Genomic DNA, 43,954 nt, shown 5'->3' on the forward strand with positions numbered 1-43,954 from the left:
CCAACCCAGAAAGCCATCGCCGAAGCGCACCCCGACGAGCTCGAGCGCCTGGGCTTTGCCGCCGGCTCCATGGGCCCGAAAGTCCAGGCAGCCTGCGAGTTCGCCCGCCTGACCGGCCGGGTGGCGGTGATTGGTTCGCTGGAGAACATCGAGAAGATCGTGCAAGGTACCGGCGGCACCCGCGTGAGCATCGCCAAGCCAGGAATCAGCTACCGTTGATTGCAGTAGGCGGGCACCTGGGTGCCCGCCATTTTCACCCTTTCGGAGATTCCGCCATGGCTAAGTACGAGCCCGGTCACGTGCACATCGAGCGCGACGCCCTCAACACCCTTGACCACAGCTACGACCTCAACATCGAGTACGAAGCGACCACGCTCGACCCCAAGGAAGGCCGTGGCATCCAGTTCCACATGCATGGCACCATCGAGGGCAAGCCGGTCGACGAGAAGTTCTTCCTGCCCAAGGACCAGGTACTGCCCAGCTTCCTGATGGTGCTGAGCCGCAAGGCCCAGTCCTACCTCGCACCGCCCAAGAAATTCGAGAACCTCAGCTCGCCGCACAAGCTCTACGACCTGATGTTCGAAGATATCCGCCACAAGCTGGACATGAAGTCCGGTGACGCGGTCAAGATCGACAGCCCCGATTGAGCCCCCAATCGCCGGCAAGCCGGCTCCCACAGGTACTGCGCTGAACCCAGGGCAGCGAAATACCTTTGGGAGCCGGCTTGCCGGCGATTAGGCTTCACCCGTAACACCAAGGCATACTACCGCCCTCCTCCGGCAACCAGCCTGCCCTCTTCATGCGCATCCACGTCAGCTTCATCGACCGCGTCGGCATCACCCAGGAAGTCCTGGCCCTGCTCGGTGCCCGCCACCTCAACCTGGACGCCGTGGAGATGGTCCCGCCGAACGTCTACATCGACGCCCCGACCCTCAGCCCGGCCGTGCTCGAAGAGCTGCACGACGCGCTGTTCGAAGTGCATGGCGTGCAGTCGGTGGACGTGGTCGACATCCTCCCCGGGCAACGCCGCCACCTGCAGCTCGATGCCCTGCTGGCCGCCATGAGCGACCCGGTGCTGGCGGTGGACAGCGCAGGCAAAGTGCTGCTGGCCAACCCCGCGCTAATCGCCCTGTGCGGCCGCGAATCGGCCGGGCGCTCGGTGGGCGAGCTGTTCAATGACGCCGGCCTGCTCCAGGCGCTTTTGGACAACAACTTCCACCTGCCGATGCGCGAGATGCAGCTCAACGGCCAGAGCCTGCTGCTGGACGCCACGCCGATCACCAACGCCGGTGGCCTGCTCACCCTGTACCCGCCCAACCGCATGGGCGAACGCCTGTCGGCCTTGCACCACGACCACGCCGAAGGCTTCGACGCCTTGCTCGGCGACTCCCCGGCCATCCGCACCCTCAAGGCCCGCGCCCTGCGCGTGGCGGCGCTGGATGCCCCGCTGCTGGTGCATGGCGAGACCGGCACCGGCAAAGAGCTGGTGGCCCGCGCCTGCCACGCCATCAGCAGCCGCCATGCCGCGCCCTTCCTGGCCCTGAACTGCGCCGCCCTGCCCGAGAGCCTGGCCGAGAGCGAGCTGTTCGGCTATGCCCCCGGCGCCTTTACCGGCGCCCAGCGCGGCGGCAAGCCCGGGCTGATGGAACTGGCCAACCAGGGCACGGTGTTTCTCGACGAAATCGGCGAGATGTCTCCTTACCTGCAGGCCAAGCTGCTGCGTTTTCTCAGTGACGGCAGCTTCCGCCGAGTGGGCGGCGACCGCGAGGTGAAGGTCGATGTGCGCATCATCAGCGCCACCCACCGCGACCTTGAGCGCATGGTCGCCGAGGGCACCTTCCGCGAAGACCTGTTCTACCGCCTCAACGTGCTCAACCTGCAGGTGCCGCCGCTGCGCGACCGTGGCCAGGACATCCTCATGCTGGCGCATTTTTTCATGCAGCAGGCCTGCACGCAGATCCAGCGCCCGCCCTGCCGGCTGACACCCGCCACCCACTCGGCGCTGCTGGCCAACCCCTGGCCAGGCAACGTGCGCCAGCTGCAGAACGTGATCTTCCGCGCCGCTGCGATTTGCGAAGGCAACCTGGTGGACATCGGCGACCTGGACATTGCCGGCACCTCGGTGGCACGCGGCCAGGATGGTGAGGTGGCGAGCCTGGAGCAGGCAGTGGGCGATTTCGAGCGCGAGTTGCTGCAGCGCCTGTATGCCAGCTACCCCTCGACCCGGCAGTTGGCCGGGCGCTTGCAGACCTCGCATACCGCGATTGCGCAACGTTTGCGCAAATACGGCATCCCCAAAGCTAATTCCTGATTTTCTACAGCTTTTTCCTACACATATTTGGCCATCACCCCCGCGAAAATGGAGGCACCGTTCACGCCCGAATACAACAAAGAGTTACAGAATGCTTGAGCTTGATTTCTATGGAACGCTGGTCGCCGCATCGCTGGTACTTCTCCTCGGACGCGGCCTTGTCGCACGCATCCATTTCCTGCGCATCTACAACATCCCCGAACCTGTAGCGGGCGGCCTGGTGGTTGCCCTGGTGCTGCTGGGCCTGCGCGGCCTCGATGTGCAGGTGCAGTTCGACACCTCGCTGCAATCGCCGCTGATGCTGGCCTTCTTCGCCACCATCGGCCTTAACGCCGACCTTGCCAGCCTGAAGAAAGGCGGCCGCGTGGTGGCCATTTTCCTCTTTGCCGTCACCGGCCTTCTGCTGGTGCAGAACGCCATGGGCATCGGGCTGGCCAAGGCGCTGGGCCTAGACCCCCTGATGGGCCTGCTGTCCGGCTCGGTTTCCCTGTCGGGCGGCCATGGCACAGGCGCTGCGTGGGGGGCGACCTTCAGCGAGAAATATGGCCTGGCCTCGGCGTCGGAGCTGGCGCTGGCGGCCGCAACCTTCGGCCTGGTGCTGGGCGGCCTGATTGGTGGCCCCGTCGCCCGCCTGCTCATGAGCCGGGTGCAGGCGCCGGGGCTGGACCAGCCAACCCCGCACTTGCCCAAGGGGTTCGAACAGCCGAACAAGGAGCGCTTGATCACCCCGTTCTCGATGGTCGAATCGCTGGCCCTGATTTCGGTCAGCCTGATGGGTGGCTCCGTGCTCAACGGCCTGCTGCTGGGCACCGCCTTTGAGTTGCCGACATTCGTCTGCGTGCTGTTCGTGGGCGTGCTGCTGCGAAACGGGCTGGCGATGTTCGGCCTGTACCAGGTGTTCGAGCGGGAAGTGTCGGTACTGGGCAATGTCAGCCTGTCGCTGTTCCTGGCCATCGCCCTGATGTCGCTGAAACTGTGGGACCTGGCTGCACTGGCGTTGCCATTCTTCATCATCCTGGCCGTGCAGACGCTGGTGATGGCGCTGTTCGCCATCTTCGTCACGTTCAGGCTCATGGGCAGCAACTACGACGCCGCCGTGCTCGCGGCAGGGCATTGCGGCTTCGGCCTGGGGGCGACACCGACGGCCATCGCCAACATGCAGGCCGTGACTCAACGCTACGGCCCTTCGCATATCGCCTTCCTGGTCGTGCCGATGGTGGGCGCCTTCTTCATCGACATCATCAACGTGATCGTGATCAAGCTCTACCTCGCCCTGCCCTTCTTCACCGTCCTGTAAAGCCCTCGCCACACTATTGTATCGATTTCACTACATCGTATTGAAATCGATACAACCCCTCTCCGGCACCCACAGCCAAGGGTTTGATCCTCAAACCCTTTTCTGACCCACGCATTCCGTATCGATTTCATTCCACTCAAAAGCAACAACACTTACCACGAATCTATAAATATATGATTTATATGACTTTTTTGTAGGTGGCCGAGATATTGCTTGAAGGAATCCCAACCCAAGAGCGCGAACCCACCGCGCCCAACGCCCTGCCCCTTGAGGATTCCCCATGAGCGAGTTGCGTTTCACTGAAGATCACGAATGGCTGCGCACCGAGGCCGACGGCAGTGTCACCGTGGGCATCACCGCCTACGCCCAGAACGCCCTGGGCGATGTGGTCTTCGTGCAACTGCCGGAGCTGCAGCAGTACGACAAAGGCGCTGAAGTCTCCACCGTCGAATCGGTGAAGGCCGCCAGCGGCGTGTACATGCCGCTGGAAGGTGAAGTGCTGGCCGTCAACGAAGCCCTCAACGACAGCCCCGAGCTGGTCAACGAAGACCCGCTGGGCGAAGGCTGGTTCTTCCGCTTCAAGCCCGCCAACAGCCAGGCAGTGGCCGCCCTGCTCGACCAGGACGCCTACGACCGCCTGATCAAAGCCAACGACGACGCCTGAGGAATTCGCCATGACCACTAACCTCGGCACCGCCAACGAATTCATCGCGCGCCACATCGGCCCGCGCGCCGCTGACGAACAGGCCATGCTGGCCACCCTGGGCTTCGACTCGCTGGACGCCATGAGCGCCGCCGTCATCCCCGACAGCATCAAGGGCACCAGCGTGCTCGGCAGCGAAGACGGCCAGAGCGAAGCCGATGCACTGGCCGCACTGAAGGCCATCGCCGGCAACAACCAGCTGTTCAAGAACTACATCGGCCAGGGCTACTACAACACCCACACCCCAGCACCGATCCTGCGCAACCTGCTGGAAAACCCGGCCTGGTACACCGCCTACACCCCGTACCAGCCAGAAATTTCCCAGGGCCGCCTCGAAGCGCTGCTGAACTTCCAGACGCTGATCAGCGACCTGACCGGCCTGCCGATCGCCAACGCCTCGCTGCTCGACGAAGCGACCGCCGCCGCCGAAGCCATGACCTTCTGCAAGCGCCTGTCGAAGAACAAGGCCAGCCATGCCTTCTTCGCCTCCGTGCACTGCCACCCACAGACCCTCGACGTGCTGCGCACCCGCGCCGAACCCCTGGGCATCGAAATCGTGGTGGGCGACGAGCGCGAGCTCGGCGATGTGAGCGCCTTCTTCGGCGCCCTGCTGCAATACCCTGCCAGCAACGGTGAAGTGTTCGACTACCGCGAACTGGTGCAGCGCCTGCACGCCGCCAACGCCCTGGTGGCCGTGGCTGCCGACCTGCTGGCCCTGACCCTGCTGACACCGCCGGGCGAATTCGATGCCGACGTGGCCATCGGCAGCGCCCAGCGCTTTGGTGTACCGCTGGGCTTCGGTGGCCCGCACGCCGCCTACTTCGCCACCCGCGACGCCTTCAAGCGCGACATGCCGGGCCGCCTGGTCGGAGTGTCGATCGACCGCTTCGGCAAGACCGCCCTGCGCCTGGCCATGCAGACCCGCGAGCAACACATCCGCCGCGAAAAGGCCACCAGCAACATCTGCACCGCCCAGGTGCTGCTGGCCAACATCGCCAGCATGTACGCCGTGTACCACGGCCCGCAAGGCCTCAAGCGCATTGCCCAGCGCACCCACGCGCTGACCGCGATCCTTGCCGCCGGCCTGAAAACCCTGGGCATCGAGGTGCTGGGCGACACCGCCTTCGACACCCTGACCCTGGCCACCGGCAACGCCACCGCCAGCCTGCACGCCAAGGCCCGTGAGCAGCGCATCAACCTGCGCCAGATCGACGCCGGCTCGCTGGGCCTGTCGCTTGACGAAACCACCACCCAGGCCGATGTCGAGGCCCTGTGGCAAGTCTTCGCCAACGGCCAGGCACAACCTGACTTCGCCAGCCTGGCCGCCAGCACCGCCTCGCGCCTGCCAGCCGCCCTGCTGCGCCAGTCGGCGATCCTCGAGCACCCGGTGTTCAACCGCTACCACAGCGAAACCGAGCTGATGCGCTACCTGCGCCGCCTGGCCGACAAGGACCTGGCGCTGGACCGCAGCATGATCCCGCTGGGTTCGTGCACCATGAAGCTCAACGCCGCCAGCGAAATGATCCCGGTGACCTGGGCCGAATTCGGCAATCTGCACCCGTTCGCCCCGGCCGAGCAGAGCCAGGGCTACCTGCAGATGACCCAGGAGCTGGAAGCGATGCTGTGCGCCGCCACCGGCTACGACGCCGTGTCGCTGCAGCCCAACGCAGGCTCCCAGGGCGAGTACGCCGGCCTGCTGGCGATCCGCGCCTACCACCGCAGCCGCGGCGAAAGCCACCGCGACATCTGCCTGATCCCGTCCTCGGCCCACGGCACCAACCCTGCGACCGCGCACATGGCCGGCATGCGCGTGGTGGTCACCGCCTGTGACGCCCGCGGCAACGTCGATGTCGAGGACCTGCGGGCCAAGGCCATCGAACACCGCGAGCGCCTGGCCGCGATCATGATCACCTACCCGTCGACCCACGGCGTGTTCGAGGAAGCGATCGGCGAGATCTGCGCGATCATCCACGACAACGGCGGCCAGGTTTACATCGACGGCGCCAACATGAACGCCATGGTCGGCCTGTGCGCCCCGGGCAAGTTCGGCGGCGACGTGTCGCACCTGAACCTGCACAAGACCTTCTGCATCCCCCACGGCGGTGGCGGCCCGGGCGTCGGCCCGATCGGCGTCAAGTCGCACCTGGCGCCGTTCCTGCCGGGCCACGCCCAGCTGGAAAACCGCGAAGGCGCCGTGTGCGCCGCACCGTTCGGCAGCGCCAGCATCCTGCCGATCACCTGGATGTACATTCGCATGATGGGCGGTGCCGGGCTCAAGCGCGCTTCGCAGATGGCGATCCTCAACGCCAACTACATCGCCCGCCGCCTGGAAGAGCACTATCCTGTGCTGTACACCGGCGGCAATGGCCTGGTCGCCCACGAATGCATCCTCGACCTGCGCCCGCTCAAGGACACCAGTGGCATCAGCGTCGACGACGTGGCCAAGCGCCTGATCGACTTCGGCTTCCACGCCCCGACCATGTCCTTCCCGGTGGCGGGCACGCTGATGATCGAACCGACCGAAAGCGAGTCCAAGGAAGAACTCGACCGCTTCTGCGCGGCCATGATCCAGATCCGCGAAGAGATTCGCGCCGTGGAGAACGGCAGCCTGGACAAGGACGACAACCCGCTGAAGAACGCCCCGCACACTGCGGCCGAGCTGGTTGGCGAATGGGCCCATGGCTACAGCCGCGAGCAGGCGGTGTACCCACTGCCGAGCCTGGTGGAAAGCAAGTACTGGCCGCCGGTCGGGCGGGTCGACAACGTGTTTGGTGACCGCAACCTGGTCTGCGCCTGCCCGTCGATCGAGAGCTATCAGGACGCTTGAGGCGGCCTGTGAAAGGCTGGGGCTGCTGCGCAGCCCTTTCGCGACACAAGGCCGCTCCTACAGGGCGGTGCTTGTCCCTGCAGGAGCGGCCTTGTGTCGCGAAAGGGCCGCAAAGCGGCCCCCAGCGTCTTCAGGAGGAACCACCATGTCCCTGAGTGTCTTCGACCTGTTCAAGATCGGCATCGGCCCCTCCAGCTCCCACACGGTCGGCCCGATGCGCGCCGCTGCGCGCTTTGCCGAAGGCCTGCGGCGCGACGGCCTGTTGGCCAGCACCGCCAGCGTCAAGGCCGAGCTGTATGGCTCGCTGGGTGCCACCGGCAAGGGCCATGGCAGCGACAAGGCGGTATTGCTCGGCCTGGAAGGCGAGCACCCGGATACCGTCGACACCGAAGCCATCCCCGCCCGCCTGCAGGCGATCCGCGCCAGCGGCCAGCTGCACCTGCTCGGCGAGCACGCCATCGCCTTCGTTGAAAAACAGCACCTGGCGATGATCCGCAAGCCGCTGGCCTACCACCCCAATGGCATGATCTTCCGCGCCTTCGACAGCGCCGGCCTGCAGATCCGCAGCCGCGAGTACTACTCGGTGGGTGGCGGTTTCGTGGTCGATGAAGATGCCGCCGGCCACGACCGCATCGTCGAGGACAGCACGCCGCTCACCTACCCGTTCAAGACCGCCAAGGAGCTGCTCGGGCATTGCACCGCGCAACAGTTGTCGGTGAGCCAGGTGATGCTGGCCAACGAGGCCGCCTGGCGCCCGGAGGCCGAGACCCGCGCCGGCCTGCTGCGCATCTGGCAGGTGATGCAGGACTGCGTCCAGGCCGGTTACCGCCATGAAGGCATCCTGCCGGGCGGGCTGAAGGTCAAGCGCCGCGCCCCGGCGCTGTATCGCCAGCTCAGCCAGCACCCGGAAGCCAACCTGCGCGATGCACTGACGGTGCTCGACTGGGTCAACCTCTACGCGCTGGCGGTCAATGAAGAAAACGCCTACGGCGGGCGTGTGGTCACGGCGCCCACCAATGGCGCGGCCGGCATCGTCCCGGCAGTGCTGCACTACTACATGCGCTTCGTGCCGGGTGCCAGCGAGGATGGGGTGGTGCGCTTTCTGCTCACCGCTGCCGCGATCGGCATCCTGTACAAGGAAAACGCCTCGATCTCCGGGGCCGAGGTTGGCTGCCAGGGCGAGGTCGGAGTGGCCTGTTCGATGGCCGCCGGCGCCTTGTGCGAAGTGATGGGCGGCACCGTGCAGCAGGTCGAGAACGCCGCCGAGATCGGCATGGAACACAACCTCGGCCTGACCTGCGACCCGATCGGCGGGCTGGTGCAGGTGCCGTGCATCGAGCGCAACGCCATGGGCTCGGTGAAGGCCATCAACGCGGTGCGCATGGCCCTGCGCGGCGACGGGCAACACTTCGTGTCGCTCGACAAGGTGATCCGCACCATGCGCCAGACCGGCGCCGACATGAAAAGCAAATACAAGGAGACCGCCCGCGGCGGTCTGGCCGTCAACATCATCGAATGTTGACCCGACAATAAAACCAAGGAGTCCTTGATGTCCGAAACACTGCAAAAGACCCCGCTGCACGCCCTGCACCTGGAACTGGGCGCACGCATGGTGCCGTTCGCCGGCTTCGACATGCCGGTGCAGTACCCGCTGGGCGTGCTCAAGGAGCACCTGCACACCCGCGAACAAGCCGGCCTGTTCGACGTGTCGCACATGGGCCAGATCATCCTGCGCGGCAAGGACGCTGCCCAGGCCCTGGAAACCCTGGTGCCGGTGGACATCGTCGACCTGCCGGTGGGCATGCAGCGCTACGCCATGTTCACCAACGAGCAAGGCGGCATCCTTGACGACCTGATGGTCGCCAACCTGGGCGACGACACCCTGTTCCTGGTGGTCAACGCCGCCTGCAAGGACCAGGACCTGGCCCACCTGCAACGGCACATCGCCAGCCGCTGCGAAGTCCAGCCGCTGTTCGAACAGCGCGCCCTGCTCGCCCTGCAAGGCCCGGCTGCGGCCAAGGTGCTCGAGCGCCTGGCGCCGGAAGTGGCCGGCATGACCTTCATGCAGTTCCGTCCGGTCAGCCTGCTCGGCCAGGACTGCTTCATCAGCCGCTCGGGTTACACCGGCGAAGACGGGTACGAAATCTCGGTGCCGGTCGAAGCCGCCGAAGCCCTCGCCCGCCGCCTGCTGGCCGAACCCGAGGTGCAACCGATCGGCCTGGGTGCCCGCGACTCGCTGCGCCTGGAAGCCGGCCTGTGCCTGTACGGCCACGACATGGACACCAACACCACGCCGATCGAGGCCAGCCTGCTCTGGGCGATCTCCAAGGTACGCCGCGCCGACGGCGCCCGTGCCGGTGGCTTCCCCGGTGCCGAGGCGATCTTCGCCCAACAGCAACAGGGTGTGGCACGCAAGCGCGTCGGCTTGCTGCCCCAGGAACGCACCCCAGTGCGCGAAGGCGCCGAGATTGTCGATGCAACTGACAAAGTGGTCGGCAAAGTGTGCAGTGGCGGCTTCGGCCCGACACTCGGTGCACCGCTTGCGATGGGCTATGTCGATATCGAACATGGCGCAATCGATACACCGCTGTTTGCCAGGGTGCGCGGTAAGAAGGTGGCCCTGAAAGTCAGCAAAATGCCTTTTGTTCCGCAACGTTACTATCGCGGTTGAAGGCACCGTGTGAGGTTATCTGGCAGGTTCGCGATATTCGATTTCGAACCTGCCCAATAACTTTTGAACACGGCGCCAGGCCAGGCTGCATGCCGTTTCCAACAAACTGTTCGGTCACTGGAAAAAGCCTGATTTTCCAGACGACCAAGGGCTTGTTTTTTTCGCGGGAGTTGGCGTAGAGTCACTTCACTGTGTTTGCATGGGTCGCAACAGTTCGTGACCTGGGCCAGTAGCCGCAATCTGCTACAACCCGTTCGACGTCTCTTACTTTCCTGCAACCCAGCCCAGTACTCTTTCACTCTTATATAACGTGAAAGAAACTGTCATTAAAATTCAAGCTTCATAGGAAATAAGACAATGGCTGAGCGTCAGAACGGTACCGTCAAGTGGTTCAATGACGAAAAAGGTTACGGTTTCATCACCCCAGAAAGCGGTGCTGATCTGTTCGTGCACTTCCGCGCCATCGAAGGCAACGGTTTCAAGAGCCTGAAAGAAGGCCAGAAAGTCACCTTCGAAGCAGTCCAGGGCCAGAAAGGCATGCAGGCTGACAAGGTTCAGGTCCTCGGCTAAGCCGCTCGAGACTTCGAAAGAAAGCCCCTGCCCAGTGCAGGGGCTTTTTTTTGCCCGTAGAATACCGGCTTCGCCATTCGGAGCCGTTTTGCATGTCCAAGCCTCTGCTCTCACCCCAGGGTGATTTCCCACCGGTCGGCCTTGGCCGGCGTCTGGCGGCGATGTTCTATGACTTCTTGCTGTGCACGGCGCTGCTGATCGTCACTGCCGGTGCCTACAAGATGATCCAGATGGCGATCATCGGCGAAGCCCGCATGCGCGAGCTGACCGAAGCCGGCGCGCTGGACGGCGACCCGCTGCTTTCCACGGTCTTGTTGTTCGTGCTGTTCGGCTTCTTTGCCAAGTTCTGGACCCATGGCGGGCAGACGCTGGGCATGCAGGTGTGGGGCGTGCGGGTGCAGAACGCCGATGGCAGCGCCATCAGCCTGTGGCAGGCGCTGCTGCGTTTCGTGGTCTCGATCGCCTCGTGGCTGTGCCTGGGGCTGGGCTTCTTCTGGTCGTTGATCGACAAGCGCCAGCGCGGCTGGCATGACATCTATTCGCAAACCCAGCTGGTGCGGGTGCCCAAGCGCAATAAATAGCCGTAAGCAGCTGCCCATGAAAAAGCCGACCCTGAGGTCGGCTTTTTCATTGCAGCCAGGCCATCATCCCGCCCGGCGCAGCAACCACACCCCGGCCAGGGCACAGACCCCCGCAGGAATCACCACCGCCAACAGCGGCGGGAAGCCGAACACCTGGCTCGAAGGGCCCAGCAGGTCGCCGGCGATGCGGAACACGAAGCCCACCAGCACCCCGGTGAACACCCGCTGGCCGAGGGTTACCGAACGCAGCGGCCCGAAGATGAAGGAAATCGCCATCAGCACCAGCGCCGCCGTCACCATCGGCTGCAGCACCTTGGTCCAGAACGCCAGCCAATAGCGGGAGTTGTTCAAGCCCTGGTCGGACAGGTAGTGGATGTAGTCCCACAGCCCGCTGATGGACAGCGACTCCGGCGCCAGGATCACCGTGTTCAGCAGCTCTGGCGTGACCGACACGTCCCAGCGCTCCTCGGGGGCCTTGACCACTTCGGTATGGTCGCCACGGAAGTAGGTGGTGCTGACGTCGCTGAGCAGCCAGTGGTCCTGGTTGTACTGGGCACGGCGGGCGAAGCTGGAGGTGACGATCTTGCGATCGCTGTCGAAGCGGTAGCGGGTCACCCCCAGCAGCAGGCCATTGGGCTGCACGGCGTTGATGTGCACGAACTCCTCGCCCTGGCGGTGCCACATGCCGCGCTTGGAGCTCTGCGCCTCACCACCGCCCTGGGCCAGGGAACGGTCGGCCTGGGCCTTGTTCTCGGTGACCGGGGCGACGTATTCGCCGATCAGCACGCCGACCAGCATCAGCACCAGCATCGGCTTCATCACCGCCCAGACGATACGCCCGATGGACACACCGGCGGCGCGCATGATGGTCAGCTCGCTGTTGCTGGCCAGGCTGCCCAGGCCGATCAGGCAGCCGATCAGCGCGGCCATCGGCAGCATGTCGTACAGGCGCCGCGGTGCGGTCAGCAGCACGAAGCTGCCGGCGTCCATCACGGTGTAGGTATCGCTCAGGTCGCTCATCTCATCGATGAAGGCGAACAGCGAAGCCAGGCCGAGGATGATCCCCAGCACGGCGAGGATGGCCAGCAGCACGCTCTGGCCGATGTAGCGATCGAGCTTAGCCACGGGCCACCTCCGCACGACGCGCAGCCATCTTCAGGCGCAGCGGTTCCCAGTACATCAGGCCAAGGCCTATCAACAGGAACAGGGCGTGCACCCACCACAGCCCCAGGGCGATCGGCAACTTGCCCTTTTCCAGGGCGCCGCGAGCGGAAATCAGCATTGTCAGGTAGGCCATGTACAAAAGAATCGCCGGCAACAGCTTGAGGAAGCGGCCTTGGCGCGGGTTGACCCTGGCCAGCGGCACCGCCAGCAGGGTCACGACGAATACCAGGATCGGCAGCGAGATACGCCATTGCAGCTCGGCACGCTCGCGCAGGCCGCCACTGCCGAACAGCTCGGAGGTCGGGATCGCTTCGCGTTCGGTCACTTCCTCGCTGACTTCAGGCTTGGGCAGCAGCACGCCGTAGGTGTCGTACTTGATGGCGCGGTAGTCGGCCTGGCCGGGGTTGCCGTCGTAGCGGTAGCCGTTTTGCAGGACCAGGTAGCGGTTGCCGTCGGCCTGCACTTCCTGGTGGCCTTTTTCGGCGACCAGCACCGAAGGTGCGCGGTCCTTGGTCTTGTCCTGGTTGAAGCGCTTCTCGGAGATGAACACCCCGGCAAGGTTGCTGCGGTCATCGGACAGCTCTTCGGTGTAGGTCACCCGCGAGCCATCGCGCAGGGTCTGGAAGCGCCCGGGCACCAGGGTGTCGAACTCGGTCAGGGCGTCCTGCTGGCTGATGATCTGCTGCACCTGGGCCACGCCCAGCGGTGCCAGGCTCAGGCTCAGCCAGGCGACCAGCAGGGCGACCAGCGCAGCCGGTGCCATGGTCAGGCCGAGCAGGCGCTGCTGGCTCATGCCGGTGGCCGACAGCACGGTCATTTCGCTTTCCAGGTACAAGCGGCCGTAGGCCAGCAGGATGCCGAGGAACAGCCCCAGCGGCAGGATCAGTTGCAAGAAGCCCGGCAGGCGGAAACCCATGATCAGAAACAGCACGCTCGGGTCGAGCACGCCCTGGGCCGCCTGGGCCAGGTACTTGATGAAGCGCCCGCTCATGATGATCACCAGCAGCACGGCGCTGACGGCGCTCAAGGTCAACAGGACCTCGCGGGACAGATAACGAAAGACGATCAAGCCAGACACTCCTGGGTTGTCAGGGGCGGATTGCCAAACAAAGGCTTACGACAGCCAAGACCAATGCCGGTTCGCCGGGGGCGAACCTCCATGTAAAGTGCGCGCATTATCCTGTGATTGGCCGCGCCTGTCACTTGGCCGCGCATGAAGGTGGACAACGGGGTTGTCAGCACGCTTGCCAGAGGCTCAAACTGGCAGCTTTTCCACTGGTCCGCGAGCACGCGGCCAGGCCCGTCCAGAGCGCGAGACATCCAAGCGCCAACTGCATCGATCATTCGGGGACCCTGACATGGAACTGGTTGTAAAAAGCGTAGCCGCTGCATCCGTAAAAACCGCCACATTGGTTGTCCCGGTGGGTGAAGGCCGCAAGCTCGGCGCCGTTGCCAAGGCCGTCGACCAGGCTTGCGAAGGCGCCATCAGCGCCGTGCTCAAGCGCGGCGACCTGGCCGGCAAGCCTGGCCAGACCCTGCTGCTGCAAAGCCTGCCGGGCCTGAAGGCCGAGCGCGTGCTGCTGGTCGGCGCCGGCAAGGACGACGCCCTCGGCGATCGCACCTTCCGCAAGCTGGTCGCCAGCGTGGCCGGTGTGCTCAAGGGCCTGAACGGCAGTGACGCGGTGCTGGCGCTGGACGATATCGCGGTCAGCAACCGTGATGGCCACTACGGCAAGTACCGCCTGCTGGCCGAGACCCTGCTGGACGGCGAATATGTGTTCGACCGCTTCAAGAGCCAGAAGGCCGAGCCTCGCGCACTGAAGAAAGTCACCCTGCTGGCCGACAAGGCCGGCCAGGCCGAGGTCGAGCGCGCCGTCAAGCACGCCAGCGCCATCGCCACCGGCATGGCCTTCACCCGCGACCTGGGCAACCTGCCGCCAAACCTGTGCCACCCGAGCTTCCTGGCCGAGCAGGCCAAGGACCTGGGCAAGGCGCACAAGGGCCTGAAAGTCGACGTGCTGGACGAGAAGAAGATCAAGGACCTGGGCATGGGCGCGTTCTACGCCGTGGGCCAGGGCAGCGACCAGCCGCCACGCCTGATCGTGCTGAATTACCAGGGCGCCAAGAAGGCTGACAAGCCGTTCGTGCTGGTGGGCAAGGGCATCACCTTCGACACTGGCGGCATCAGCCTGAAGCCAGGCGCCGGCATGGACGAGATGAAATACGACATGTGCGGCGCCGCCAGCGTGTTCGGCACCCTGCGCGCCGTGCTCGAGCTGCAACTGCCGATCAACCTGGTGTGCCTGCTGGCCTGCGCCGAGAACATGCCCAGCGGCGGCGCCACTCGCCCAGGCGACATCGTCACCACCATGAGCGGGCAGACCGTGGAAATCCTCAACACCGACGCCGAAGGCCGCCTGGTGCTGTGCGACACCCTGACCTACGCCGAGCGCTTCAAGCCGCAAGCGGTGATCGACATCGCCACCCTGACCGGTGCCTGCATCGTCGCCCTGGGCAGCCACACCTCGGGCCTGATGGGCAACAACGATGCACTGGTCAACCAGCTGCTGGACGCCGGCAAGCGCGCCGACGACCGCGCCTGGCAGCTGCCGCTGTTCGATGAGTACCAGGAGCAGCTGGACAGCCCGTTCGCCGACATGGGCAACATCGGTGGGCCAAAGGCCGGCACCATCACCGCGGGCTGCTTCCTGTCGCGCTTCGCCAAGGCCTATGACTGGGCGCACCTGGACATCGCCGGCACCGCCTGGATCAGCGGCGGCAAGGACAAGGGCGCCACCGGCCGCCCCGTGCCGATGCTGACCCAGTACCTGCTGGACCGCGCCGGCGCCTGATGGCGCAAGACCGGTGGCGCCTGAACGCGCCACCGGTCGGCAGACACCACCATGAGCCAAGTCGATTTCTACATCCTGCCCACCGACTCGCTGTCGGCGCGGCTGGATTTCGCCTGCAAGCTGTGCGAGAAGGCCTGGCGCCTCGGCCACCGGGTCTACCTGCACTGCCAGGACGCCGAACAGCGCCAGGCGCTGGACCTGCGCCTGTGGCACTTCAAGGGCGAGGCCTTCGTCCCCCACGACCTGGCCGAGGCCCATGCCGATGCCGCCGTGGCCCTGGGCCTGGGCGCCGATGCCGGTGAACACCGCGACCTGCTGATCAACCTGGGTGCCGATGTGCCCGCGTTCGTCGGCCAGTTCCAGCGGGTTGCCGAGATCGTGGTCGAGGAGCCAGGCATCCGCCAGTCGGCCCGTGAACGATTCCGTTTCTACCGCGAACAGGGCTATGCTCTGCAAGACCACCGCTTACAGCGACTTTAATGACGATGGACAAGCCCTCCGCCCTACCCGATTCCGCCCATCTGCTCGACGACCTGGAGTCGATTCGCCAACTGCTGGGTGATGCCGACCTGCAGCCGCCGTTGTTGACCGAGACGGTCGAGCAGATTCCACTGCTGCTGGACACCCCCGCCGGCAATGCCGCGCCGGCGCCTGAGCCGCTCAAGGCCGAGCCCGAGCCCGAAGACGACCCGCAGACCCGCCGCCAGGACACTTTGCTGCACCTGGAGGCCGAACTGCGCGCGGCGGCGCAGCTGATCATGCAGGACGTGATCAACGACTTCACCCCGCATATCGAGACCGAGATCAAGCGCCGCCTGGATGCGCGCATCGAGCGGTTGATCCAGCGCTCCGAATAAGCCCTGAGGGCCTCATCGCCGGCAAGCCGGCTCCCACAGGTAAAGCACCAGCCTCCAGCGCAATGGTGAACCTGTGGGAGCCGGCTTGCCGGCGATGGGGCCCTGGCAGGCAACTCGAGTACAGCTGTCGCCTGCGGCCCCCACCTTGGTTATACTTCCCGGCTTTCCCGAATTAATGCCATAGGGTCCCGCCGCGCATGGATAAGACCTACCAGCCGCACGCCATCGAAACTTCCTGGTACAACACCTGGGAGTCCGAGAACTATTTCGCCCCGCAAGGTGCAGGTGAGTCCTACACCATCATGATCCCGCCACCGAACGTGACGGGCAGCCTGCACATGGGCCACGGTTTCAACAACGCGATCATGGACGCCCTGATCCGTTTCCGCCGCATGCAGGGCCGCAACACCCTGTGGCAGCCGGGTACCGACCACGCCGGTATCGCCACCCAGATGCTGGTCGAGCGCCAGCTCGAAGCCAAGGGCCAGAACCGCCACGACCTGGGCCGCGAAGCCTTCCTCGACAAGGTCTGGGAATGGAAAGAGCAGTCCGGTGGCAACATCAGCCGGCAGATCCGCCGCCTGGGCTCGTCGGTCGACTGGAGCCGCGAGCGCTTCACCATGGACGATGGCCTGTCCGAAGCGGTCAAGGAAGCCTTCGTGCGCCTGCACGAAGATGGCCTGATCTACCGCGGCAAGCGCCTGGTCAACTGGGACACCAAGCTGCACACGGCAATCTCCGACCTCGAAGTGGAAAACCACGACGAGAAAGGCCACCTGTGGAACCTGCGCTACCCGCTGGCCGACGGCGCCAAGACCGCCGAAGGCAAGGACTACCTGGTCGTCGCCACCACCCGCCCGGAAACCCTGCTGGGTGACGCCGCGGTCGCGGTCAACCCGACCGACGAGCGCTACCAGGCGCTGATCGGCAAGTTCGTGGTACTGCCGCTGGTCGGCCGTCGCATCCCGATCGTCGCCGACGACTACTGCGACCCGGAATTTGGCACCGGCTGCGTGAAGATCACCCCGGCCCACGACTTCAACGACTATGAAGTCGGCAAACGCCACAACCTGCCGCTGCTCAACATCTTCGACAAGAACGCCCTGGTGCTGCCCGCCGCCCAGGCCTTCAACCTCGACGGCAGCGTCAACGAGCAGGTCGACACCAGCCTGCCTGCCCAGTACGCCGGCCTCGACCGCTTCGTCGCGCGCAAGCAGATCGTGGCCGACCTGGATGCCCAGGGCCTGTTGGTCAGCATCGATGACCACGCGCTGAAGGTACCCAAGGGCGACCGCTCCGGCACCGTCATCGAGCCGTGGCTGACCGACCAGTGGTACGTCTCCACCAAGCCGCTGGCCGAGCCTGCGATCGCTGCCGTGGAAGACGGCCGCATCCAGTTCGTGCCCAAGCAGTACGAGAACATGTACTTCTCCTGGATGCGTGACATCCAGGACTGGTGCATCAGCCGCCAGCTGTGGTGGGGCCACCGCATTCCGGCCTGGTACGACGAGGCCGGCCAGGTCTATGTCGGCCGTGACGAGCAAGAAGTCCGCGCCAAGCACAACCTGGGCGCCGACGTGGCCCTGCGCCAGGACGACGACGTGCTCGACACCTGGTTCAGTTCGGGCCTGTGGACCTTCTCCACCCTGGGCTGGCCACAGCAGACCGAGTTCCTCAAGACCTTCCACTCCACCGACGTGCTGGTCACCGGTTTCGACATCATCTTCTTCTGGGTTGCGCGCATGATCATGCTGACCATGCACCTGATCAAGAACGAGGATGGCACCCCGCAGGTGCCGTTCAAGACCGTGTACGTGCACGGCCTGGTGCGCGATGGCCAGGGCCAGAAGATGTCCAAGTCCAAGGGCAACGTCCTTGACCCGCTGGACATCGTCGACGGCATCACCCTCGACGCCCTGCTGGAAAAACGCACCAGCGGCATGATGCAGCCCAAGCTTGCCGAGAAGATCGCCAAGCAGACCAAGGCCGAGTTCCCCGAAGGCATCGCCAGCTACGGCACCGACGCCCTGCGCTTCACCTTCTGCTCGCTGGCCTCCACCGGCCGCGACATCAAGTTCGACATGGGCCGCGTCGAAGGCTACCGCAACTTCTGCAACAAGATCTGGAACGCCGCCCGCTACGTGCTGGACAAGGGCGAGGACTGCGGCCAGAACGGCGAGGCCTACGAGCTGTCGCTGGCCGACCGCTGGATCATCTCGCAGCTGCAGCGCACCGAAGCCGAAGTGACCCGCCAGCTCGAGCAGTTCCGCTTCGACCTGGCCAGCCAGGCCCTGTACGAGTTCATCTGGAACCAGTACTGCGACTGGTACCTGGAGCTGTCCAAGCCGGTACTGTGGGACGAAAACGCCCCGGTCGAACGCGCCCGTGGCACCCGTCGCACCCTGGTGCGCGTGCTGGAAGTGGCGCTGCGCCTGGCGCACCCGTTCATGCCGTTCATCACCGAAGAGATCTGGCAGCGCATCGCGCCGCTGGCGGGCATCGATGGCAAGACCATCATGCTGCAGCCGTGGCCGGTGGCCAACGAAGCCCGTATCGACGTGGCGGCCGAAGGCGATATCGAATGGCTGCAACAGCTGATGGTCGGCCTGCGCAACATCCGCGCCGAGATGAACATCGGCCCAGGCAAGCCGCTGCCGCTGTTCCTCAAGAACGCCAATGCCGACGACCAGCGTCGCCTGCAGGAGAACGAGGCGCTGCTCAAGAAGCTGGCCAAGGTCGAATCGTTCACCGTGCTCGGCGATGCCGACGAAGCCCCGCTGTCGGCTACCGCACTGGTGGGCGACCTGCAGGTGCTGGTGCCGATGGCTGGCCTGATCGACAAGGATGCCGAGCTTGCGCGCCTGAACAAGGAAATCCAGCGTTTGCAAGGTGAAGTGCAGCGTGTGGGCGGCAAGCTGTCCAACGCCGCCTTCGTCGACAAGGCGCCGCCTGCGGTGATCGAGAAGGAACGCGCCAAGCTGGCCGAGTCCGAGCAGGCCCTGGCCAACTTCACCGAGCAGCATGCGCGGATTGCTGCGCTGTAACTTAGCGTGAAGCCATAGCAGCCCATCGCCGGCAAGCCGGCTCCCACACGTACAGCGCTGTACAGGTGGGAGCCGGCTTGCCGGCGATGCTATTTCAGGACCTCAGCATGACCGAGAAACCCACCCTGCACCCGCGCAACCGCCACCAGGGCCGCTACGACTTCCCCAGCCTGATCAAGGCCCACCCGGACCTGGCCCGCTTCACCCTCACCAACCCCCACGGCAAACCCAGCATCGACTTCGCCAACCCCGAAGCCGTGCGGGTGTTCAACCGCGCCTTGCTCAAGGCCCAGTACGGCATCCAGCACTGGGACATCCCTGCCGACTACCTGTGCCCGCCAATACCCGGCCGCGCCGACTACATCCATGTGGCCGCCGACCTGTTGGCCGAGGACAATGCCGGCGAAGTGCCCAGGGGCGCCCAGGTGCGCGCCCTGGACATTGGCGTGGGCGCCAACTGCATCTACCCGCTGCTGGGCCACAGCGACTACCGCTGGCGCTTCCTGGGCAGCGACATCGACCCCGTGGCCCTGGCCTCGGCCAAGGCCATCGTGCAGGCCAACGGCCTGAACAAGGGCATCGCCCTGCGCCTGCAAGGCCAGCGCAAGTACATACTCGACGGCCTGCTGCAGGCCGACGAGCGCTTCGACCTGACCCTGTGCAACCCGCCCTTCCACGCCTCACGCGAAGAAGCCACCCGTGGCAGCCAGCGCAAGTGGAAGAACCTGGGCAAGCAGGACCCCAAGCGCAAGCTGCCGGTGCTCAACTTCGGCGGGCAGAACAACGAGCTGTGGTGCGAGGGCGGCGAGATTCGCTTCGTCAGCCAACTGGTCGGCGAAAGCGTGCAGTACGCGCAACAGGTGCTGTGGTTCACCAGCCTGGTGTCCAAGGCCAGCAACCTGCCGGGTATCGAAGCGGCGCTGAGCAAGGCCGGCGTCAAGGCGCGGCGCATCGTCGAGATGGGCCAGGGGCAGAAGCAGAGCCGCATGGTCGCCTGGAGCTTCCATGACGACGACGCACGCCAGGCCTGGAACGCCCGGCGCAAATCACAGGCATGAAAAAACCGCGCCCGGGCAAGCCGGGCGCGGTTTTGTCAACGCATCAACAATTACTTGTTGACGGCGTCGGTCAGGCCTTTGGCCGGAACGAACTTGACGACTTTCTTGGCAGCGATTTCGATGGCAGCGCCAGTCGAAGGGTTGCGGCCGGTACGGGCAGGACGCTCGGAGACTTTCAGCTTGCCAATGCCTGGCAGGGTGATTTCAGCGCCGTTTTCCAGTTGGTCGGCAACGATCTGGCCCAGTTGCTCCAGCGCGTTGCGAGCGGTGGTTTTCGGCGCGTCGATGGCTTCGGCGATGTCGGCAATCAGTTGGTCTTTGGTCAATGCCATGGTGGTGTTCCTTCCCTATCTAATTCAGTGGTTATGCAGCGTTCTACGACGTTATCGGGCCAGCCCCGGAATACTGGAGGGCCGCGCCAATCGCGAATGTAGATACGCAAATCGGCGTTTGGTTCGACACGGCGTAAGCTCGCTGCCAGCAATGCGCCACCCGAGGTGCGCAAGACCGCGCAAAGCTACCACAGGAATGCAGAAATATCCGCTGCCCAGGTGGTTTTTATGCAGGTTTTTCGGGGGTTTTAGCCGAAATCGCACAAAATTGAACAAAAAACGAACAACCGGCATTTCTGCCAACATCCGGCCACTGCAGCGCCTGTGACCTGGGGTAAACTGGACGACTTTTGCAGCGCGGCCCCTGACCGCCCCAGACTCGCCGAGACCTCCATGCCAATCCGTCACTGCATCGTCCACCTGATCGACAAGAAGCCCGATGGCAGCCCCGCCGTGCTCCATGCACGGGACACGGAGCTTGCAGCGTCGGACGCCATCGAGAACCTGCTGGCCGACCTCAACGACAGCTACAACGCCAAACAGGGCAAGGCCTGGGGCTTCTTCCACGGCGAGTCTGGCGCCTACCCGCTCAGCGGCTGGCTCAAGCAGTACCTGGAAGACGAAAAGGACTTTGCCGCCTTCAGCCGGGTGGCTGTCGAGCACCTGCAAAAGCTGATGGAAGAATCCAACCTGTCCACCGGCGGCCACATCCTCTTCGCCCATTACCAGCAAGGCATGACCGACTACCTGGCGATCGCCCTGCTGCACCACAGCGAAGGCGTGGCAGTGAACGCCGAGCTGGATGTGACGCCGTCACGCCACCTGGACCTGGGCCAGTTGCACCTGGCGGCGCGCATCAACCTGTCGGAGTGGAAGAACAACCACAACTCCAAGCAGTACATCTCGTTCATCAAGGGCAAGAACGGCAAGAAGGTGTCGGACTATTTCCGCGACTTCATTGGCTGCCAGGAAGGCGTCGACGGCCCGGGCGAGACCCGCACCCTGCTCAAGGCCTTCAGCGACTTCGTCGAAAGCGAAGACCTGCCAGAAGAATCCGCCCGCGAAAAGACCCAGACCCTGGTCGACTACGCCACCACCCAGACCAAGCTGGGCGAACCGGTGACCCTGGAAGAGCTGTCGAGCCTGATCGACGAAGACCGCCCCAAGGCGTTCTACGACCACATCCGCAACAAGGACTATGGCCTGTCGCCCGAGATCCCGGCAGACAAACGCACCCTGAACCAGTTCCGCCGCTTCACCGGGCGCGCCGAAGGCCTGTCGATCAGCTTCGAGGCGCACCTGCTGGGTGACAAGGTGGAATACGACGAGGTGGCCGGCACCCTGATCATCAAGGGGCTGCCGACGCAGCTGGTGGATCAGCTCAAGCGCCGCAAGGACTGAGCAACTGCCCGCCATAGGAGGCCACCAGCGCCTCCTTGGCCGACTTGCGCAGGCGTTTTACCAGGCGCTCCTGGCGCAGCGCCTCGCCCTTGTCCGGCCATTGCTCGACATACACCAGCGCCTGCGCCGGGCTGGTCTTGAAGTAACGGGCGCCCTGCCCCTTCTGATGCGCGGCGAAGCGCCGCTGCGGGTCATCGCTGATGCCGCAGTACAGCGAACCATTGGCAGCCCTTACCAGGTAGACATACCAGGGCTTGCTGACCGGGGTCGTGGATACATCGCTCGCCATCTTTTCTTCGCAACCGCTCAATTCGCCTGCTGGAAGGCACGCAGCCCTTTGTACGCCTGCTGGCGCACCTTGTTCTGCAGCATCGGCGTCCAACCCAGCAGCACACCCGGCATGCCCAGCGCCTGCCGCGACCAGCGCCACAGGTCGAAGCTGTCGTCATGCTGGCAGATCAGGCCGTCGCGAATGACGAAGCGCGCCTGGATATCGTTGATGACCACGCGGCCGGTCTGGCTGAACAGGTAGGTGGCCACCCAATGGGCACAGCCGCTGCCGGCGTCGGCGCGCACCTGGTCGAAGGTCAGGGAGAAATCCTTGGCCCGGGTGGTGAGCATGCGCCACATGTCGCCGGCATCACGCCCGCGCAAGGTGCCGAAGACCGGGTCGCTGAAAACGATATCGTCGCTGTAGCAGGCCACCATGGCTTCGGCGTCCAGGCGCTGGAACGCCTGGTAGAAGCGGGTGATCAGGTCACGGTTGGCGTCGCTCATGGGGCGGGGCCCTCCTGGCAGTCGAAAGCAGCACGATAATCTGCCGCGCCCGTGTATGCCAGTACCGCCGCCATCGCTGGCAAGCCAGCAGCCCTCAAGGCCTGCGCTGTACCTGTGGGAGCCGGCTTGCCGGCGATAGGGCCGGTGAATGCTCAGAGCTTCTCGCTGGTCACCTGCACGTGCAGCGCCCGCCCGGCCCCAAGCCCGAACACGATGGCGCCGATACCCAGCACGGCGAAGATCCAGCCCACGGCCGCCCAGCCGCCGGTGATATCGTGCACCAGGCCCACCGCGAACGGCCCCATGGACGCCAGCGTATAGCCCACCCCTTGGGCCATGCTCGACAGGTTGGCCGCCACGTGGGCGTCCTTCGAGCGCAGCACGATCAGCGTCAGCGCCAGGGCGAAGGTGCCGCCCTGCCCCAGCCCGAGCAGCACGGCCCAGCCCCAGAGTCCGTCGATGGGGGCGTATAGGCAACCGAACAGGCCCGCCAGGGTCACCAGCATCACGATCACGATGGCCAGGCGCTGGTCCTTGCCCCGGGTCGCCAGCCAGGGTGCACCGAGCGAGCTGATCAACTGCACGATCACCGAGCCGGACAGCACCAGCCCAGCCTCGGTCGGGCTCAAGCCACGGCCGATCAGAATGGACGGCAACCAGCCGAACACGATGTACGCCAGCGAGGACTGCAAGCCCATGTACAGGGTGACCTGCCAGGCCAGCGGGTCACGCCACAGCCCGCGCACCCGGTAGGCCACCTTGTGCAGGCCGTGGCCCTGGCGCGCCTGGGGCAACCAGACCAGCATCGCCAGCAGCGCCGGAATCATCCAGAAACCCAGGCCCAAGGCCCAGCTGCCGTCGAAGTGCTGGCTCAGCGGCACCGTGGCCCCTGCCGCCATGGCGGCGCCCAAGCACAGGGCCATGGTGTAGACGCCGGTCAAGGTCCCGGCATGCTGCGGGAAATCACGCTTGACGATACCCGGCAGCAACACCCCGATGATGCCGATGCTGGCGCCCGCCAGCAGGCTGCCCACGAACACCCCGACCGCCCCCAGCGCACTGCGCACCAGGATGCCCAGCGCCAGAGTCAGCAGGATGCCGAGGATCACCCGCTCGCTGCCAAAGCGCCGCGCCAGGATCGGCGCCAGTGGCGCGAAAAGCCCCAGGCACAGTACAGGCAGCGTGGTCAGCAGGCCGGCTTGCGATGCATTCAGGCCCAGGCCTTCGGACACCTGGCCAAGCACCGGGGCCATGCTCGACAGCGCGGGGCGCAGGTTCAGCGCCACCAGCACCAGCCCCAGCAGCAGCAACCACGGCCGCTGCAGCACCACAGGCTGTTGCTGTACCTGCGCGTCGTAGGCTTCGGCATCGATCAGCAGTTCATCGAGCTCGCGCTCGCGGGTCATTGGTTCAGCCATGGGCTTCTCGTGGTCAGGATTCGATGAGGGTGCGGCTCAGGCGCTTGGCCTGCTGCGCATCGCGTTGTTCGATGGCGGCGAGGATCTGCCCGTGCAGGTCGAAGGTCGCCTGGCAGCGTGGCACGGTGGTCATGTTGTGCTGCAGCGCCGCCCCCACTACACCGGAGAAATACCGGTACAGCTCGCTCAAGGCCGGGTTGTGCGCGGCATCGATCAGGCGCTGGTGAAACACCAGGTCGCAGCTGACGTAGGCATTGATATCGCCATGAAAGTGCCCCGCGCTGGCCTGCAGCGCTTCGCGCAGGCCCTGCAGGTCTGCTTCGGTGCGCCGCAGCGCCGCCAGGCCGATGGCCTCGCTTTCGAGGATGTGCCGGGTCTCCCGTGCCTGCTCCGGCGTGCAGCGCGACATTGCCAGCACCGCCTGCAGCGGGTCCTGGCAGGTGCGCAGGTAACTGCCGTCGCCCTGGCGGATTTCCACCAGGCCGCTGAATGCCAATACCCGCATGGCTTCGCGCACGGTATTGCGGCTGATGCCCATTTCCACGGCCAGCACCGGCTCGGTGGGCAGGCGTTCACCCACTTGCCAGTCGCCCTGAAGAATGCGCTCGCGCATACGTTCCACGGCGAGCTCGACCAAGGAACGCCTTGGCAATTCGCTGCTCATGATACTCAACCAATCATCCGATGAATTTTCGGAGCTTACTGCAACCCCGAATACCAGGCAACAGAACTGGAAAGCATCGGGGCCGCAAAGCGGCCCCGACCTCGATCAACCCAAGGCGTCGATCAGTGCCTGGTTCATCTCTGGCGTACCAATGGTGATACGCAGGAACTGGGCGATGCGCTGCTGCTTGAAGTGACGCACGATCACCCCTTGCTCACGCAGGCGCGCCGCCAGTTGAGCGGCATCTTGCTGCGGGTGGCGGGCGAAGATGAAGTTGGCGGCCGATGGCAACACCTCGAACCCCTTGGCGACGAGCTGTTCGACCAGGGCCTCGCGGCTCTCGATCACCTTGCGGCAGGTGTCCGCGAAGTACGCCTGGTCTTCGAAGGCTGCAGCTGCGCCGACGATCGCCATGCGGTCCAGCGGGTAGGAGTTGAAGCTGTTCTTGATCCGCTCCAGCGCCTCGATCAGGTCCGGGTGGCCGACTGCCAGGCCGACGCGCAAACCGGCCAGCGAGCGCGATTTGGACAGGGTCTGGGTCACCAGCAGGTTGTCATAACGCCCTACCAGGCTGATCGCCGTTTCGCCGCCAAAGTCGATGTAGGCCTCGTCCACCACCACCACCGAGCCCGGGTTGGCCTGCAGCATCTGCTCGATCGCCTGCAGCGGCAACAGGCAGCCGGTCGGCGCGTTGGGGTTGGGGAAGATGATGCCGGCGTTGGGCTTGCTGTAGTCCTGCACGCGGATCTGGAACTGCTCGTCCAGCGGCACCTGTTCGAACGGGATGCCGTACAGGCCGCAGTACACCGGGTAGAAGCTGTAGCTGACATCCGGGAACAGCAGCGGGCCGCCGTGCTGGAACAGGCCGTGGAAGATGTGCGCCAGCACCTCGTCCGAGCCGTTGCCGACGAATACCTGGGCCGGGGTTACAGCGTAGTACTCGGCCACCGCCTGCTTGAGCCGGTCGCTGTTCGGGTCCGGGTACAGGCGCAGGTTGTCGTTGAGCTCACCGCGCATGGCTTCCAGCGCCTTGGGCGACGGGCCATAGGGGTTCTCGTTGGTGTTCAGCTTGACCAGCCGCGCCAGCTTGGGCTGCTCGCCCGGCACGTAAGGCACCAGGTCCTTGACGAAGGGGCTCCAGAATCGACTCATGTTCAGTTCCCCTTGCCTTGGGTCAGGATACGGAATTCGGCGCTGCGGGCGTGGGCCGTCAGCGATTCGCCACGGGCCAGTACCGAGGCGGTGTGGCCGAGCTCGGAGGCACCTGCTTCGGAGCAGAAGATGATCGACGACCGCTTCTGGAAGTCATACACGCCCAGCGGCGACGAGAACCGCGCGGTGCCGGAGGTCGGCAGCACGTGGTTGGGGCCTGCACAGTAGTCGCCCAGCGCCTCGCTGGTGTGGCGGCCCATGAAGATCGCGCCGGCGTGGCGGATCTGCGGCAGCCAGGCCTGTGGGTCGGCGACCGACAGCTCCAGGTGCTCGGGGGCGATGCGGTTGGCCACTTCCATGGCCTGCTGCATGTCGCGCACCTGGATCAGCGCACCACGGCCGTTGATGGATTTCTCGATGATCTCGGCGCGCTCCATGGTTGGCAGCAGCTTGTCGATGCTGGCGGCAACGCGGTCGAGGAACGCGGCATCGGGGCTGACCAGGATGGCCTGGGCGTCTTCATCGTGCTCGGCCTGGGAGAACAGGTCCATGGCGATCCAGTCCGGGTCGGTCTGGCCGTCGCACACCACGAGGATTTCCGAAGGGCCGGCGATCATGTCGATGCCGACCTGGCCGAACACGTGGCGCTTGGCGGTGGCCACGTAGATGTTGCCGGGGCCGACGATCTTGTCCACCTGCGGCACGCTCTCGGTGCCGTAGGCCAGCGCCGCGACCGCCTGGGCACCGCCCACGGTGAACACCCGGTCGACGCCGGCGATGCAGGCGGCAGCCAGCACCAGCTCGTTGACCTCGCCACGCGGGGTCGGCACCACCATCACCACCTCGGTGACACCCGCGACCTTGGCCGGAATGGCGTTCATCAGCACCGACGAAGGGTACGACGCCTTGCCGCCCGGCACGTACAGGCCCGCGCGATCCAGCGGGGTGACCTTCTGCCCCAGCACGGTGCCGTCGGCCTCGGTGTACTGCCAGGAATCCTGCTTCTGCCGCTCGTGGTAGATGCGCACGCGGTTGGCGGCTTTTTCCAGGGCTTCACGCTGGGTCGGGGTGATGCGGGTCAGGGCCAGTTCCAGGCGCTCGCGGCCCAGGATCAGGTCGTCGATGGTCTTGGCATCGACGCCATCGAAACGCTGGGTGAATTCCACCAGCGCCGCATCGCCACGCTCGCGCACGGCCTTGATGATGTCGAGCACGCGCTGATTGACCGCGTCATCGGACACACTTTCCCAGCTCAGCAGATGATCCAGATGTCGGGCGAAATCCGGGTCAGCAGCGTTGAGACGGGCAATTGCAGTGGACACGGTCATGGCGAGGGCCTCGATTATTAGCGAATGCTCAGGCGCCCTAGGCTACCAGTCGATCCGCGCGGGCACCCGAGAAAAGTGGCTGTGACGCGGACAGACGGGCGCGGCTGCGAAAGCCGCGCACAGAAGGTAGTGAGTTAGCCGCGGTGTCGCGACTCGACCGCCTGGCGAAGGGTGTCGATCAGGCTCTGGATGCGGGCGTGCTGCATCTTCATCGATGCCTTGTTGACCACCAGGCGCGAGCTGATCGTGGCGATCAGGTCCTGGGGCTCAAGGCCGTTGGCACGCAGGGTATTGCCGGTGTCGACCACGTCGATGATCTTGTCGGCGAGGTTGATCAGCGGGGCCAGTTCCATCGAGCCGTACAGCTTGATGATGTCGACCTGGCGGCCCTGCTCGGCGTAGTAACGCTTGGCAACGTTGACGAACTTGGTGGCCACGCGCAGGCGCCCCTTGGGCTCCGGTGCACCGACCACGCCGGCGGTCATCAACTTGCAGCGGGCGATCTGCAGGTCCAGCGGCTCGTACAGGCCCTGGCCGCCGTACTCCATCAGCACGTCCTTGCCTGCCACGCCCAGGTCGGCGGCACCATGCTCGACATAGGTCGGCACGTCGGTGGCACGCACGATCAGCAGGCGCACGTCGTCCTGCGTGGTGGGGATGATCAGCTTGCGGCTCTTGTCCGGATTCTCGGTCGGCACGATACCGGCCTCGGCCAGCAACGGCAGGGTATCGTCGAGGATGCGGCCTTTGGAAAGCGCGATGGTCAACATTGGAACGTCGGTCCTTAAGCGGCTACTGCCGGCCGGGCCTGGGCCCGACCGCATACAATTCGTGTGTGGGAGCGGGCCGCGGCACCGGCGAAACCGGTACCGCAGCCCGCTCCCAGGCAGATGACTAGCCCGGTACGCGACGGATCTTCGCGCCCAGCATCTGCAGTTTTTCTTCGATGCACTCGTAACCACGGTCGATGTGGTAGATGCGGTCGATCAGGGTATCGCCATCGGCGACCAGGGCCGACAGCACCAGGCTGGCCGAAGCCCGCAGGTCGGTGGCCATGACCGGGGCGCCCTTGAGGGACGGCACGCCGGTAACGATGGCGGTATTGCCTTCGACCTGGATCTGCGCGCCCATGCGGTGCATTTCGTACACGTGCATGAAGCGGTTTTCGAAGATTGTCTCGATGACAGCGCCAGTGCCTTCGGCAATGGCGTTGAGCGAGATGAACTGCGCCTGCATGTCGGTCGGGAAGGCCGGGTACGGGGCGGTGCGCAGGTTGACGGCCTTGGGCCGCTTGCCGTGCATGTCCAGCTCGATCCAGTCTTCACCGGTGGTGACGTCGGCACCGGCTTCCTTGAGCTTTTCCAGCACCGCTTCAAGGATGGTCGGGTCGGTGTCCTTGACCTTGACGCGGCCACCGGTCACGGCAGCGGCAACCAGGTAGGTACCGGTCTCGATACGGTCCGGCATGACGCGGTAGTTGGCCGAGTGCAGGCGCTCGACGCCATCGATGGTGATGGTGTCGGTGCCAGCGCCCTGGACCTTGGCGCCCATGGCGATCAGGAAGTTGGCCAGGTCGACCACTTCCGGCTCGCGCGCGGCGTTCTGCAGCACGCTGCGGCCCTTGGCCAGGGCAGCGGCCATCATGATGTTCTCGGTACCGGTGACGCTGACGGTATCGAAGAAGAACTGCGCGCCACGCAGGCCGCCTTCAGGCGCCTGGGCCTTGATGTAGCCGCCTTCCACTTCGATTTGCGCACCCATGGCCTCGAGGCCGCGGATGTGCAGGTCGACCGGACGCGAACCGATGGCACAGCCGCCTGGCAGGGCCACTTCGGCCTTGCCGAAGCGCGCGACCATGGGGCCGAGCACCAGGATCGAGGCGCGCATGGTCTTGACCAGCTCGTAGGGGGCGACCAGGGTCTTGATGGTGCGCGGGTCGATCTCCACCGCCAGCTTCTCGTCGATCACAGGCTCGATGCCCATGCGCCCGAACAGCTCGATCATGGTGGTGATGTCGTGCAGGTGTGGCAGGTTGCCCACGGTGACCGGGCCATCGGCCAGCAGGGTCGCCGCCAGAATCGGCAGGGCCGCGTTCTTCGCGCCCGAAATGCGGATCTCGCCGTCGAGGCGAGCGCCGCCAGTAATAATCAGTTTGTCCATTGGAGTCTCGCCGCCAAGTTGGCTCAGGTGCGCTCAGCCCAGGCTGCGCTGCTGAAAAATTTCATGGTTACCGCATGGATGCTGCCATTGGCGATCCAGGGATTCAGGTGAGCATAGATTGCCTGCTGGCGCTTGACCGGGCTCAGGCCAGCCAGTTCATCGCTGATCACGTTCAACTGGAAGTTGCAGCCTTCGCCTTCAACTTCGACCCGGGATCCCGGCAATTTTTCTTCAAGGAAGCTCTTAACTTCTACGGCCTGCATGCTCAACCTCAATCGGCGCCCGATGCGCACGGGTCGGCCATCATACAAAAAAGCCCCTCGCCTGCGAAGCCCACCGAGTGGGCGCGCTGACCGAGGGGCCTCCATCAGTGACGAGCCATCAGCTCGCCAGTACTTCATCGAGGTCATAGACCCCGGCAATTTCCCGCATATCGTCCGGCATGCCGCGCACTTCGCAGACCTTGCCTGCCGCCTGGGCGTCACGGATGAACGCCAGCAGCAGCGAAAGGCCAACGCTGGACGACTTCTCGACCGACGAGCAATCGAGCACCAGCTGCGTTTCGCGGGCCGCGGCGATCAACGCCCTGCCCTGCTTGCGCAAGGCCGGGCCGCTGCGGTAGTCCAGCACGCCGGCCAGGCGCAGCACGCCCGGCTCGGCCATGCTTACACCGGCCTCGCTCATTTCACTTCCTTCTCGGGAGAGTTGTCGGCAGCCTGCTTGGCCTTGGCCACTTCGCCGGCCCAGCCGTCGATGGTCTTGTCCAGGTCGTTGCCATTGCGCTGCATGGCGTCGGCGAACTGGTCGCGGAACAGCTTGCCGATGTTGATGCCGTTGACGATCACGTTACGCACCTTCCACTCGCCACCGAGGTTCTCCAGGGTGTACTGCACCGGGTAGACGGCACCGTTGTTGCCGGTGACCTTCATGCCGACGCTGGCGCGCTTGCCATCATCGGCCTTGGCCGGATCGACGACGATGCCCTGGTTGTTGTACTCGAGCAGGGCGTTGCCATAGAACTGCATCAGGCTGCGCTTGAAGTTTTCCTGGAAGCGCTGCATCTGCGCAGGCGTGGCCTTGCGCGAATACTTGACGGTCATGATGCTCTTGGAAATGCCGTCGGCATCGACCACCGGGCCGAGGATGCGGTTGAGCGCATCGTAGAATGCCTGCGGGTTGCTCTTGTACTGTTCCTTGTTGGCCTTCAGATCCCCGAGCAGCTCGTTGGTAGTGCTCTGCACCACGTCATGGGGCGATTGCGCTGCCAGGGTCAGCAGGGGGAAGGCCGCCAGCAGGACCAGCAGGCCACGTCGCAAGATCGAAATCATGGAAACTCCTTAATTAGCCGGTTGCGCTTCTTTCGGTTCCTTGCCAACGGTGTTGAGCAGGAACTTGCCAATCAGATCTTCCAGCACCAGGGCAGACTGGGTGTCATGGATGGTTGCACCGTCCTTGAGCACCTCTTCTTCGCCGCCCACGCTGATGCCGATGTACTTCTCGCCAAGCAAGCCGGCGGTCAGGATCGAGGCAGTGGAGTCGGTCGGCAAGTTGTCCACCGACTTGTCCAGCTGCAGCGTCACCCGACCGGTGTAGGAATCACGGTCCAGATCGATGGCGGTGACCTTGCCGATCGTCACGCCGGCCATGGTCACTTTAGCTCTGACCGTCAAACCGGCGATATTGTCGAAGTAAGCATAAACTTTGTAGGTATCGCTGCTCGGGCTGGCCGACAGCCCGCTGACACGCAGGGCCAGCAGCAGCAGCGCCAGGATCCCGGCCAGGAGGAACAGGCCGACACCGATTTCCAGGGTGCGGTTTTGCATCAGAAATCTCCAAACATCAAGGCGGTCAGAATAAAGTCCAGACCCAGTACTGCCAATGAGGCATAGACCACGGTCTTGGTGGTGGCACGGCTGATCCCCTCTGAGGTGGGCTCACAGTCATACCCCTGGAATACGGCGATCCAGGTCGTGACGAAGGCGAATACCAGGCTCTTGATCAAGCCGTTGAGCACATCGTCGGTGAAGGAAACGCTGTTCTGCATGTTGGCCCAGAACGAGCCTTCGTACACACCCAGCCAGTCCACCGCGACCCACGAGCCGCCCCAGATGCCGACCACGCTGAAGATCAGCGCCAGCAACGGCAGGGAAATGAAACCGGCCCACAGGCGTGGCGCGATGATGTACTTGAGCGGGTCGACGCCGATCATCTCGAGGCTCGACAGCTGCTCGGTCGACTTCATGTTGCCGATCTCGGCGGTCAAGGCGGAACCGGCACGCCCGGCGAACAGCAGCGCGGTCACCACCGGCCCCAGCTCGCGCAGCAGGGTCAGGGCGACCATCTGGCCGACCGCCTGCTCGGAACCGTACTTGGTCAGGATGCTGTAGCCCTGCAGGGCCAGCACCATGCCGATGAACACACCGGACACGGCGACGATCGCCAGCGACAGCACGCCCACCGAGTACAGCTGCTTGGTCAGCAGCTGGAAGCCGCCACCGATGCCGCCGCGGCCGACCAGCGCATGGAACAGGAACAGGCAGGAACGCCCGAGCACTGCCAGTACGTCGATGGCCGAGCGACCGAGCAGGCGGATACGTTCGAGTAGGGATTTTCTACGCATCAACGCGCCCCCAGCAGATCGGCGCGGTAGTCAGGCGCAGGGAAGTGGAATGGCACCGGGCCGTCCGGGTCGCCTTTCATGAACTGGCGAATGCGCGGATTGTCCGAGCCCATCAGCTCGTCGGGGGTGCCTTGGCCCAGCACCTGGCCATCACCGACCACGTAGATGTAGTCGGCGATGCTGGCGGTTTCCGCCAGGTCGTGGGAGACCACGATGCTGGTGATGCCCAGGGCATCGTTGAGCAGACGGATCAGACGCACCAGCACGCCCATGGCGATCGGGTCCTGGCCGACGAACGGTTCGTCGTACATGAGGATCTGCGGATCCAGCGCGATCGCCCTGGCCAGCGCCACGCGGCGCTTCATGCCACCGGACAGCTCATCGGGCATCAGGTCGATGGCGCCGCGCAGGCCCACGGCCTGCAGCTTCATCAGCACGATGTCGCGGATCATCTCGTCCGAAAGCTGGGTATGCACCCGCAGCGGGAAGGCGACGTTCTCGAACACATCGAGGTCGGTGAACAGCGCGCCGCTCTGAAACAGCACGCCCATCTGCTTGCGCGCGTCGAACAGATCGCTGCGCGACAGGCTCGGCAGGTTCTGCCCGGCCACCCATACTTCGCCGCTGGACGGGCGCAGCTGTGCCCCCATCAAACGCAGCAGTGTCGTCTTGCCGCAACCCGACGGCCCCATGATGCCGGTGACCTTGCCACGCGGGATGCGTATGTCGACATTGCTGAAAATGCTGCGCGAACCGCGCTTGAAGGTGACTCCCTTCAACTCGACCGCGTAGGCGCTATCCACACTCATCTAGACTCCTTGCTAGTGCAGCCTCGTCCTAATGGACGCCGGCCCCCTTCATGAAGGCACACGCGCCCCTGACGGGCCGAATAGCGGCGAACTATAGCACCGCTCACAGTGCGTCCCCAAGGCCATGGAACGTGTCGTTCAGGCCAATGACAGACTTTGGTGACATTTGTTACAGCAATCGAAAGGATGAGGCTTTCTTCCATTGCGGCTATAATCGCCGCCTTTTCATCAGACATCGTTTTCCACACATGAGCCAATCCAGCGAGCTGATCCAATCCGCCCAGCGCACCCTGCGCCTTGAACTCGAGGCCGTCGAGGGCCTGATGGCCCGCATCGACGCCAATTTCGTCAAGGCGTGCGAGCTGATCCTGGCAAGCAAAGGCCGCGTCGTGGTCGTGGGCATGGGCAAGTCCGGGCACATCGGCAACAAGATCGCCGCGACCCTGGCCAGCACCGGCACGCCGGCGTTCTTCGTGCACCCGGCCGAAGCCAGCCACGGCGACATGGGCATGATCACCCGCGACGACGTCATTCTCGCCCTGTCCAACTCGGGCAGCACCGCGGAGATCGTCACCCTGCTGCCGCTGATCAAGCGTCTCGGCATCCAGCTCATCAGCCTCACCGGCAACCCCGATTCGCCCCTGGCCCTGGCCGCCGAGGTCAACCTCGACGCCCGGGTCGCCCAGGAAGCCTGCCCGCTGAACCTGGCACCGACGTCTTCGACCACCGCCTCGCTGGTGCTGGGCGACGCGCTGGCCATCGCCCTGCTCGAGGCACGCGGCTTCACCGCCGAGGATTTCGCCTTCTCGCACCCCGGCGGCGCCCTGGGCCGGCGCCTGCTGCTCAAGGTCGAGAACGTGATGCACGCTGGCGACGAACTGCCAAAGGTGCAACGCGGCACGCTGCTCAAGGACGCGCTGCTGGAAATGTCCCGCAAGGGCCTGGGCATGACCGTGGTGCTGGAGAAGGACGGCAAGCTGGCCGGGATCTTCACCGACGGCGACCTGCGCCGCAGCCTGGACCGCAGCATTGATGTGCACACCACCCTGATTGACCAGGTAATGACCGTGCACGGCAAGACTGCCCGCGCCGACATGCTCGCGGCCGAAGCGCTGAAGATCATGGAAGACCACAAGATCAGCGCCCTGGTGGTGGTGGACAAGCACGACCACCCGACCGGCGCCTTGAACATGCACGACCTGCTGCGCGCCGGCGTGATGTAAGGAGAACCCTGCAAATGACCCAGGATCTGCTGCAACGCGGCAAAGCCATCAAACTCGCGGTTTTCGATGTCGACGGCGTGCTCACCGACGGGCGCCTGTACTTTCTCGAGGACGGCAGCGAGTTCAAGACCTTCAACACCCTCGACGGCCACGGCATCAAGATGCTCATGGCCTCGGGCGTGACCACCGCGATCATCAGCGGGCGCAAGACCCCGGTGGTCGAGCGCCGGGCGAAGAACCTCGGCATCCCGCACCTGTTCCAGGGCCGCGAGGACAAAATGGTGGTGCTCGACGGCCTGCTCGCCGAACTGGGCCTAAGCTATGAACAGGTCGCCTATCTGGGCGACGACCTGCCCGACCTGCCGGTGATTCGCCGGGTGGGCCTGGGCATGGCGGTGGCCAACGCCGCGCCGTTCGTTCGCCAGCACGCCCACGGCGTGACCCAGGCGCGCGGTGGCGAAGGCGCCGCCCGCGAGTTCTGCGAACTGATCATGCAGGCCCAGGGTACCCTGGACGCTGCCAACGCCCATTACCTTTAAGGCCGACCATGTTCAGCAAGAAAGCCCGCAACATTGTGCTGCTCGCGCTGATCGCCGCCCTGCTGGTGGCGATCGGCTACTGGAATGTCAGCCCGGAGAGCTTCCTCGACAAGCCGGTGGCAGAGGTCGACGAAAGCGCCATCGACTACTACGCGACCAACGCCCACAGCCTGCAATTTCTACCCGATGGCAAGCTGCAGTACGAAATGACCGCCGACAAGGTCGAACACCTCAAGGCCAGCGAGGTCACACTGGTGACCACACCGGACCTGCACATGTACCGGGGCACCGAATACCCCTGGCACGTGCAGAGCGTTCGCGCCGAAGTCAGCCCCGACGGCAGCGAAGTCGAACTGATCGACCAGGTGCGCGTGGCCCGCACTGACGAAAAACAGCGCGAAACCATCATTACCAGCTCGCGCATGACCGTATTCCCACAGAAGCAATATGCGCAGACCGAGCAAGCCGTTAGAATCGACGGCGCCGGTGGCACGACCACGGGCAAGGGAATGAAAGCGTATTTGAAAGAAGGCAGGATGGACCTGCTTTCTAACGTAAGAGGACAGTATGAGGCTCGTTAAAACCCTCCCCCTTTTGCTCAGCCTGAGCGCAGCACTGGGAAGCGCGAGCGCCTTCGCCCTGCCGACCGACCGTGACCAGCCGATCCGCATCCAGGCCGACAACGCTCACCTGGACGACAAGCAAGGCGTGGCCACCTACACCGGTGACGTGATCATCACCCAAGGCTCCATGATGATCAAAGGCAACACCGTGACCATGACCCGCGCCGCCAACGGCGACATCGACGTGGTCACCTCGGTGGGCAACCTGGCCTATTTCGAGCAGCAGCAGAGCACCGCCAAGCCCGACAAGATGAAAGGCTGGGCGATCACCATCCAGTACCAGGCGCAGAAGGACACGGTGATTCTCACCGACCGCGCCAAGGTCGAGAACGAAGGCAACACCACCGAAGGCGAGAAGATCGTCTACAACACCAAGTCCCAGGTGGCGACCGCCGGTCGTGGCGGCAACGTCACTGCACCACGTCAGCGCATCGACATGGTGATCCAGCCGAAGAAGAAGGCCGAGTAAATGGCAACCCTCAAAGCCCAGCACCTGGCCAAGAGCTACAAAGGGCGGCAAGTCGTGCGCGACGTCAGCCTGTCGATCGACAGCGGGCAGATCGTCGGCCTGCTCGGCCCCAACGGCGCCGGCAAGACCACCTGCTTCTACATGATCGTCGGCCTGGTCCAGGCCGACCAGGGCCGGGTGCTGATCGACAGCCTCGATGTCAGCCACCAGCCCATGCACGGCCGCGCCCGCGCCGGCATCGGCTACCTGCCGCAGGAAGCCTCGATCTTCCGCAAGCTGTCGGTGGCCGACAACATCATGGCGATTCTCGAGACGCGCAAGGAACTCGACCGCGAGGGCCGGCGCAAGGAACTGGAAAGCCTGCTGCAGGAATTCCACATCAGCCACATCCGCGACAACCTCGGCATGAGCCTCTCCGGTGGTGAACGCCGCCGAGTCGAGATTGCCCGCGCACTGGCGACAGCGCCCAAGTTCATCCTGCTGGACGAACCCTTTGCCGGCGTCGACCCGATCTCCGTGGGCGACATCAAGCAGATCATCCACCACCTCAAGGCCAAGGGCATCGGTGTGCTGATCACCGACCACAACGTCCGTGAAACCCTGGATATCTGCGAAACCGCGTACATCGTCAACGATGGCCAGCTGATCGCCGAGGGCGATGCCGAAACCATCCTGGCCAACGACCTGGTCAAGGAAGTGTACCTGGGCCACGAGTTCCGCCTCTGAGCCAAGGTATGCCTGGAGCACTGCAATTGGTCCTTGACGGGGCTTAAGTTGTTACAGTGCTCTAGGCAAACGCTACAATTTAAGGCATAAAACTTGCTTGAATTTGGCGCTCCGGCGCCCTCGTGTAGTGGATGGCGCATGCGCGCCGGCGAACAAGGTATTTAGCCCCTGCCATGAAACCATCGCTCGTCCTAAAAATGGGCCAGCAACTGACGATGACCCCGCAGTTGCAACAGGCCATTCGCCTACTTCAGCTTTCCACCCTGGACCTGCAGCAGGAAATCCAGGAAGCGCTGGAGTCCAATCCGATGCTCGAACGTCAGGAAGACGGCGACGACTTCGACAACAGCGACCCGATGGCCGACAACGCCGAGAACAAGCCGGTTGCCGAAGCCCAGGACAACAGCTTCCAGGAAAGCACCAGCAGTGCCGAAACCCTGGAAGACGGTGAGTGGAACGAGCGAATCCCCAACGAGCTCCCGGTCGACACGGCCTGGGAAGACATCTACCAGACCAGCGCCAGCAGCCTGCCGAGCAACGATGACGACGAGTGGGACTTCACCACCCGCACATCGGCCGGCGAGAGCCTGCAAAGCCACCTGCTGTGGCAACTGAACCTGGCGCCGATGTCCGACACCGACCGGCTGATCGCCGTGACCCTGATCGACAGCATCAACGGCCAGGGCTACCTCGAAGACACCCTCGAAGAGATTTGCGCAGGCTTCGACCCGGAGCTGGATATCGAGCTCGACGAAGTCGAGGCGGTGCTGCACCGCATCCAGCAGTTCGAGCCCGCCGGTGTCGGCGCGCGCAACCTGGGTGAATGCCTGCTGCTGCAGCTGCGCCAGCTGCCTGCCAGCACGCCGTGGATGAGCGAGGCCCAGCGCCTGGTCAGCGACTTCATCGACCTTCTCGGCAGCCGCGACTACAGCCAGCTGATGCGCCGCATGAAGCTCAAGGAAGACGAGCTGCGCCAGGTCATCGAACTGGTACAGAGCCTCAACCCGCGCCCGGGTTCGCAGATCGAATCGAGCGAGCCAGAATACGTGGTGCCGGACGTGATCGTGCGCAAGGACAGCGAACGCTGGCTGGTCGAGCTGAACCAGGAAGCGATCCCGCGCCTGCGGGTCAACCCCCAGTACGCAGGCTTCGTGCGCCGCGCCGACACCAGCGCCGACAACACCTTCATGCGCAACCAGCTGCAAGAGGCGCGCTGGTTCATCAAGAGCCTGCAGAGCCGCAATGAAACGCTGATGAAGGTGGCCACGCAGATCGTCGAGCATCAGCGCGGCTTCCTCGACCACGGCGACGAGGCGATGAAACCGTTGGTGCTGCACGATATCGCCGAAGCGGTCGGTATGCACGAGTCCACCATTTCGCGGGTGACCACGCAGAAATACATGCACACCCCCCGTGGCATCTACGAGCTGAAGTACTTTTTCTCCAGCCACGTCAGCACCGCCGAAGGTGGAGAATGCTCGTCCACGGCGATCCGCGCGATCATCAAGAAACTGGTTGCGGCGGAAAATCAGAAAAAGCCATTGAGTGACAGCAAGATCGCTGGTTTACTGGAGGCACAAGGCATCCAGGTAGCCCGTCGCACCGTCGCCAAGTACCGCGAGTCCCTCGGCATCGCACCGTCGAGCGAGCGCAAGCGACTGATGTAGCCCCTGGGTGTGCCACAGCGTTTGTGGGGCAGGTGCAATACCTGCCTCTTTATGCACGGGCAACAAAGGAGAAGCTGTATGCAAGTCAATATCAGTGGACAGCATGTAGAAGTCACCCCACCGCTGCGCGACTACGTGCTTGCAAAGCTGGCGCGGCTGGAGAGTCACTTCGACAAGATCACCAACGTGCAGGTCATCATGAAGGTCGACAAACTGCAGCAGAAGATCGAAGCGACCCTGCAGTATCCCGGCGGCGAAGCGGTTGCCAATGCGGAACACGAAGACATGTATGCAGCGATCGACGCCTTGGCCGACAAGCTCGACCGCCAACTGAAAAAACACAAGGAAAAACAGCAGAGCTTGCTGCAAGGTCAAGCCGCCCGCTGATCCCCCTCATCCATGATCCGACTTGAAACCATCCTGACCCCCGGCCGTTCCCTGGTGAACGTGCCGGGCGTCAGCAGCAAAAAACGCGCGCTGGAAACCATCGCCACTGCGGTCCACCGCGAAGTCCCCGAGCTTGATGAGCAAGATCTCTTCGAGAAGCTGATTGCTCGCGAAAAACTGGGCTCCACCGGTTTCGGCAATGGCATAGCCATTCCGCACTGCCGGCTCAAGGGCTGCGAAACCCCGGTCAGCGCCCTGCTCCACCTAGCTGCTCCCATCGATTTCGACGCCATCGACGGTGCGCCCGTGGACTTGCTGTTCGTCCTGCTGGTGCCCGAGGCCGCCACCGATGCCCATCTGGAACTGCTGCGCCAGATTGCCAGCATGCTCGATCGCAAGGAAGTTCGCGAGCGCCTGCGTGCTGCACACAGCAGCGAGGCCCTGTACCAGGTTGTCCTGGACGCACAGAACGAGCACTGAACATGCGCCTGATCATCGTCAGCGGCCGGTCCGGCTCCGGCAAGAGTACCGCCCTCGATGTGCTGGAAGACAACGGCTATTACGTCATCGACAACCTGCCAGCCGGCCTGCTGCCGCAACTGGCGGAGAACGCGCTGATCAACACCGAGCTGTTGCAGCCCAAAGTCGCCGTCTCGATCGATGCACGCAACCTGCCAAGCCACCTGTCACGCTTCCCCGAACTGCTTGCCGAAGCCCGCGGCCGCCACATCAAGTGTGATGTGCTGTTCCTCGATGCCGACGAAGAGACGCTGCTCAAGCGTTTCTCAGAAACCCGCCGTCGCCACCCGCTGACCAACGCCGACCGTTCGCTGGCCGAGGCTATCCGTGTGGAAAGCGAGTTGCTGGGGCCGATCGCCGACCTTGCCGACCTCAAGATCGACACCACCAGCCTCAACCTCTATCAGCTGCGCGACACGATCAAGCTGCGCCTGCTCAATCAACCCGAGCCTGGCACTGCATTTCTGGTCGAGTCGTTCGGCTTCAAGCGCGGCATGCCGGTCGATGCCGACCTGGTATTCGACGTGCGCTGCCTGCCCAACCCGTACTGGAAGCCCGAGCTGCGCGAGCATTCCGGGCTCGAACAGCCGGTCATGGATTACCTTGCCGCCCAGCCGGACGTGGAAGAAATGTTCAACGACATTTCCAGCTACCTGCTCAAATGGCTGCCCCGCTTTGCCGCCAGCAACCGCGCCTATGTCACCATCGCCATCGGCTGCACCGGCGGTCATCACCGCTCGGTCTACATCACCGAACGCCTAGGCCAGCTGTTGCAACAGTCCCTGAAAAACGTCCAGGTCCGCCACCGCGACCTCTAGCCCACAGGATCCGCCCCACGATGCCCGCCCGCGAAATCACCATCATCAACAAGCTGGGGCTGCACGCCCGAGCGGCCGCCAAGTTCGTTGGCGTGGCCGGGCGCTTCCCTTGCCAGGTGCGGGTGGGGCGCGCACCCGACAAGCTGGTGGACGGCAAGAGCATCATGGCCGTGATGATGCTCGCGGCAGGCAAAGGCACCCAGGTGCACCTGCACACCGAGGGTGAGCAGGACAGTGAAGCGCTGGATGCACTGGTGGCGTTGATCAACAACTACTTCGACGAAGGCGAGTAAGCCGCCTCGAACCGCGCCGGCATCAAGGCCGGCGCAGCCCACTCAAGACATCGCGGTATCCATCACCATCATCAGGCAAAAGCCGACGCACAGCCCCAGGCTGGCCAACCGGTGATGCCCATTGCTGCGCGACTCGGGAATGATCTCCTGGGTGACCACCAGCAGCATCGCCCCCGCCGCACAGGCCAGGCCCAGTGGCAGCAGCAATTCGGCGACATTCACCAGCCAGGCGCAAAGCACCGCCGCCAGCGGCTCCACCAGCCCTGAAGCAGCGCCGATCAGAAACGCCTTGAACCGCGGCATCCCCGCCCCCGCCAGCACCAGCGCAATCACCAGGCCCTCGGGCACATCCTGCAGGGCAATGCCCATCGCCAGGCTGTCGGCATCGGCCATGCCGCCCCCTGCGGAAACGCCGATGGCCATGCCTTCGGGAATGTTATGGGCAATGATGGCAATCACGAACATCCAGATCCGCGCCGCGATCACCGGTTGCTGCGCGGTGCCGACCAACGCCTCGGGCGATGCACCGGACACCTTCAGGTCGACCACGAACAGGCACAACGCCCCGAACAGCAAGCCGAAGCTGATCAGCCCACCCGCGCCCCACGGGCTGAAACCGATGGACTGGGCAGCCTCGAGCCCTGGGATGATCAGGGAAAACGCAGTGGCCGCCAGCATCACCCCGGCGCCGAAGCCCAGCAAGGTGTCAGCCAGGGCCACCGGCATGTTGCGAATCACCAACACCGGTACCGCACCCAGCGCCGTGCCCAGCGCACACACCGCGCCCCCCTCGAGGGCGCGCAGCATGCGTGGGTCCAGGTCCAGCCAGGCAATGCCCCGCGCCACCAGCAAGGCCGTGCCGACCAACAGCAGCAGCGTGCCTATGGCCAGGCGAAACAGGCGCACACTCCCGACAGACATCACCTCCGCGCGCATACCGGTTCGGCTCACTTCAATGCTTCAAGGTAACGACGTTCCACCTGCGCCCAATCGATGACGTTGTAGAAGGCACCGATGTATTCCGGACGACGGTTCTGGTACTTCAGGTAGTAGGCATGTTCCCAGACATCCAGGCCGAGAATCGGTGTGTTGCCGTGCATCAACGGGCTGTCCTGGTTGCCGCTGCTTTCCACCACCAGCGCCTTTTGCGGGGTAACGCTCAGCCACGCCCAGCCACTGCCGAAGCGCGTCAGCGCGGCCTTGGTGAACGCCTCCTTGAAGGCCTCGAAGCCACCCAGTTCGGCGTCGATGGCCTTGGCCACCTGCCCTTGCGGCTGGCCGCCGCCGTGGGGCGACATGATGGTCCAGAACAGCGAGTGGTTGGCATGGCCGCCACCATGGTTGGTGACCGCGCCGCGCAGGTTTTCCGGCAGCTGCTTGACCGCCCCGACCAGCTTTTCAACCGGCCACTCGGCCCATTCGGTGCCTTCCACGGCCGCGTTCAGGCCATTGACGTAGGTCTGGTGATGCTTGGTGTGGTGGATCTCCATGGTCTGGGTATCGATGTGCGGTTCCAGCACGTTGTAGGCATAGGGCAACGCAGGCAAGGTATGGGGCATGTCAATGGATTCCGTAGACAGGGGGTCGGGGTGCCACATGCGCCTGGGCGGCCAATTCACTGGCCCCCGGCGCGTGGCGATTGAGCAAGCGCTCGGTACGCGGGTACTGGCCGTATTCGGCGATGAAACTCAGCAACTCGGTGTAGGTGCGTCCGCTGTGGCGCAGCGCGGCATCCCGCAGCGCCTGCGCCAGGCGCGCGTCCTGGCTGGCCTGCAGCAGGCGCTGATGGGCAGCGCACAGGTAGTCCGCGCTTTCGTGGGGCTGGTTCAGGCGCAGGTGCAGGTCGGCCAGGTTGTGGTGGGCGATGACGAATGCCGCCACCGCTTCGTCGACGTCATGCCAGCGCTCGAACAGCACCTGGGCCAGGGCCAGGGCTTGCAGGTAGAGTTCCCGCGCATCCACCAGCTCGCCCTGTTCGAACAGGCGATTGGCGGCTTGTGTGGTGCGTTTCCAGTGCTGCATGGCGTGTCTCCTGGGCGCTGGCCGGTCAGATGCCGCCAGCGGTGAGTTTTTCCGGGTCGAGCAGCGCCTCGAGCTGGTCACGCGACAGGTCGGTGTGCTCAAGGGCCACGTCGATGATCGGCCGGCCCTGCTGGTAGGCGGTCTTGGCGATTTCGGCGGCCTTGAGGTAGCCGATGATCGGGTTCAGTGCCGTGACCAGGATCGGGTTGCGCGCCAGGGCTTCCTTGAGCTTGCCTTCGTTGACCTTGAAGCTGGCGATGGCCTTGTCGGCGAGCAGGCGGCTGGCGTTGGCCATCAGCTCGATGCTTTCCAGCAGGTTGCGGGCAATGACCGGCAGCATCACGTTGAGCTCGAAGTTGCCTGACTGGCCGGCAATGGCGATGGTCGCGTCGTTGCCGATCACCTGTGCGGCCACCATGGCGGTGGCCTCCGGGATCACCGGGTTGACCTTGCCCGGCATGATCGAAGAGCCCGGCTGCAGGCCTTGCAGCTCGATTTCACCCAGGCCCGCCAGCGGGCCGGAGTTCATCCAGCGCAAGTCGTTGGCGATTTTCATCAATGCCACGGCAGTGGTCTTGAGCTGGCCGGACAAGGCCACGGCGGTGTCCTGGGAGCCGATCAGGGCGAACAGGTTCTGCCCGGGCGTGAACTCGACCTGGGCCAGGGCGCTCAGCTGCTTGGCAAAGCCGGCAGCGAACTGCGGGTGGGCATTGATGCCGGTGCCCACGGCGGTGCCGCCCTGGGCCAGGGCCTGCAGGCTCGGCAGCGTGGCTTCGAGGTGCGCCTTGGCGCCGTTGACCTGTGCTGCCCAGCCATCGAGCACCTGGCTCATGCGCACCGGCATCGCATCCATCAGGTGGGTGCGGCCGGTCTTCACGTACTGATGCACCTGCGCCGATTTGCTTTCGATCACCTGCACCAGGTGGCGCAGCGCCGGCAGCAGTTGCTCATGCAGGGCCAGCGCGGCGCTGACGTGGATGGTGGTGGGGATGATGTCGTTGCTGCTCTGGCCGCAGTTGACGTGGTCGTTGGCGTTGACCGGCTCGCCGAGCACGCGGCTGGCCAAGGTGGCGATCACCTCGTTGGCGTTCATGTTGGAGCTGGTGCCGGAGCCTGTCTGGAACACATCCACCGGGAAGTGCTGGATGAAGTCTTCGCCCAGCAACTGCTCGACCGCCTTGACGATGGCCTGGCCCTGCCCTGGCGAAAGCTGCTCCAGCTCGACGTTGGCCTTGGCCGCGGCCGCCTTGGCCAGCAACAGCGCACGAATGAACTGGGCCGGCATTGGCTTGCCGCTGATCGGGAAGTTGTCGACCGCGCGCTGGGTCTGGGCACCGTACAGGGCCTGGGCCGGCACCTGCAGTTCGCCCATGCTGTCACGCTCGATACGGGTATCACTCATCATCAAATCCTTGCATCAGTTCATCGGGAGAAATCGACGGCAGCAACCGGCAATTGGCCAGTTGCAGGGCATAGGGTTGCCAGCGCTGGTTCTGTTCGCGGCGATCGAGGTTGCGCAGGTCGAGCAGCGGGCGCCAGGCCTGGTCCAGGCACAGGCAGCGCCAATGCCAGGGCAGCATGCGGTCGCAGGCGGTATCCAGGAGCAGGCGGAACGAGGTCAGCGCCACCGTCCATGACGAGGTTTCGGTGCAGCACACCAGGTAGCGGCCTTCGGCCAGGTAGTGCTCGATCAGGCGCGGCTCGTCGGGTTCGAGGGCGCAGCGGATGCGCCGGCTGAGCCAGCGCCAGTTTTCCAGGTAGGGCAGTTCGCGCAGGACGGGTTTCATGAACATCATCGCCAAGTTACTGGATAATGATATTCATTATTAAGTGATAAATAGAATCACTTCAAGAGGGGTGCGACGAAAGTAAAAAACCCGGCGCGAGGGCCGGGTTCTTTAAAACAGTCTATTTCTGTACCGGCCTCTTCGCGGGACGAGCCGGCTCCCACGGGTATCCCGCTACAGCGCAGAACCTGTGGGAGCAACTGTCTTCTTATGGAAGCTGGCCTTGCCGACGATGGGGCGCGTAGCGCCCCAGGCCCGGCTGTGCCGGGCATTGCTAGCAAGGCT

General features: G+C 64.3%; 48 protein-coding genes (1 of these 48 cut by a window edge). 26 read left to right on the forward strand and 22 right to left on the reverse strand.

The window, feature by feature from the left end:
- The 10 genes from arcC to ACIPG5_RS08050 form a co-directional block, all read left to right on the forward strand.
- On the forward strand, window positions 1–219 hold the 3' portion of the coding sequence (gene arcC, locus ACIPG5_RS08005; RefSeq protein ID WP_176514640.1) for a carbamate kinase. The gene continues 720 nt to the left of window position 1, outside the view; 219 of the gene's 939 nt are visible here — the last part of the coding sequence; the start codon falls outside the window, past its left edge; its stop codon occupies window positions 217–219.
- 56 nt (window positions 220–275) lie between these two features.
- A complete protein-coding gene (locus ACIPG5_RS08010) occupies window positions 276–647 on the forward strand; it encodes a DUF5064 family protein (RefSeq protein ID WP_176514639.1) in 372 nt (123 codons plus the stop codon).
- A 152-nt stretch (window positions 648–799) separates the two neighbouring features.
- Window positions 800–2,311, forward strand: coding sequence for a sigma-54-dependent transcriptional regulator (locus tag ACIPG5_RS08015; RefSeq protein ID WP_176514638.1), 1,512 nt, complete (start codon window positions 800–802; stop codon window positions 2,309–2,311).
- 91 nt (window positions 2,312–2,402) lie between these two features.
- The gene (gene gltS, locus ACIPG5_RS08020; protein WP_401374165.1) at window positions 2,403–3,608 is read left to right on the forward strand and encodes a sodium/glutamate symporter; all 1,206 of its coding nucleotides are present in this window, start codon (window positions 2,403–2,405) and stop codon (window positions 3,606–3,608) included.
- 280 nt (window positions 3,609–3,888) lie between these two features.
- Window positions 3,889–4,272, forward strand: a complete 384-nt coding sequence (gene gcvH / locus ACIPG5_RS08025) for a glycine cleavage system protein GcvH (RefSeq protein WP_286914333.1) — start codon at window positions 3,889–3,891, stop codon at window positions 4,270–4,272.
- Window positions 4,273–4,282: 10 nt separating this feature from the next.
- On the forward strand, window positions 4,283–7,138 hold the full coding sequence (gcvP, locus tag ACIPG5_RS08030; protein ID WP_401374169.1) for an aminomethyl-transferring glycine dehydrogenase: 2,856 nt from the start codon (window positions 4,283–4,285) through the stop codon (window positions 7,136–7,138).
- Window positions 7,139–7,283: 145 nt separating this feature from the next.
- Complete coding sequence (locus ACIPG5_RS08035) at window positions 7,284–8,660, forward strand: L-serine ammonia-lyase (RefSeq protein WP_401374171.1); 1,377 nt, start codon at window positions 7,284–7,286, stop codon at window positions 8,658–8,660.
- A gap of 24 nt (window positions 8,661–8,684) precedes the next feature.
- Window positions 8,685–9,809, forward strand: a complete 1,125-nt coding sequence (gcvT, locus tag ACIPG5_RS08040) for a glycine cleavage system aminomethyltransferase GcvT (protein ID WP_401374174.1) — start codon at window positions 8,685–8,687, stop codon at window positions 9,807–9,809.
- A gap of 357 nt (window positions 9,810–10,166) precedes the next feature.
- On the forward strand, window positions 10,167–10,379 hold the full coding sequence (locus ACIPG5_RS08045; RefSeq protein ID WP_008094261.1) for a cold-shock protein: 213 nt from the start codon (window positions 10,167–10,169) through the stop codon (window positions 10,377–10,379).
- A gap of 92 nt (window positions 10,380–10,471) precedes the next feature.
- On the forward strand, window positions 10,472–10,960 hold the full coding sequence (locus ACIPG5_RS08050) for an RDD family protein (RefSeq protein WP_401374177.1): 489 nt from the start codon (window positions 10,472–10,474) through the stop codon (window positions 10,958–10,960).
- A gap of 63 nt (window positions 10,961–11,023) precedes the next feature.
- Here ACIPG5_RS08050 and lptG read toward each other — a convergent pair whose 3' ends face one another.
- Complete coding sequence (lptG, locus tag ACIPG5_RS08055; protein ID WP_176514624.1) at window positions 11,024–12,085, reverse strand: LPS export ABC transporter permease LptG; 1,062 nt, start codon at window positions 12,083–12,085, stop codon at window positions 11,024–11,026.
- Window positions 12,078–13,193, reverse strand: a complete 1,116-nt coding sequence (gene lptF, locus ACIPG5_RS08060; RefSeq protein ID WP_176514622.1) for an LPS export ABC transporter permease LptF — start codon at window positions 13,191–13,193, stop codon at window positions 12,078–12,080. Before lptF ends, lptG begins: the two co-directional genes overlap by 8 nt.
- Window positions 13,194–13,482: 289 nt before the next feature.
- On the opposite strand from lptF, the gene ACIPG5_RS08065 reads away from it, so the two are divergent.
- The 5 genes from ACIPG5_RS08065 to rlmF all read left to right on the forward strand — a co-directional run bounded on the left by ACIPG5_RS08065 (window position 13,483) and on the right by rlmF (window position 19,935).
- Window positions 13,483–14,976, forward strand: a complete 1,494-nt coding sequence (locus tag ACIPG5_RS08065; protein ID WP_236236728.1) for a leucyl aminopeptidase — start codon at window positions 13,483–13,485, stop codon at window positions 14,974–14,976.
- Window positions 14,977–15,027: 51 nt separating this feature from the next.
- Window positions 15,028–15,456 (forward strand): DNA polymerase III subunit chi, encoded by a 429-nt coding sequence (locus tag ACIPG5_RS08070; protein ID WP_176514618.1) that lies wholly within the window; start codon window positions 15,028–15,030, stop codon window positions 15,454–15,456.
- A gap of 5 nt (window positions 15,457–15,461) precedes the next feature.
- Window positions 15,462–15,833 (forward strand): DNA polymerase III subunit chi, encoded by a 372-nt coding sequence (locus ACIPG5_RS08075; protein ID WP_176514616.1) that lies wholly within the window; start codon window positions 15,462–15,464, stop codon window positions 15,831–15,833.
- Window positions 15,834–16,030: 197 nt separating this feature from the next.
- Entirely contained in the window at window positions 16,031–18,877 is a 2,847-nt protein-coding gene (locus ACIPG5_RS08080) for a valine--tRNA ligase (RefSeq protein ID WP_176514614.1), read from the forward strand.
- A gap of 107 nt (window positions 18,878–18,984) precedes the next feature.
- Window positions 18,985–19,935, forward strand: a complete 951-nt coding sequence (gene rlmF / locus ACIPG5_RS08085) for a 23S rRNA (adenine(1618)-N(6))-methyltransferase RlmF (protein ID WP_401374183.1) — start codon at window positions 18,985–18,987, stop codon at window positions 19,933–19,935.
- A 50-nt stretch (window positions 19,936–19,985) separates the two neighbouring features.
- Here the strand turns inward: rlmF and ACIPG5_RS08090 are convergent, their stop codons facing one another.
- Window positions 19,986–20,267, reverse strand: a complete 282-nt coding sequence (locus tag ACIPG5_RS08090) for an HU family DNA-binding protein (RefSeq protein WP_027920195.1) — start codon at window positions 20,265–20,267, stop codon at window positions 19,986–19,988.
- A gap of 393 nt (window positions 20,268–20,660) precedes the next feature.
- Here ACIPG5_RS08090 and yejK point away from each other — a divergent pair, with 393 nt between their 5' ends.
- Window positions 20,661–21,668 carry a nucleoid-associated protein YejK gene (yejK, locus tag ACIPG5_RS08095; RefSeq protein ID WP_176514609.1) on the forward strand — a complete coding sequence of 336 codons (1,008 nt, stop codon included), beginning with the start codon at window positions 20,661–20,663 and terminating at the stop codon, window positions 21,666–21,668.
- Here yejK and ACIPG5_RS08100 read toward each other — a convergent pair.
- The 14 genes from ACIPG5_RS08100 to ACIPG5_RS08165 all read right to left on the reverse strand — a co-directional run bounded on the left by ACIPG5_RS08100 (window position 21,649) and on the right by ACIPG5_RS08165 (window position 32,596).
- On the reverse strand, window positions 21,649–21,957 hold the full coding sequence (locus ACIPG5_RS08100) for a GIY-YIG nuclease family protein (protein ID WP_176514607.1): 309 nt from the start codon (window positions 21,955–21,957) through the stop codon (window positions 21,649–21,651). The two genes, yejK and ACIPG5_RS08100, sit on opposite strands and share 20 nt — an antisense overlap.
- Window positions 21,958–21,974: 17 nt before the next feature.
- Entirely contained in the window at window positions 21,975–22,445 is a 471-nt protein-coding gene (locus ACIPG5_RS08105; protein ID WP_286913928.1) for a nuclear transport factor 2 family protein, read from the reverse strand.
- 152 nt (window positions 22,446–22,597) lie between these two features.
- Window positions 22,598–23,863: a CynX/NimT family MFS transporter gene (locus ACIPG5_RS08110; RefSeq protein WP_401374187.1), complete on the reverse strand. Its 1,266-nt coding sequence runs from the start codon at window positions 23,861–23,863 to the stop codon at window positions 22,598–22,600.
- Between the two features lie 13 nt (window positions 23,864–23,876).
- Complete coding sequence (locus ACIPG5_RS08115; RefSeq protein ID WP_176514601.1) at window positions 23,877–24,527, reverse strand: FadR/GntR family transcriptional regulator; 651 nt, start codon at window positions 24,525–24,527, stop codon at window positions 23,877–23,879.
- Between the two features lie 105 nt (window positions 24,528–24,632).
- On the reverse strand, window positions 24,633–25,679 hold the full coding sequence (gene hisC / locus ACIPG5_RS08120) for a histidinol-phosphate transaminase (protein WP_176514599.1): 1,047 nt from the start codon (window positions 25,677–25,679) through the stop codon (window positions 24,633–24,635).
- A 2-nt stretch (window positions 25,680–25,681) separates the two neighbouring features.
- On the reverse strand, window positions 25,682–27,007 hold the full coding sequence (gene hisD / locus ACIPG5_RS08125) for a histidinol dehydrogenase (protein WP_401374191.1): 1,326 nt from the start codon (window positions 27,005–27,007) through the stop codon (window positions 25,682–25,684).
- A 134-nt stretch (window positions 27,008–27,141) separates the two neighbouring features.
- Window positions 27,142–27,777: an ATP phosphoribosyltransferase gene (gene hisG / locus ACIPG5_RS08130; RefSeq protein ID WP_012316063.1), complete on the reverse strand. Its 636-nt coding sequence runs from the start codon at window positions 27,775–27,777 to the stop codon at window positions 27,142–27,144.
- A gap of 124 nt (window positions 27,778–27,901) precedes the next feature.
- On the reverse strand, window positions 27,902–29,167 hold the full coding sequence (gene murA, locus ACIPG5_RS08135) for a UDP-N-acetylglucosamine 1-carboxyvinyltransferase (RefSeq protein WP_401374194.1): 1,266 nt from the start codon (window positions 29,165–29,167) through the stop codon (window positions 27,902–27,904).
- A gap of 23 nt (window positions 29,168–29,190) precedes the next feature.
- Window positions 29,191–29,430 carry a BolA family protein gene (locus tag ACIPG5_RS08140; protein WP_003255121.1) on the reverse strand — a complete coding sequence of 80 codons (240 nt, stop codon included), beginning with the start codon at window positions 29,428–29,430 and terminating at the stop codon, window positions 29,191–29,193.
- 118 nt (window positions 29,431–29,548) lie between these two features.
- Window positions 29,549–29,851 (reverse strand): lipid asymmetry maintenance protein MlaB, encoded by a 303-nt coding sequence (locus tag ACIPG5_RS08145; RefSeq protein ID WP_176514593.1) that lies wholly within the window; start codon window positions 29,849–29,851, stop codon window positions 29,549–29,551.
- Entirely contained in the window at window positions 29,848–30,495 is a 648-nt protein-coding gene (locus ACIPG5_RS08150; RefSeq protein WP_176514591.1) for a phospholipid-binding protein MlaC, read from the reverse strand. The genes ACIPG5_RS08145 and ACIPG5_RS08150 overlap by 4 nt, the downstream gene beginning before the upstream one ends.
- A 9-nt stretch (window positions 30,496–30,504) precedes the next feature.
- The gene (mlaD, locus tag ACIPG5_RS08155; protein WP_176514589.1) at window positions 30,505–30,990 is read right to left on the reverse strand and encodes an outer membrane lipid asymmetry maintenance protein MlaD; all 486 of its coding nucleotides are present in this window, start codon (window positions 30,988–30,990) and stop codon (window positions 30,505–30,507) included.
- Window positions 30,990–31,787 carry a lipid asymmetry maintenance ABC transporter permease subunit MlaE gene (mlaE, locus tag ACIPG5_RS08160; RefSeq protein WP_176514587.1) on the reverse strand — a complete coding sequence of 266 codons (798 nt, stop codon included), beginning with the start codon at window positions 31,785–31,787 and terminating at the stop codon, window positions 30,990–30,992. Before mlaE ends, mlaD begins: the two co-directional genes overlap by 1 nt.
- The gene (locus ACIPG5_RS08165; protein WP_043213285.1) at window positions 31,787–32,596 is read right to left on the reverse strand and encodes an ATP-binding cassette domain-containing protein; all 810 of its coding nucleotides are present in this window, start codon (window positions 32,594–32,596) and stop codon (window positions 31,787–31,789) included. The genes mlaE and ACIPG5_RS08165 overlap by 1 nt, the downstream gene beginning before the upstream one ends.
- 248 nt (window positions 32,597–32,844) lie before the next feature.
- On the opposite strand from ACIPG5_RS08165, the gene ACIPG5_RS08170 reads away from it, so the two are divergent.
- The 10 genes from ACIPG5_RS08170 to ACIPG5_RS08215 all read left to right on the forward strand — a co-directional run bounded on the left by ACIPG5_RS08170 (window position 32,845) and on the right by ACIPG5_RS08215 (window position 39,860).
- A complete protein-coding gene (locus tag ACIPG5_RS08170) occupies window positions 32,845–33,819 on the forward strand; it encodes a KpsF/GutQ family sugar-phosphate isomerase (protein WP_401374197.1) in 975 nt (324 codons plus the stop codon).
- A gap of 14 nt (window positions 33,820–33,833) precedes the next feature.
- On the forward strand, window positions 33,834–34,358 hold the full coding sequence (locus ACIPG5_RS08175) for an HAD family hydrolase (RefSeq protein ID WP_176514583.1): 525 nt from the start codon (window positions 33,834–33,836) through the stop codon (window positions 34,356–34,358).
- 8 nt (window positions 34,359–34,366) lie between these two features.
- The gene (lptC, locus tag ACIPG5_RS08180; RefSeq protein ID WP_176514581.1) at window positions 34,367–34,939 is read left to right on the forward strand and encodes an LPS export ABC transporter periplasmic protein LptC; all 573 of its coding nucleotides are present in this window, start codon (window positions 34,367–34,369) and stop codon (window positions 34,937–34,939) included.
- Window positions 34,926–35,450, forward strand: a complete 525-nt coding sequence (lptA, locus tag ACIPG5_RS08185; RefSeq protein ID WP_176514579.1) for a lipopolysaccharide transport periplasmic protein LptA — start codon at window positions 34,926–34,928, stop codon at window positions 35,448–35,450. The genes lptC and lptA overlap by 14 nt, the downstream gene beginning before the upstream one ends.
- Window positions 35,451–36,176, forward strand: coding sequence for an LPS export ABC transporter ATP-binding protein (lptB, locus tag ACIPG5_RS08190; RefSeq protein ID WP_176514577.1), 726 nt, complete (start codon window positions 35,451–35,453; stop codon window positions 36,174–36,176).
- A 173-nt stretch (window positions 36,177–36,349) separates the two neighbouring features.
- Window positions 36,350–37,843, forward strand: coding sequence for an RNA polymerase factor sigma-54 (locus tag ACIPG5_RS08195; protein WP_176514575.1), 1,494 nt, complete (start codon window positions 36,350–36,352; stop codon window positions 37,841–37,843).
- A 78-nt stretch (window positions 37,844–37,921) separates the two neighbouring features.
- Window positions 37,922–38,230, forward strand: coding sequence for a ribosome hibernation-promoting factor, HPF/YfiA family (gene hpf / locus ACIPG5_RS08200; RefSeq protein WP_401374201.1), 309 nt, complete (start codon window positions 37,922–37,924; stop codon window positions 38,228–38,230).
- Between the two features lie 12 nt (window positions 38,231–38,242).
- Window positions 38,243–38,710: a PTS IIA-like nitrogen regulatory protein PtsN gene (gene ptsN, locus ACIPG5_RS08205; protein WP_236236741.1), complete on the forward strand. Its 468-nt coding sequence runs from the start codon at window positions 38,243–38,245 to the stop codon at window positions 38,708–38,710.
- Window positions 38,711–38,712: 2 nt separating this feature from the next.
- On the forward strand, window positions 38,713–39,567 hold the full coding sequence (rapZ, locus tag ACIPG5_RS08210) for an RNase adapter RapZ (protein WP_176514569.1): 855 nt from the start codon (window positions 38,713–38,715) through the stop codon (window positions 39,565–39,567).
- A 20-nt stretch (window positions 39,568–39,587) separates the two neighbouring features.
- Window positions 39,588–39,860 (forward strand): HPr family phosphocarrier protein, encoded by a 273-nt coding sequence (locus ACIPG5_RS08215; RefSeq protein ID WP_176514566.1) that lies wholly within the window; start codon window positions 39,588–39,590, stop codon window positions 39,858–39,860.
- A gap of 42 nt (window positions 39,861–39,902) precedes the next feature.
- Here the strand turns inward: ACIPG5_RS08215 and ACIPG5_RS08220 are convergent, their stop codons facing one another.
- Genes ACIPG5_RS08220 through ACIPG5_RS08240 form a run of 5 tightly spaced genes read right to left on the reverse strand, consistent with a single transcriptional unit; the run spans window position 39,903 to window position 43,678 of the window.
- Window positions 39,903–40,796 (reverse strand): ZIP family metal transporter, encoded by an 894-nt coding sequence (locus ACIPG5_RS08220; RefSeq protein ID WP_176514748.1) that lies wholly within the window; start codon window positions 40,794–40,796, stop codon window positions 39,903–39,905.
- An 11-nt stretch (window positions 40,797–40,807) separates the two neighbouring features.
- Window positions 40,808–41,419 carry a superoxide dismutase gene (locus tag ACIPG5_RS08225; RefSeq protein WP_401374205.1) on the reverse strand — a complete coding sequence of 204 codons (612 nt, stop codon included), beginning with the start codon at window positions 41,417–41,419 and terminating at the stop codon, window positions 40,808–40,810.
- 1 nt (window position 41,420) lies between these two features.
- On the reverse strand, window positions 41,421–41,882 hold the full coding sequence (locus ACIPG5_RS08230) for a DUF2753 domain-containing protein (protein WP_236236744.1): 462 nt from the start codon (window positions 41,880–41,882) through the stop codon (window positions 41,421–41,423).
- Between the two features lie 25 nt (window positions 41,883–41,907).
- Window positions 41,908–43,284, reverse strand: a complete 1,377-nt coding sequence (locus ACIPG5_RS08235; RefSeq protein ID WP_401374208.1) for a class II fumarate hydratase — start codon at window positions 43,282–43,284, stop codon at window positions 41,908–41,910.
- Window positions 43,277–43,678: a FagA protein gene (locus ACIPG5_RS08240; protein ID WP_176514558.1), complete on the reverse strand. Its 402-nt coding sequence runs from the start codon at window positions 43,676–43,678 to the stop codon at window positions 43,277–43,279. Before ACIPG5_RS08240 ends, ACIPG5_RS08235 begins: the two co-directional genes overlap by 8 nt.
- Between the last annotated feature and the right edge of the window lie 276 nt (window positions 43,679–43,954).

Origin of the sequence: Pseudomonas sp. NPDC087029, assembly GCF_044745345.1 — a bacterium.
In the GTDB taxonomy this organism is placed as follows: Bacteria; Pseudomonadota; Gammaproteobacteria; order Pseudomonadales; family Pseudomonadaceae; genus Aquipseudomonas; species Aquipseudomonas faucium.

Bases quoted from the DNA above. Each gene is read 5' to 3' on its own strand.
- ACIPG5_RS08010 (WP_176514639.1), top strand. From the start codon at position 276: ATGGCTAAGTACGAGCCCGGTCACGTGCACATCGAGCGCGACGCCCTC.
- ACIPG5_RS08015 (WP_176514638.1), top strand. From the start codon at position 800: ATGCGCATCCACGTCAGCTTCATCGACCGCGTCGGCATCACCCAGGAA.
- gltS (WP_401374165.1), top strand. From the start codon at position 2,403: ATGCTTGAGCTTGATTTCTATGGAACGCTGGTCGCCGCATCGCTGGTA.
- gcvH (WP_286914333.1), top strand. From the start codon at position 3,889: ATGAGCGAGTTGCGTTTCACTGAAGATCACGAATGGCTGCGCACCGAG.
- gcvP (WP_401374169.1), top strand. From the start codon at position 4,283: ATGACCACTAACCTCGGCACCGCCAACGAATTCATCGCGCGCCACATC.
- ACIPG5_RS08035 (WP_401374171.1), top strand. From the start codon at position 7,284: ATGTCCCTGAGTGTCTTCGACCTGTTCAAGATCGGCATCGGCCCCTCC.
- ACIPG5_RS08045 (WP_008094261.1), top strand. From the start codon at position 10,167: ATGGCTGAGCGTCAGAACGGTACCGTCAAGTGGTTCAATGACGAAAAA.
- ACIPG5_RS08050 (WP_401374177.1), top strand. From the start codon at position 10,472: ATGTCCAAGCCTCTGCTCTCACCCCAGGGTGATTTCCCACCGGTCGGC.
- ACIPG5_RS08065 (WP_236236728.1), top strand. From the start codon at position 13,483: ATGGAACTGGTTGTAAAAAGCGTAGCCGCTGCATCCGTAAAAACCGCC.
- ACIPG5_RS08070 (WP_176514618.1), top strand. From the start codon at position 15,028: ATGAGCCAAGTCGATTTCTACATCCTGCCCACCGACTCGCTGTCGGCG.
- ACIPG5_RS08075 (WP_176514616.1), top strand. From the start codon at position 15,462: ATGGACAAGCCCTCCGCCCTACCCGATTCCGCCCATCTGCTCGACGAC.
- ACIPG5_RS08080 (WP_176514614.1), top strand. From the start codon at position 16,031: ATGGATAAGACCTACCAGCCGCACGCCATCGAAACTTCCTGGTACAAC.
- rlmF (WP_401374183.1), top strand. From the start codon at position 18,985: ATGACCGAGAAACCCACCCTGCACCCGCGCAACCGCCACCAGGGCCGC.
- ACIPG5_RS08090 (WP_027920195.1), bottom strand. From the start codon at position 20,267: ATGGCATTGACCAAAGACCAACTGATTGCCGACATCGCCGAAGCCATC.
- yejK (WP_176514609.1), top strand. From the start codon at position 20,661: ATGCCAATCCGTCACTGCATCGTCCACCTGATCGACAAGAAGCCCGAT.
- ACIPG5_RS08100 (WP_176514607.1), bottom strand. From the start codon at position 21,957: ATGGCGAGCGATGTATCCACGACCCCGGTCAGCAAGCCCTGGTATGTC.
- ACIPG5_RS08105 (WP_286913928.1), bottom strand. From the start codon at position 22,445: ATGAGCGACGCCAACCGTGACCTGATCACCCGCTTCTACCAGGCGTTC.
- ACIPG5_RS08110 (WP_401374187.1), bottom strand. From the start codon at position 23,863: ATGGCTGAACCAATGACCCGCGAGCGCGAGCTCGATGAACTGCTGATC.
- ACIPG5_RS08115 (WP_176514601.1), bottom strand. From the start codon at position 24,527: ATGAGCAGCGAATTGCCAAGGCGTTCCTTGGTCGAGCTCGCCGTGGAA.
- hisC (WP_176514599.1), bottom strand. From the start codon at position 25,679: ATGAGTCGATTCTGGAGCCCCTTCGTCAAGGACCTGGTGCCTTACGTG.
- hisD (WP_401374191.1), bottom strand. From the start codon at position 27,007: ATGACCGTGTCCACTGCAATTGCCCGTCTCAACGCTGCTGACCCGGAT.
- hisG (WP_012316063.1), bottom strand. From the start codon at position 27,777: ATGTTGACCATCGCGCTTTCCAAAGGCCGCATCCTCGACGATACCCTG.
- murA (WP_401374194.1), bottom strand. From the start codon at position 29,167: ATGGACAAACTGATTATTACTGGCGGCGCTCGCCTCGACGGCGAGATC.
- ACIPG5_RS08140 (WP_003255121.1), bottom strand. From the start codon at position 29,430: ATGCAGGCCGTAGAAGTTAAGAGCTTCCTTGAAGAAAAATTGCCGGGA.
- ACIPG5_RS08145 (WP_176514593.1), bottom strand. From the start codon at position 29,851: ATGAGCGAGGCCGGTGTAAGCATGGCCGAGCCGGGCGTGCTGCGCCTG.
- ACIPG5_RS08150 (WP_176514591.1), bottom strand. From the start codon at position 30,495: ATGATTTCGATCTTGCGACGTGGCCTGCTGGTCCTGCTGGCGGCCTTC.
- mlaD (WP_176514589.1), bottom strand. From the start codon at position 30,990: ATGCAAAACCGCACCCTGGAAATCGGTGTCGGCCTGTTCCTCCTGGCC.
- mlaE (WP_176514587.1), bottom strand. From the start codon at position 31,787: ATGCGTAGAAAATCCCTACTCGAACGTATCCGCCTGCTCGGTCGCTCG.
- ACIPG5_RS08165 (WP_043213285.1), bottom strand. From the start codon at position 32,596: ATGAGTGTGGATAGCGCCTACGCGGTCGAGTTGAAGGGAGTCACCTTC.
- ACIPG5_RS08170 (WP_401374197.1), top strand. From the start codon at position 32,845: ATGAGCCAATCCAGCGAGCTGATCCAATCCGCCCAGCGCACCCTGCGC.
- ACIPG5_RS08175 (WP_176514583.1), top strand. From the start codon at position 33,834: ATGACCCAGGATCTGCTGCAACGCGGCAAAGCCATCAAACTCGCGGTT.
- lptC (WP_176514581.1), top strand. From the start codon at position 34,367: ATGTTCAGCAAGAAAGCCCGCAACATTGTGCTGCTCGCGCTGATCGCC.
- lptA (WP_176514579.1), top strand. From the start codon at position 34,926: ATGAGGCTCGTTAAAACCCTCCCCCTTTTGCTCAGCCTGAGCGCAGCA.
- lptB (WP_176514577.1), top strand. From the start codon at position 35,451: ATGGCAACCCTCAAAGCCCAGCACCTGGCCAAGAGCTACAAAGGGCGG.
- ACIPG5_RS08195 (WP_176514575.1), top strand. From the start codon at position 36,350: ATGAAACCATCGCTCGTCCTAAAAATGGGCCAGCAACTGACGATGACC.
- hpf (WP_401374201.1), top strand. From the start codon at position 37,922: ATGCAAGTCAATATCAGTGGACAGCATGTAGAAGTCACCCCACCGCTG.
- ptsN (WP_236236741.1), top strand. From the start codon at position 38,243: ATGATCCGACTTGAAACCATCCTGACCCCCGGCCGTTCCCTGGTGAAC.
- rapZ (WP_176514569.1), top strand. From the start codon at position 38,713: ATGCGCCTGATCATCGTCAGCGGCCGGTCCGGCTCCGGCAAGAGTACC.
- ACIPG5_RS08215 (WP_176514566.1), top strand. From the start codon at position 39,588: ATGCCCGCCCGCGAAATCACCATCATCAACAAGCTGGGGCTGCACGCC.
- ACIPG5_RS08220 (WP_176514748.1), bottom strand. From the start codon at position 40,796: ATGCGCGCGGAGGTGATGTCTGTCGGGAGTGTGCGCCTGTTTCGCCTG.
- ACIPG5_RS08225 (WP_401374205.1), bottom strand. From the start codon at position 41,419: ATGCCCCATACCTTGCCTGCGTTGCCCTATGCCTACAACGTGCTGGAA.
- ACIPG5_RS08230 (WP_236236744.1), bottom strand. From the start codon at position 41,882: ATGCAGCACTGGAAACGCACCACACAAGCCGCCAATCGCCTGTTCGAA.
- ACIPG5_RS08235 (WP_401374208.1), bottom strand. From the start codon at position 43,284: ATGAGTGATACCCGTATCGAGCGTGACAGCATGGGCGAACTGCAGGTG.
- ACIPG5_RS08240 (WP_176514558.1), bottom strand. From the start codon at position 43,678: ATGATGTTCATGAAACCCGTCCTGCGCGAACTGCCCTACCTGGAAAAC.